Origin of the sequence: Microbacterium sp. 69-10 (assembly GCF_001897945.1) — a bacterium.
In the GTDB taxonomy this organism is placed as follows: Bacteria; Actinomycetota; Actinomycetes; order Actinomycetales; family Microbacteriaceae; genus Microbacterium.
Genome location: NZ_MKRT01000016.1, coordinates 11,241 through 67,097 on the forward strand (window position 1 = coordinate 11,241; position 55,857 = coordinate 67,097).

Sequence of the window (55,857 nt, forward strand, 5' to 3'; positions counted from 1 at the left end):
CCGATGACGTGATCCGTCGCCTCCCAGACCTCACCCATGCCGCCGATCGCGATCCGCGACTGCAGCTCGTAGCGACCACCGAACGACACACCCTGCGTCGGCCTCATCTGCCCAGCACCGCCTCTATGACTTTCTTCGCAATCGGGGCGGCAATACCGTTGCCGGAACCCGACTGTCCTCTTCCACCGCCGTCTTCGACGACGACTGCCACCGCAACCTTCGGATTCTCCGCCGGTGCGAAACCTGTGAACCACAGCGTGTACGGGTTGGATCCGTTCTGCGCCGTGCCCGTCTTTCCGGCGACATCGACGCCGTCTATTCTTGCACCCGTCGCCGCCCCGGAACTGACTCCCTGCACCATCACAGAGGTGAGCGCCTTGGCCTGGTCGGCGGGCATCGCCTGGTCGAACGCCTCATCGGTGTACTGCTTGTACACCGAGAAGTCGTCGCGGATCACGGCATCCACCATCCGCGGCTTCATCACGGCGCCGCCGTTGGCGATGCCGGCGGCGACCATGGCCATCTGCAGGGGCGTCGCAGTGACCTGTCCCTGGCCGAACCCGGTCAGCGCGGTCTGCGGGTCGTTGAGCCCCTCGGGGTACTTCGAAGGCGTGGCCTTCAGCGGGATCGCGAACTCGGAGTTGAAGCCGTACTTCTCCGCCGTCTCGCGGATCGCCTTGTCGCCCAGCTCGGCCGCCAGCTCCGCCATCGGGATGTTGCAGCTGCGGATGATCGCCTGGGCGATCGTCGTCGTCTCGCCCTCGCCGCAGGTGGTGCCCGAGGCGTTGGAGATCTCGGTCGAGGTGCCGGGCAGCGTGTAGCGGGCCGGGTTCGGCAGCGTGGAATCGAGCGTGTACTTGCCCGAGCTCAGCGCGGCGCTCGCGACGACCAGCTTGAACGTCGACCCCGGCGGGTTGAGGTTGCCGGCGATCGCGCGGTTGTACAGCGGCTTGGTCGGGTCGGCCACGAGCGCGTCGTGCTCGGTGTTCACGGCCTTCGCGTCGTGCACGGCCAGCTTGTTCGTGTCGAAGCCGGGGGTGGATGCCATGGCCAGGATGCGCCCGGTGGAGGGCTCGATCGCGACGACGGCGCCCTGCAGGCCCTGCAGCGCGTCCCAGGCCGCACGCTGCGCGTTGGCGTTCATGGTGAGCTGCACGCTCAGACCCTGCTGCGGCTGGCCGGAGAGGATGCGCTCGATCTCGGCGACCAGCGAGTTCGAGGTCGTGCCCGAGAGTTCGGCGTTCAGCGCGCTCTCGATGCCCGTGGAGGACTGCAGCACCGGGTTGAAGTAGCCCGTCACGGGCGCCCACATCGCGGCATCCGTGTAGACCCGCTGGTACTGGTACTTGTCGTCCGTCGGCACGGAGCTCGCGATCGCCGAGTCGCCGACCAGGATCGATCCGCGCTGGATCTGATAGCTGTCCAGCCGGCTGCGCGTGTTGGCCGGGTTCTGGGCCAGGTTGTCGGCATCCATCACCTGGATCCAGCTGGTGGCCAGGAACAGCGACAGGAACATCGCGAGGATCACGAAGCTGAGGCGCCTGAGCTCTTTGGTCATCCGATCACCACCCCCCTCATCCGATCACCACTCGGGGCTGGCGGCGCACGCCGTCGCTGATGCGCAGCAGCAGCGCGACGATGAGCCAGTTGGCGACCAGCGACGATCCGCCGGCGGCCAGGAACGGCGTGGTCAGGCCGGTGAGCGGGATGACGCGGGTCACACCGCCGACCATGATGAACACCTGCAGGGCGATCGTGAACGACAGCCCGGTGGCCAGCAGCTTGCCGAAGTCGTCCTGGCCGGCGAGCCCGATGCGCAGGCCGCGGCTGACGAACACCATGTACAGGCAGAGGATCGCGAACAGGCCGACGATGCCGAGCTCCTCGCCGAGGCTGGGGATGATGTAGTCGCTGTTGGCGAGCGGGGTGATCTGCGGACGGCCCTGACCCCACCCAGTGCCGATCAGGCCGCCGTGCGCCAGGCCGAAGATGCCCTCGACCAGCTGGTAGCTGCCGCCCTGCGCCTGGATCAGATCGGGGTTGAACGCGTCCAGCCAGTTTGTGAACCGGCGCTGCACATATGCGAGCACCCGGGTGGCGAGGAACACGCCGATGGCGACGCCGGTGAGGCCGATCAGCACCCAGCTGGTCTTGCCTGTCGCGACGTAGAGCATCGCGATGAACATGCCGAAGATCAGCATCCCGGTGCCCAGGTCGCGCTGGGTGACGATGATCAGCAGCGAGATGATCCACACCACCAGCACCGGGCCGAGCTCACGCATCCGCGGCCAGGTCATGCCGAGGAACCGGTTGCCCACCGAGCTGAGGCTCTCACGGGTGCGCACCAGGTATCCGGCGAAGAAGATCGCCAGGCAGATCTTGGCCAACTCACCCGGCTGGAACGAGAAGATGCCGCCCAGCGACACCCACACGTCGGCGGTCGCGCCCCTCGCCTTCAGACCGGGGATGAACGGCAGGATCAGCAGCACGATGCCGGCGAGGCCGAAGATGTACGTGTACCGGTAGAGCACGCGGTAGTTGCGCAGGGCGATGACCAGCGCGATGACGCCCGCCAGGGAGATGGCCGTCCAGGCGAGCTGCTTGTTCGAGAACGCCGGCCAGCCGGAGAGCTGCTTGGCGATGTCGATGCGGTAGATCATCGCGATGCCGAGACCGGTGAGGGTCGTCGCGATCGGCAGCACGAACGGATCGGCATCCGATGCCACGACGCGCAGCACCACGTGCACCGCGAAGACCAGCACCGCGAGCGCCCCGCCGATCACGAGGATCATGGGGTCGATCGCGCCCAGCGCGCCGAGCTGCACGAGCGTCAGGGACGCTCCCGAGATGGCGATGGCGAACAGCAGCAGCCAGAACTCCCGGTTGCGCTGCTTCTGCGGCATCCGGATCCGTTTCAGCGCCTTCAGGACGCTGGTGTCGGCGGCGACGTCGGTCATGGCGTCGGCACCTCCGTCGGCGTGGGTTCGGGAGCTGAGGGCGTCGGCGTCGGGATCGGCACGGGGATGGGCGGGAGGGCGCTCTGCCGCAGTCGCTCGGTGATGGCGATGGCATCCGCCAGGGAGCGGGCGTTGATGGTGCGCTCGACGGAGTCGCGCTGGTACGAGGGCAGGTCGGCCAGCAGGATGAAGGTGTCCTTCACCTCGGTGGAGAGCTTGATCGGCCCGAGGTCCTGCTGGATGCCGCGGTAGATCACCACGCTGTCGTCGTCGGCGCCGACGAAGTAGCGCGTCTGCGTCCAGTTGTAGGCGAGGATTCCGCCGCCGATCAGCGCGAGCACCGCGACGAGCAGGCCGGCGAGCCAGGCGATGCGCCGGCGGGTGCGGCGGCGCTTGTCCTCCTCGATGATCTCCTCGAAGTAGTCGGAGTCGGGCTCGAAGTGGCTGGGCTCGTTGGCGGCCTGCAGCACGGGGTGCAGCCAGCCGGTCAGCGAGCTGCGCGGCGGCGCGACCGGGAGGCTGGACGGGTTGGATGCCGCGCCGACGACCGTAGGGGTGCCGGAGGAGAGCGGATGCGCCCCGCCGACGTCGACCAGCACGACCGTCACGTTGTCCGGCGCACCGCCGTCGAGCGCCTGCTTGAGCAGGTTGTCGGCCGTGCGGCCCGGGGCGAGGCCCTGCCCCATCGCCTTGGCGATGTGCGCCTCGTCGACCACGCCGGACAGTCCGTCGGAGCAGAGCAGCCAGCGGTCGCCCGGATGCGTGGGCATGACGAACATGTCCAGGTCGGGCGCGATGTCCATGTCGCTGAGCACGCGCATCAGCACCGAGCGGCGCGGGTGGTAGCGGGCCTCTTCGAGGGTGATGCGACCGGAGTCGACCAGTCGCTGCACGAACGTGTGGTCGGTGGTGATCTGGGTGAGTGCGTCGTCGCGGTACAGGTAGATGCGCGAGTCGCCGATGTGCCCGATGACGGCGTGATCCTCGACCATGACGATCGCGCTGAGCGTGGTGCCCAGGCCCGCGAGTTCGGGTCGCTCCTTCGAGGCGCGGACCAGATCGGATGCCGCGGCCGTGGCCGCGGCCTGCAGCGAGGCCTGCGCGTCGTCGGTGGACGCGTAGGGGTGGTCGAGGCCCTCCATGCGGCCGATGGCGATGCTGGAGGCGACGTCACCGCCGGCGTGACCGCCCATGCCGTCGGCGACCACGAACAGGTTAGCCCCGGAGTATCCGGAGTCCTGGTTGTTGGAGCGGACCTTCCCGGTGTGGGAGATCGCGGCGCTCGAGCCCTCGAAGACCATCTGGCGGCTGCGCCTTACGCTCGCAGCTCGAAGGTCGTGGCGCCCACCTTGATGGCGCTGCCGATCTGCACCTGGACTGGCTTGTCGCTCAGCCGGTGGCCGTCGAGGAATGTGCCGTTGGTGGAGCCGAGGTCCTGCAGGGTCCAGATGTCGCCACGGCGGGTGAGCCGGGCATGGTGGCTGGAGGTGTAGTCGTCGCGGATGACCAGGCCCGATTCGCTGGAGCGGCCGATCGACATGGAGTCGGCGGTGCCGAGGGGGACTTCGAGGCCCTCCTTCGGGCCCGAGGTGATGATCAGGCGCGTGGCGGCCTTCGCCGCGGGGGCGCTCGGGCGGGGAGCCTGATGCACGGGAGCCGCCGGGACCGGGGCCTCGGCCGCCGGCATCTTGCGCACGCGGACGCCGAACAGATCGGCCCGCAGCGAGTAGACCACCGCGAACACGAAGAACCACAGCATCACCAGGAAGCCGATGCGGAGCAGCAGGAGCAGCAGGTCGCTCATCGGGCGGCTCCCTTCGAGACCGGGACCACGCGGAAAGTCAGCTGCGTCCGCCCGATGGTGAAGGTGGACCCGGGGGCGAGCGCCGCCTCGCGGATCTTCTGCCCGTCGACCTTGGTTCCGTTGGTGGAGCCCAGGTCGCGGAGCATGGCGCGCTCGCCGTCCCAGAGGATCTCGGCGTGGCGCCGGCTGGAGCCGGCATCGGCGATGGTGATGCCCGCGTCGCTGCCGCGGCCGATCACCGTGCGGGCGCTGGTCAGCGGGTGCTCGCGACCGTCCACCTCGACGACGCCCTGCCAGGAGACGCTGCTCTCCACGGAGGAGGAGTTCACGCGCACGGTGCCGGTGGCGACCTGCGGGTCGCCCTCGATCGAGATGTGCAGGGGGCCGGAGAAGCTGTAGCCCTGAGTGCGGGCGTGCTTGGTCAGCAGGGCGAAGAGCTCGTCGTTCAGAGCGTGGCCGAGGCTCAGCATCCGCTCGTGGTCCTCGAGGCTCAGCCGCACGAGGTAGTCGCTGGGGGTGATGATGCGCTCGCGGCTGACCACGGCCGCCTTGGTGTCCGCCTCGCGGCGCAGGGCCGAGGCGATCTCCACGGGCTGGATGCCGCTGCGGAAGGTCTTCGCGAACGCGCTGTTCACGGCGCGCTCGAGACCCTTCTCAAAGCTGTCAAGTAGTCCCACGGGGCTCCTCTGGCATCCGACCTGTTTGGGGCCATCGTAGCCAGCCCCGCTGAATATGCGCCTCTTGAGGCGGGATTACGGCATTCGGACGCCGTTCGCAGGATGCTGTCGCCGGTCGCCGTGTTCGGAGCACGGGCTCGGACATGTTAGTGTTAGCAGGTTGAGTTCTTCGGAACGAGACACTGCGCGAGTGGCGGAATAGGTAGACGCGCTGGCTTCAGGTGCCAGTGTTCGCAAGGACGTGGGGGTTCAAGTCCCCCCTCGCGCACAGTACGAAAGAGACCCGGGTCCAGAGGACCTGGGTCTCTTTCGTTTCGTCCCAGCATCGGACCTCACCGCAGCTCGAGCAGCTGCTCGCGCAGCGACGTCGCGCGTTCGGGAACGGTCGGCAGCGCGGCCTCCACGATGCGTGCGCGAAGGGCGGTGTCTCCCAGGATGTCCGCGACCCGCGCCCAGGTGAGCAGATGGGCGGGATGCATGCCGGAGTCGACGCTGGATGACGCGCCGTCGTGGAAGCTCTCGGGGAACCGGGACAGCGGCGAGAAGAACTCCGAGGACTGACGCGCCCACTCCGAGACGAGGAAGGCGACCGATTCCGATGCCTCCTCCTCGGTCGAGCCGTACGCGAACTCCGAATCCGAGCTGTTCCGGAAGCCCGAGACCACGGAGGAGCGCCACGCGCAGTCGTACTCCCGCATCTGCTCGACAGGAACTCGCGTGCCTCCCGCGACATCCCCGAGCGCCGGCAGGTGCGCACCGAGGTTCACCTGGAAGACGCCGCTTCGCGGCCGGTGCTGCACCTCGACCACGTGCATGACCGGACCGTCCAGCTCCCGCCGCAGGATGTCGCCCTTGCGGGAGAACCCTTCGGCGAGCAGCAGGGGGTAGAACTTGCTCCGAAGCTCGGCCGTGACGGTCTTGCGGTCCATGGCGGGGTCCTCTCAGCGATTCCGCGGGAACGAGTGCGACGAGCGGGTCATGAACCGCCTCGCGCGGAAGCATACGCTCACGCAACATCCGATCGGATGGAGTGGTGTCATGACGACTTCGAGTCTGCAGCTTCCAGCCCGTTCCGGCACGGGCATCCGGGTCCTCCTGATGCTCGTGTCGGCCGCGACGATCCTCATGCTCACGCTCGCACCGCGGGCGCTCGTGGGTCCGGCCCGCGGACTCTTCATGCGGTTCGCGCACCTCGTCGCGAACCCGGTGATCGAGCCGATGACCTACGCGCAGGTGGAGAGCACGCTGAACGCGCTGATGTTCGTCCCGCTCGGGGCCGCGCTGGCGATCCTGCTCAGCAGGCGGCTCTGGGTGCTGGCGCCGATGATCGGGTTCTTCCTCTCGATCGCGGTGGAGACGCTGCAGTCGCGCATCCCCGGTCGCGTGCCCGACCTGGGGGATGTCGTCTGGAACTCGCTCGGCGCGCTCGCCGGGGCGATCGTCGCCGGTGTGCTCCGGCTGGTCGGCCTCGGCCTGCGGCGGCTCCGGATGCGCGCCGATCGGCACTCCGTGGCGACCTCAGCCTGACCAGGGAGGCGCAGGGCAGCTGCTCGGGCCCCCGGTCGTGCGCATCACACGCGGGGCGGATGCGTCGCGAGTGACGCGTCGATGAGGATCTCGGCGGCTGCGCGCGCATGCCGCGCCGCGTCAGGGGCGGCGGCGATCGCCGCCGTGGTCTGCGCACCCTCGGCGAGTATCGACAGCTGGAATGCGACAGCGCGCGGCACCCCGGCCTCCTCCGCCAGCACGGCCATGCGCTCCTGGAAGGCCGCCTTGTGCTCGCGCACGACGCGGGCGACCTCGGGATCGTTGCCCCCGAGCTCTCCGAACGCGTTGATGAAGGCGCATCCGCGGAAGTCGTCGTCGCAGAACCACCTCTCGAGATGCCCGTAGACGGCGAGCAGCCGACCCCGCGCGCTGTCTCCGGCGGCAGTCACCGCCGCCTCCAGCGCCGCTTCCCACTCCTCGTGCTTGCGCTGCAGCACGGCGGCGATGACGTCGATCTTCGACGGGAAGAGGGCGTACAGGCGCCGGAGCGACACGCCGGCGGCGGTGCGCAGCTCGTCCATGCCGACGGCCGCGTATCCCTTGCGGTAGTAGAGGTCCTCCGCGGCGCTGAGGATCTGCTCGCGTGCATCCGTCTCGGTCATGACCTCAGCATACTTGACATGAGAACGATCGTTCTCGTAAGGTGAGCAGCGAAGCGAGAACGATCGTTCTCGCTCACGTCGAAAGGAACGATCCCATGGGGTACATCAACGTCGGCACCGAGAACACCACGCCCATCGAGCTCTACTACGAGGACCAGGGCGAAGGGCAGCCGGTCGTGCTCATCCACGGCTACCCCTTGAACGGTCACAGCTGGGAGCTGCAGACCCGCGAGCTGCTCGCTCAGGGATACCGCGTCATCACCTATGACCGTCGCGGATTCGGCAACTCGTCGAAGGTGAGCATCGGGTACGACTACGACACCTTCGCCGCGGACCTCAACACCGTGCTGGAGACGCTCGACCTCCGCGACGTGGTCCTGGTCGGCTTCTCGATGGGAACCGGCGAGCTCGCGCGGTACGTCGCCACCTACGGACACGACCGCGTCGCGAAGCTCGCCTTCCTGGCGTCGCTCGAACCGTTCCTCGTCCAGCGGGACGACAACCCCGAAGGCGTGCCGCAGGAGGTCTTCGACGGCATCGTCGAGGCCGCCCGAACCGACCGCTACTCGTGGTTCACCCAGTTCTACAACGACTTCTACAACCTCGACGAGAATCTCGGCAGCCGGATCAGCCAGCAGGTCGTGACGGCGAACTGGAACCTGTCGGTCACCAGCGCGCCCGTCGCCGCATACGCCGTCGTGCCGGCGTGGATCGAGGACTTCCGCGGTGATGTCGAGGCCGTCCGGCTCGCGGACAAGCCGACTCTCATCCTGCACGGGACGAAGGACAACATCCTTCCCATCGACGCGACCGCACGGCGCTTCCACGAGGCCGTCCCCGCGGCCGACTACGTCGAGATCGAGGGCGCCCCGCACGGTCTGCTCTGGACCCATGCGGACGACGTGAACGCCGCGCTGAAGGCATTCCTCGCGAAGTGACGGACGTGCGCGGCCCCGCCCCCGGATGACCGTCCGGAGGCGGGGACGGGCGTATCCTGGTGCACATGCGTTCCCTGACCCGATCCTCGTGGTGGCTGCAGTAGCAGCCGGTTGACGCATGTTCGCGGGCTGCACGGCAGCCCGCGCCCCGGTTCGCGGCATCCCTCGTCGTGCGGCCCTTCTCTCGGAAGGACTCACCATGACGGATTCATACGCGGCGACGCAGGAGCGGATGCCGGACCTCGAACGCAGGATCACCGACGACCCCGGGGCGTTCCGCGTCCTCACCGGGGAGCGGCCCACCGGGAGCCTGCATCTCGGCCACCTCTTCGGCACGATCCGTGAGCGCGTGCGTCTGCAGGCGCTCGGCGTGGAGACGTTCGTCATCCTGGCCGACTACCAGGTGATCACCGACCGGGACACCGCGGCGAACGTCGGTGACCACGTCCGGGGCGCGGTGCTCGACTATCTGGCCGCGGGACTCGACCCCGAGCGCACCACGATCTTCACCCACTCCGCGGTCCCGGCGCTCAATCAGCTCCTGCTGCCGTTCCTCAGCCTGGTCAGCGAGGCGGAGCTGCACCGCAACCCCACCGTGAAGGCCGAGCAGGCGGCGTCCGGCCGCGCGCTGAGCGGGCTGCTGCTGACGTATCCGGTGCACCAGGCCGCCGACATCCTGTTCTGCAAGGGCAATCTCGTGCCGGTCGGCAAGGACAACCTGCCGCACGTGGAGATCACCCGCACCATCGCGCGCCGCTTCAACGAGCGGTACGGCGAGGTGTTCCCCGAACCCGAGGCGATGGTCACCGAGACGCCGGAGATCCCCGGGCTCGACGGCCGCAAGATGTCGAAGTCCTATGGCAACGCGATCGCGCTGTCGATGAGCGAGGACGAGACGGCGGATGCCGTGCGGCGCACGGTCACCGACAGCGACCGCGTCATCACCTACGACCCGGTGGGTCGGCCAGGCGTCGCGGGACTGCTCTCCACGGCCGCGCTGTGCACCGGGAGCACCCCGGACGCCGTCGTCGAGCGGATCGGGGATGCCGGAAGCGGCGCGCTGAAGGCGTTCACCACGGACGCCGTGAATACATTCCTCTCGGGGCATAGAGCCCGCAGGGCCGAACTCGCCGATGACGCCGACCTCGTCGACCGGGTGCTCCGCGCGGGCAACGCGCGTGCGAACACGATGGCCGAGGCGACGCTCGCCGAGGTGCGCGAGCACATGGGCATGGGCTACGCCAACGGCTGACTCGGTGCGTCGAAGAGCTCTGCCAGCCCTTCGACCCCGCCGCTCGCGTGCGCTCGCAGCTGGCGCTCGGCGCCCGTGCCCTCCGCCCGCAGGTAGGCCAGGCGATCGTCCACGAACTCGGCGTCGCCGAGCTCGTCGAGCACGGGACGGATGCCGGCCAGCACCCGCTTCGCGGCCGCCCACGCCGACTCCGAGCCCCCGTCCGCGATGCAGAACCGCGCCTGCATCCCGTGCCTCGCGGCGAGCCACAGCGAGGCATCCAGGTCGTCGGGAGCCGAGCTGGTGGGGACGACGTCGTCGGCGAGGACGATCGCCCGGGTCAGGGCAGCCAGCAGCAGCGTGTCCTCGACCTCCAGCTGGGCATCCGCGACCCGGGTCTCGACGGTGTCGTACTGCTCCGACAGGCGCACGGCCCAGGACACCGACGAGCGGGCCGGGAGCAGCCCGATCCCGACGAGCCGGTCGACCGTGCGACGGTAGTGGTCGGCGTCCGTGAAGATCGGCGGCCCCCACGATACCGGAAGCCGCCGGATCAGCGTGCTCCGCCAGCTGGCCAGTCCGGCCGGCACGCCGAACGCGAAGGGCGAATTCGCGCTGAGCGCGAGCAGCAGCGGAAGCGCCTCGCGGAGGCGCAGCAGCGCGCGGACGCGCTCCTCGTCGCCTGTCACCTCCACGTGCACGTGCAGCCCGTTCACGGTGTGCTCCGACGCCAGCCGGCCGATCAGCTGCGAGACGTCGTCGTAGTGCGGCGTGGGGGTGACCCGCCCGGCTCCGGCGAGAGCGAAGGGCGCACCCGTGGCCGCGACGACGGTGCCCTCCGGGGCGTGCTCCGCCAGCATCCGACGCATCCGCCCCAGCTGCTCGCGCGCCTGCGCGAGCGAACCGACCGGATCGGTCGCCGCCTCGACCTGGCTCGTCATGAACTCCGCGCTCAGCCGGCCTCCGCCCTCCACGTCGCCGAGCACGGCGGCGTGGACGCCCTCGGCGGACACGGGCACGAGGGTGCGGGCGTCGAGCAGCGTGAACTCCTCCTCGATGCCGAAGCGACCGGTGAGCGGAATCCGTGCCCCCTTCACAGCCGAGAGCGGGTGCGCCGCGGTCCCGTCCGGGACCGACGGTGCACCCGCCCGTTCTCAGACGGCCCGCCGTGCGAGCCGTCGCATGTCGATGATCCGACGACTACTTGTCGAAGGCGTCCTTCACGTCGTCGCCGATCTTCTTGGCGCTGGCCTTGGCCTGATCGAGCTTGCCCTCGGCCTCCAGGTCCTCGTTGTCCGTCGCGTCGCCGATGTGCTCCTTGGCCTTGCCGACCAGCTTCTCGGCGTTGTGCTTCGCATCGTCCATGACACCCATGGGATATCCCCTTCCTGTGGTGGGCGGTACGCCGCCCGATTGCGGAGAGGCAAGACTCTCATCCGCCAGTATCCGGATGAAGGGGATTGACAAGCAGGCGGTGATCCGTCAGCGCCGCTTCAGCCACGCCTTCCAGTTCGCCTCGCTGAAGCGCGGGTCGTTCTCGATCTCGATGAGGTTCTTGTCCACGGCATCCGCTCCGTCGAGCGCGAGCTTCCACGGGTCCCCGCCGTTCTCGGCGACGAACAGGTAGTACGAGCCCGCCGCAATGTACGACAGCCACGCGTCGTCGCTCTCGGTGAGCGCCTGGTCGGACAGCGCCGCCACGCCCTGGGACGCGACGAGATCCTTCACGTCCTGCTCCTGCAGCCAGCGGATGTCGGTGATGCCCGTGCGCAGCTCGATGTACGTCGCGAAGCCCTCGTACACCGCCACCGGCGGTGCGTCGAACGAGGTCAGCGGGGCGGCCGCGTAGTGCAGTCCGTGCGCGAACTCGTGCGTGAACGTCGCCAGCCGGTCCTCGGTGCTCAGCGGACCCATCATCACCAGCACCCCGGAGGTCGCATCGCCCACGGCGATGTCGGGCTCGAAGAAGTCCGAGCGGAACGCGGGCCTGTTCGTGGCGGTGGCGTAGCCGGCGATCGTCGGGTCGCCCTCGGGCACGTCCTCGCCGTACTGCCAGCGATCCATGCGCTCCTGGTCGCCGGTGATGCCCGAGACGAATCCCGCCATCGGCACCTTGCCGCCCAGGTCGGTGATCGTCCTGATCGCCAGCACCGCACCCTGCTCGGCGGTGTCGACCGTGGCGTCGACGAGGGCCTGCTCGTCGGCCATGCCGTACAGCACGACGTGGTCGCGTCTGGCGACGTACAGCTCGCCCTCATCCCACGGCATCGGCGTGACGGGCGTGAACGACGTGAGGCGCATCCCTTCGCCGTCGCCCCTGGTGGTGATGTCGTACGTGAAGCCCTGCGTCAGCCGGTAGCCGGCATCCTGATCCCCGCTCCCCCGCAGCGGACGCGACGAGAACGCCAGCTCGGCGCCCAGGAACGCGCCCGCCCCTCCGTCGCTGCCGGTCGTCGGGACGATGTAGGCGGTTCCCCGCCCGATCCGCTCGGTGTTGTCCCACCACAGCGCGAGCTGGTCTCGGGCCTCGCCCTCGGCGTAGGAGAGGAACGCATCTCGATCCTTGGCGCGCAGCGCCGCGTTCATCGATGCCCACGCCTTCGGGTACTGCGCCGAGTCGGGGACGTAGTCCGGCAGCCAGGGAGCCTGCGGATCGGGCGAGGCGAAGTCGGCGGAGCGCCCGGCTGCTGGCAGCTCGGGCCACTCGGATGCCGCCCAGCCGCCGCTGAGCAGCAGGGCCAGCACTGTGAGCGCGAGAATGATCGGCTTCGGGCGCAGCGGGCGGCGCACCGCGGGCTGCGGCCGCGGAGTCGCGAGTCCGCCGAAGGCGTCCGGCAGGTGGTGGGAGCCGAGCGAGAGCGGGATGCCGGCCGGCTCGGCGTGCACGGCCGGAGCGGCGGGCGGGTCAGGGACGCGGCCGACGGAGGCCGGGGAGCCGGGAGCGTGCTGGGCGCCGGGGATGCCCGGCTCTGCGGGGCCGCGCGGATCGCTCATCGCCCGGGACCCTTCTCGCGGATGCTGACGATGCGCACGGCCTGTCCGCCGTCATCGGTCGTGACCGCCGCGACGGTCAGGACGTACCGGTCGGCGATGAGGAATTCCGTGAACGGAGCCCGCGCCGCGCCGAAGGCGTTCGTGTCGATCCGGGTCAGCTCGGGCGGCATGCTCGCGGCATCCGTCCTGTCGATGGCGGGGAACGCCTCGAGCAGGGCATTCGCATCCAGCCCGGAGGCCAGGGCATCCGCGCCGTCCGCCGCTCCGAGGAAGCAGTCCGACGCGAGCCGGCCGTCGACGCGCGCGCTGTCGGCGATCTGCTCGAGCGCGGTGTCGGCCGAATAGCACGCGAGATCGTCGGCATCGCGGGCGTCGGAGGTGAGCCCGGCCGCCGCTGCCGCCGATCCGTCGCCCGTGCCGGGAGCGGTCAGCCCGGTCACCCGCCACGGACCGACCGCGGTGGGGGCGATCTTCGGGCGCACCTGCTGCGGCTCATCCGTGCCGTAGTAGAACGGGCGCGTCAGCCACACCTTCTGCTGGATCGACGAGGCGCCCCGCCGTCCATCGATGGTGAAGCGGTAGTCGATCGTCACGAGCGCGCTCGCGGTGTCGCTGCGCTCCACGCTCCGCCCCGAGAAGGTCAGCTCCCCGATCTCGTAGCGCGCCGTCAGCTTCAGGGCATCCGCTGTCCCCCGCTCGCCGACCAGAGGCGCGCCCACAGGCACGACCGCCCGCAGCAGCGGGCTCGCGGTGTCCTTCCAATCGGCGTCGAGCGCCGCGGCGTCGGAGAGGAACGCACGCAGGGTGCTCTCGGCATCCCGTCGCGCCCCGTCGCGGACGTAGCCGGGCAGCAGCACGGCGGTCGCCACGGCGACGGACACCACCAGTGCGCACACGACCAGCAGCACCGTGGTGCCGCGCGTCCAGGTGCGTGCGCGCGGCGGGCGGGGAAGCGTCATCGGTCTCCTCGACGGAAGGTGATGACTGCAAGATTAGGGCCTGCGAGCGACGCCGGATGCACCCCGGAAGTGGAGCGGCTCGGAGGGGGCCGGCCGCCTCGCTGTGCAGCCTTTCCCTCTCCGAGCCTGCTGATCTCCCCTCAAAGTCCTTCACACCTGTCGGGCTTGAAGCCGTGGACTTCGAACCACCCCTCCTCTAGTGTGAAAGAGCATGCGCGTGGGAAATCGATCGCCTTTCGCTGAACCCCAGTCAGCGACGGGTTCCCCAGTCACCCGGCGATCCACGCATGCACTTTGGCCCTCTCGTCTGATGCAGTCCCCAGACGCACCTCGCGAGGGGGTCGAATCCATGATGACACCGTTTGGGAAATTTGTCCCCCATATGGGGGACAAATCATCCGAAACCTGTGTATGCTGAAACCTGACGCACCCTCCGGTCGTCTTCGGCCCTCACCGCTCCCCCCGCGGTGGGGGCCAACCAATTTCCCCGGAGGTCGCTGCGCAGGCCGAGATCTCGGGCCGCGGACACGCCGATCCGCATGCAACATTTAGATCACCTTCTGCCGCCCGCTGTTGCCGGGCGGGTCGTCTGGGATAGCGTTAGCGGCAGTCGGTGCATCCTGCGTCGGCATCGCAACAAGCAGAACGGCAGTAAATGAGCACCCAGGGCACGGTCAAGTGGTTCAACTCGGAGAAGGGCTTCGGCTTCATCTCCCCCGACGACGGAGGCGCTGACGTGTTCGCGCATTACTCCGCAATCCAGTCTTCCGGCTACCGCTCCCTCGAGGAGAACCAGCGCGTCGAGTTCGACGTCGCGCAGGGTCCCAAGGGCCTGCAGGCTGAGAACATCCGCCCCGTCTGAGGCGAATGCGAAGAACCCCGCCGAGCTGCTGATCGCAGCGCGGCGGGGGTCTTTTCGTATCCGGGGCCCGTCTCCGGGCCCCGGACCCGGGTCAGGCGGATGCCTTGGTGGTCTTCCGGCCTCCGCGGCGGCTGCCGTCGCCGTCGGCGGCGACCTGGGCGGCCGCAGCGGCCTCCTCGGCCGCGCGGGCGGCGAGGAACAGGCCCTCGCGGTTCAGGTGGCGCGAGTACCGGGCGTCCAGGTACAGCACGGGCACATCGCCGGCCGCCTTGATCAGCTCGGGGTACAGCTCCTCCTTGATCGGGCCGGAGCCGCCGCCGTAAACGTACACGACCTCGGTCGACTCACCCGACTGGCTGAGCGTCTCGCTGAAGGCGCGACGGATCTGGTCGACGAGGTGCTTGATGTCCGGCTCGACCAGCTGCACGGCACGCTGGTGCCGGTTGCGCTGCAGCACCGAGGGCGTGGTCTGCAGGAAGTCGGCGAGCTGCTTGCGGCTGGTGAAGCGCAGGTCGGCCTCGTCCTGACGGTCGAGGGCGTTCTCAAGGATGGTGCCGTAGCCCATGTCGAGCGTGGACGCGGCCTCGGCGTTGAATCGGGCGTTCGTGAACACCGGGAAGTTCACGGTGCCCTCGCCCACGTCGATGCCGACGGTGTTCTGCGCGGCGACCAGGTCGGCGCCGGTCACACCGGGGAGCATCTCGGGCTCGCGGGAGCGCAGGTCGGTGAGCAGAGCGTTCGCGAGCGGCTCGCCCTTCTCGGAGATCGCGTACTGGGCGGAGGCGCCCTCGGCGACGACCTGGACGTCCTCGAACTCGATGCGCACGCTGACGGGCGTGTTGAAGTTCTTGATGGTCACCAGGTGCACGGCCGAGCCCTTGGCGCCGATGAACTCGCCGGCGTAGCCGTAGCGGCGCGCGACGAACTCGCTGATCGGCAGCGCCAGGCCGGTGCGCACCTTGACGCGCAGCTCCTGCTCGGGGAGCTTGTCGTTGACGCGCACGTAGTCGCGCAGCGCCTTGGCCGCGTACACGCCGAGCACGAGGATCTTGCTGAGCTGCTGGTCGGCCTTGCTGGCGTGGCCGTCGTGCACCTCGAACTCGCTGAACACCGAGCCGCGCACGCTGAGCGCGGAGCGGCCGAAGATGCGGCGGTCGCTGTCGGAGACGAGCGGCGACGAGAACGAGGCGTCGAGACGGTTGTAGAAGTCCTCCTCGGCATCGTTCATGGTCTGGAAGGCCTCAGCGTCCTCCAGCGGCACCTTCGGCGACTGCCGGGGCGTGGCGACGATCGCGCTGGGCAGGTCGATGCGGTCCCGAACACCCGTGTCGGTGTTGAGGATCATGCCCTTGACGTAGCCGTTGCCGACGTCGATGCCGCCGGTCAGGTGAATGATGTCCGAACTCATGGGAAGGCCTTTCGTTCCGAGTCGTCGGTTGAATGGTGGTGGTGATCGATCACAAGCCGAGGAGATCGTCGATGGTCGCCGTGGCGTCGGTGTTCTCCGAGCGAACCGATCGCCGCGTGGGCGTGGAGGGCTCGTCGTCGGCGTCGTCGTCCGTCTCGGTCTTCCGGGGGGCGGGCTTCGGCGCCGCGGCCTCCGGAGCGGATGCCTCGGATGCCGGGCTCTTCGCCGTCTTCGCGGCCGCCTTCGGCGCCGGGGGCTCCTCGGAGGGCTCCTCGACGTCGGCGGGGAAGCTCTCGGCCACGTACACCGGATTCGCCGGCGGACGCACCGGCCGGTTCGCCACGTCGGTGAACCCCTCGCGGGCCACGGACTCGCGGATCAGGCGGCGGATCGATTCCGATGCGGAGTACTGCAGATCGAGCCATTCGGCCACGGTGGTGTCGGCGGTGGGGACGCTGAGCTGCACCTTGCGGGTGGTCGGTGCTTCAGCCACTGCGGTTCCCTCTCTCCTCGTCGCGCGATTACCAGGGCACGCGCATAATCACGGTACAGCACGAGGCTGTCCGCTGAGCCGATACCGTCGCAGAACCGACCGCTCGTCCGGGGCCGGATCAGTGCAGCAGGAGGGTGCGCAGCGACGTGGGATCGGATGCCCGGAAGGCGGCGGCATCCGCTTCGCCCTCTCCGCCGAAGCCCCAGCCGACGAAGATCACCGGGATGCCGTGCTCGGCACCGCCCTCGACGTCGTGGTGGCGGTCGCCCACGAGCACCGGTCGCGACGTGTCGACGCCGGCCGCGCGCAGCCGCTCCAGAGCCTGCCCGATCACGAACGACTTGCCGTCTGCACGCCCCTCCGGCGTCGGGCGCGCGCCGGAGAGCGCGGTGAAGGCGTCGATCAGCTCGTAGTGCTCGAGGATCGCGCGCACCTGGTTCTCCGGCTTGGTGCTGGCCGTGGCCTGCGGGATGCCGGCATCCTGCACCGCCCGCAGGATCTCGGGGACGCCAGGGTAGATGTCGACGGATGCCGCGTAGCCGTCCGCTGCGGCGAGCTCCCGGTACCGGGAAACCGCCTCGTGCGCCTGCTCCTCGTCCATGCCCGCCCGCTCCTGGAACGACACGTACATGGGCGGACCGATCCAGAGCGCGAGCTCACCGGCATCCGGCTCCGGCAGCCCGTACGAGGCGAACACCTGGCGCAGCCGCGGCAGGATGCCGGCGGACGCGTCAGCGATGGTGCCGTCCACGTCCCAGAGGATGCAGGTGTAGGGACTCATGCCTCCCACCCTACGGGTGCCGTGCTCACCTGTTTCCGTCGAGAGCACGGGACTTCGCCGAGTGCACCGGACCTTCGCGCGAACAAGCCGTGCGTTCGGCGAGATGTCGTGCTCTCGACGGGTGCGGGGATCAGGAAGCCGGGGACTCGGCGGCCTCGTCCGGGGCGTTCGGCGTCCAGCCGAGCCATCCGTCGTCGGTGCGGACGACCGACCACGAGCCGCAGGCGAAGACCTCGTCCATCTCGTAGACGGCGGGGGCGTCCTTCAGCGCGTACACGGGGGCGGACCGTCGCGGAACCTCGGCGCACACCTCCGGATCGAGGTCCTCCTCGCTGCGGAACATGATCGCCGCATGCGGGCCGTCGGTGGCCGCCGTGCCGACGATGTGCGTGGCATCCGCCGGCACCCACTCCTCGAAGCGGTTCCACCCCTCCTTCATCGCGGCGCGGTCCTCGAAGCTCAGATCCTGCTGGTGATGCACCACCACGTCGATCACGGATGAGCAGCCGGTGGCGAGCAGGGCGGCAGGAAGCAGGATGGCACCGAGCGCGAGGGCGCGGATGACGGGACGCGTGTTCATGCTTCCAGCCTTCCGGAGCGGCGTGCGCCGATCGTCAGCCTGCGGAGTGATCCCGCGTACGCCGCGGGGATGATCCCTGCGACGGCCTCGCTCAGAACAGGCGCGGGGCGCCCGAGGCGGTGCCCTTCATGTCCTCGTAGTCGAGCACGACGCAGCGGATGCCGCGGTCCTCGGCGAGCACGCGCGCCTGCGGCTTGATCTCCTGCGCGGCGAACACCCCCGTGATGGGCGCCAGGTGCGGGTCGCGGCCCAGCAGCTCCAGGTAGCGGGTGAGCTGCTCCACGCCGTCGATGTCGCCGCGGCGCTTGACCTCCACGGCGATGGCCGCACCGCCGGCATCCCGGATCATCAGGTCGACCGGGCCGATGGCCGTCGGGTACTCGCGGCGCACGAGCGTGCCGCCCTCGCTGATCAGGTCGACCTGCTCGGCCAGCAGCCGCTGCAGGTCGGCCTCGACGCCGTCCTTCTGCAGGCCCGGGTCGATGCCCAGGTCGTGGTTCGAGTCGTGCAGGATCTCGTAGATCTGCACGCGCAGGGCGTCGCCGGTCTTCTTGTGGGTGACGCGCCACACCTCGACGACGCCGGCGCTGGCCTCCTCCTCACCCGGCACCTCGGGCGCCAGGGTGCACGGCGGGCTCATCCAGTTCAGCGGCTTGTAGCTGCCGCCGTCGGAGTGCACGAGCAGACTGCCGTCGCCCTTGTGCACCAGCAGGCGCGTGGCGAGGGGCAGATGGGCGTTGAGCCGCCCGGTGTAATCGACGGAGCAGCGGGCGATGACGAGACGCACCCGATGAGCCTACTTCGTCGTGACGGGTGCCGACCCGCTGCTTCTGCACAACGAGAGCTGGGTGGCGGTTCTCCACAGTCCGTGGGCGATTGCACCACACTGGTCCCTGGCGTGTCCTAGCGTCGTGACTTCAGTGAGGTTCCGAGCCACAATGGAGGTATGACCGTGTCCATCGAGGTGATCACGATCGTCGTGAGCGCGGCGACGCTGCTCGTCGCCGTGCTGGGCGGCTTCGCCTGGGTGGTGAGCCATCTGGTGAACCACATGGATTCAAGGTTCGCGCAGCAGGATGCGCGGTTCCACGCCCGGTTCGTGGGCATCGAGACACGTCTCACCGCGGTCGAGCACGAGCTCACCGAGGTGAAGATCAGCGTGGCGCGCATCGAGGGTCCGCCGCGCCGCTTCATCGAGGCGCGCTGACCGACCCGGCCCTACGGTCGTCAGGCGGTCGGTGCCTTCTCCGCCATCTTCAGCGGCTTCGCGGCGCTCGAGAACAGCCCCGAGAGCACCACCAGCGCGACGAGGATGAACAGGGTGTTCAGCAGCCCGATGTGCTCGCTGATCACGCCGAGAACCGGAGGGCCGCCGAGGAAGGCGATGTAGCCGATGGTGGCCGCGGCGCTCACGCGTGCCGCGGCCTTGGCCGGGTCATCGGCCGCGGCGGACATGCCGAGCGGGAAGCCGAGGGACGCACCGATCCCCCACAGTGCCGCGCCGATCAGCACGAGCGGCAGGTTCGGACTCAGGATGAACAGCAGGATGCCGGATGCCGCGGCCACGGCCAGCACGCGCAGCACGGCCACGCGGCCGAAGCGGTCGACGAGCGGGCCGCCGAACAGCCGCACCACGGTCATGCCGACCGAGAAGACCGCCAGGGCGAGCGCGCCCATGCCGGACTCCTGGTGGTGCCCCTGCACCACGCCCAGCGCGATCCAGTCGTTGGCCCCGCCCTCCGCGAAGGACATGCCCAGCATCACCACGCCCAGGGCGTAGGTGCGCGGCTCGCGCCAGGCCTCGAGCGCCGTGTGCACGCGCGCACCGAAGCGGGGCTTCACGTCGGGCTCCGGGTCGAGCGCGGCCTCGCGCACCGGCACCTGGAAGAAGCAGACGATCGCGGCCGCGATGATGGCGGCGCTGATGATGCCGGCGTGCACCGCGACGATCATGCCCAGGCTGGCGGCCAGCACGCCCGCACCGGCGCCGAGCACGGTGCCGAAGCTGAAGAAGGCGTGGAACACGGGCAGGATCGTGCGGCCCATCTGCTGCTCGATGGCGGTGGCCTCGACGTTCATCATCACGTCGACCGAGCCGTTGCCGTAGCCGAACAGCACCATGCCCAGCACGACCAGCGGCACGGATCCGAAGAGGTCGGCGCCCAGACCGATCAGGCACACGCCGGCGCCGAACGACAGCATCATGACCAGCATCCCGAGCCGTGCGCCGGTGCGCGCCATGACGAGCGGGCCGGTGGAGATGCCGACGATCGAGGAGATGCCCATGCCCAGCAGCAGCAGGCCGATCTGAGCCCGGTCGATGCCGAGCGACGCGGCGATGTCGGGCACGCGGGAGGCCCACGTCGCGACCGAGAGGCCGCTGGCGAGGAAGATCGCGAAGATCGCCGCGCGCCAGCGAACGAACTGCGAACGGGTGAGCGCGGTGTCCATCGGGCCAGTGTATCGAATCGATTCGATGATGCGCGACGCGGCGGGTTATCCTCGGAGGATGAGCAGCACCGCACGCCGTGCGACCATCGCCGACGTGGCCCGCGAGGCCGGCGTCTCGACGTCGACGGCCTCGGTCGTGTTCAGCGGCAAGGTGAACGTGGCCGACGCCACCCGCGAGAAGGTTCTCGCCGCCGCTGCCGTGCTGGGATACACCGGGCCCGACCCGCGGGCCGCGTCGCTGCGCACCGGACGCAGCGGGATCGTCGCCGTGGTGCTCGGGGGAGAGCTGCGGCATGCGTTCCTCGATCCGGTCACCACGGCCATGATGGACGGCCTCTCCGACGCGCTCGCCGCGATCAGCGCCGGCATCCTGCTGCTGCGCGACGACCCGCAGGGCGATGAGGCGCCCCCGATCACCGAGGCGCCGGTCGACGCCGTGGTGCTGATCGGATGCTCGGGCCGCACCCGCTCCGCGCTGGAGACCGTGCGCCAGCGCGGGCTGCCGGTGGTCGTGATCGAGGGGGACGCGGGGGAGGGGATTCCCCAGGTCACACTGGACAACCGTGAGGCAAGCGCGGAGATGGCGGACTATGTGCGCCAGCTTGGGCACACCGACGTCGCGACCGTGACGCTGGCCCTGGACGCAGAGCGCGAGCGCGGCCGGATCACGCCCGAGCGCGTGGCGGGGGCGACGGTCGATGTCACCCTCGACCGCCTGGCGGGGTTCCGTGAGATCTACCCTGATGCGCCCGGCGTCACCGCCGCGGCGAGCCTGGTGGACGAGGGCATGATCGCCGCCCGCATGCTGCTGACCCGGGCATCCGGCGAGCTGCGCGACGACCGCCCGACGGCGATCGTCGCGCAGAGCGACCTGCTGGCGGTGGGAGTGATCCGCGCGGCCGAGGAGCTGGGTCTGCGCGTGCCGGACGATCTCACAGTGGTCGGCTTCGACGGCATCAACGCCGATGGTCTCGGCTCGCTGAGGCTCACCACCATCGCGCAGCCGGCAGTGGCCAAGGGCCGGGCGGCGGGGGAGCAGGTGGCGCGGATGCTGGCCGGCGAGCCGGGGGAGTCCGTGCACTTCACCTGTTCGTTCCGCGAGGGGGAGACCGCCGCGTCGCCGGCGCGCTGACGGCCTACCAGAGGCGCCGAGGGTCTTCTCGTACCAGGCGGCGGAGCGGGCTTTGGGCCGCGGCAAGCGTGGGAAAGTCAGGATTGATCTTCGCGAGCAGAGACAAAGACTCGTTCATCCTTGCGCGCACATTGACTCCGAGGAGATTGTCGTGATGCGCAACACGATTGCGTAGCCGTCTCATCGACTCCAACTGCGCACCCAGGCGGAGGCGGTCCTCATCGGATGACCCCGTGAATGGGAACGCCTCGTGCAGCGCGTCTCGCCAGAGGTCTCTCTGTCGGTGGCCTCCACCCGTGTCGTGGATGAGCTTCACCCAGGCTCCGAACATCAACTGCGCGACGATGTCGTCATGCGTGACCGGTGCGTCGCGCCGAGGGTGACCCTTCGGGCGACGCTGGGACTCCTGAAGGGCGAACCGCCTGGCATCCGGTAGCGATCGCTTCAGGAGGCCGTACACCGGATTGGCGGCGCCATGCTGTGCAGTCCAATCGCGCGCATAGCCTGGTTGCGCCGCGTTCCAGTCGGCCAAGACCGGATCCACGGCATTCCGCACTGCGATTTCGACGAATGACAGCTGCGCGTGCAGCGCGCCCGATACCTGTGTGGCCCACAGGTAGAGGTCTCGGGCGCGTGCTTCATCTCCGGCGCTGGCGATGAGGTAGCCCCTCAGCCGGGCAGCGCCAAGAAGAGACTCAAGATCGCGTTGCACGTCCATAAGCGCCACGGTAACCTAGATGGCGAGAGCGTCGGACAAGGGCCGGCGCGTTGTTTCCCGGAAACCCCTGCTTCGGCAGGGGTTTCTTGTTGTAGCTCAGGAGCGCTGGGGACCGATCTCCAGCGGATGCGAGGTGTAGTCGAGGATGCGGTAGCGGCCGCATCCGATCACGGCATCCGGCCGCGGATCGCCGGCGATCTGCCAGCGCACGGTCTGCGCGTCCTCGATGAGGAAGGTCAGCTCGCCCGCCGCGAAGTCGGTGCGGTTGGCCAGCCAGTTGTAGCCGCGCAGGGTGTGGTCGACCTGCACCAGCTGGGCGGGGTCCTTCAGCAGCATCTTCGGCAGCCGCACGGTCCAGAACTGCCCGCCGCCCGTGCGACCCGACGCGTTCACCCAGTCGACGATGCACGCGGCATCCGGATCGGGGGCTGTCGCTGCGGCGTGGATGCGCGGGACGGATGCCGCGGCTCCCACGGCCAGCAGCGCTGCGCCGATCGCGACCACGGCCTTCACGGGGGAGGGGAACCGGATCGCCCGCGGATGGGCGATGAGCCCGAGAACCGGGGCGAAGGCGATCGGCTCGAGATAGCGAGCCGCGTGCGTGCCCAGCAGGATCGCGCCGACGACCGTCGCGAGCGGGGTGAACCAGCCGTAGGCGGCGAGCAGCATGCCTCCGGCCTTCGAACCTCCGTCGCCGGATCCGGATCGGAAGGTGCGCTGTACGCAGATCAGCAGCAGGGCGAGAGTCAGTGCGGCGGCGCCGATGCCGGCCGGCGTGATCAGCCGCTCACCCGTGAGCGCGCCGTAGTACGCGGCCGACCTCAGCAGCTCGGTCGGATGCGCGTACCCTGTGCCCGGATCCGCGATCCATGCCGAAAGTGGAATACGAATGAGCATTCCCAGGATCGAGCCGCCCACCACCACGAGCAGCGGACGCAGCGCGGGCGGGCCGCACAGCCGCGGATGCACGGTGACGAGCAGCAGGACGATCAGGGGAGCAGTGGCCCAGGCGAGGAACAGCGGATTGGTCGCGGTGGACAGCGTCGTCACGAAGCCGAGCACCGCGAGCAGCGGCCATCCGGCGCGATGTCCGAGATCTGCGCCACGGGGTGACGACGCGCGCGCCTCGAACCAGCGCCGCACCAGCCCGACGGCCAGCACAGCACCGATCACGGTGGCCGAGTAGTAGGTGGTGGTCAGCAGCAGGGACGCCGGCTCCAAGGCATCCCGCGAGGACGACGTCTCGGTCAGCGCCAGCATCCCGAATGCACCCAGGGCGACCAGCGACCAGGCGACGGGCGCTCGACCGGGGCGACGCCGCCCCGCGGCGAGACGGATCGCCCCGTACAGGGCCACCAGGTTCACCACCGCGTTCACGGCCAGCACGCCCATGACAGACAGGGCAGGCAGCAGCATCCGCAGCACCGTGTACACCGCGGTCTCCGGCAGGAACAGCACACCCGAGAACATCCAGTCGAGCCGGTCGTGCTCCAGGATCGACCGCGCCACGAGGGCGACGATGAGCGAATCGCCGTCGCGGAACAGCAGCTCCGAACGCGCGGTGGACGCGACCTGTCCGACGATCACGGTCGACATCGCGACCGCAGCGGCCCACCCCGACGCCTCGCGCCATGCCCCACGCATGGGTTCACTCTCGCACGGCCGGCCTGTCGAGCGGCTGAGATCCGGGGGTGCGAAGGGGTGCCGCATTCGACTCCGGGGAACCGGCGGACGTATCGCCCCGGTAGAATGGACGGAGATTCGCCCGCCCGTGCCGGAAGGCCCCGACGAGCTTGAGGAGCCGCTTATGCTGTTGCTCCTCGCCGTGTTCCTGATCGGGTCGCTGCTTCTCCCCGTTCTGGTGCGCTGGCTCGGAGCACAGGCATTCGTGATCGGCGCGCTGGTTCCGGCCGCCGCATTCGTGCACGCGCTCACGCTCACTCCGCAGGTGCTGGACCCGAAGACGGTTCCGTTCCAGGACTACGAGTGGATCCCGCAGCTCGGTCTGCACCTCTCCATGCGCATGGATGTGCTCGGCTGGGTGCTGACCCTCATCGTCACCGGCGTGGGCGCGCTCGTGCTGCTCTACTGCCGGTGGTACTTCCACGACGACGGGGTCGAGGTCGGCCAGTTCGCGGGCGTGCTGCTCGGCTTCGCGGGCGCCATGTACGGGCTGGTCCTGACCGACGACCTGATCATGCTCGTGATGTTCTGGGAAGTCACCAGCATCCTGTCGTACCTGCTCATCGGCCACTACCGGCGGCGCGCCGCCAGCCGCCGTGCCGCGCTGCAGGCGCTGCTGGTCACCACGCTGGGCGGGCTCGTGCTGTTCGTCGGCGCGGTGCTGCTCGTCGTGGATGCCGGCACGGCCAGCATCCGCGAACTGCTGGAGCTCGCGCCCACCGGACCGATCGTGGATGCCGCGGTCGTGATGCTGCTGATCGGCGCCGTGTCGAAGTCGGCGATCTTCCCGTTCCACTTCTGGCTGCCCGGTGCGATGGCGGCGCCCACGCCCGTGAGCGCCTACCTGCACGCGGCCGCCATGGTGAAGGCCGGCATCTACCTGATCGCCCGATTCGCGCCGATCTTCGCGCTCTCCGCGCCCTGGCGTCCGATCGTCATCTCGCTCGGCGTCCTCACGATGCTGCTGGGCGGCATCCAGGCCCTCCGCGAGACCGACCTCAAGCGCATCCTCGCGTTCGGCACGGTCAGCCAGCTGGGCTTCTTCTCGGTCGTGATCGGGTTCGGCACGCCCGGTGCGGCTCTGGCCGGACTCGCCCTGGTCATCGGGCATGCGCTGTTCAAATCGGCGCTGTTCCTGATCGTCGGCGTGATCGACCGCCAGCTCTCCACGCGTGACATCACCGAGCTCTCCGGCGTCGGGCGCCAGGCGCCGGTGATGGCGACCGCGGCGTTCATCTCGGTGGCCTCGATGATGGGCGTCGCCCCGACCATCGGGTACGTCGCGAAGGAGTCCACGCTCACTGCTCTGCTCGAGGACGCGCAGCACGGATCGGCCTGGGGCTGGGTCGGGCTGATCGGCGTCACTCTCGGCGCGGTGCTGACGGTGGCGTACGGATGCCGGTTCCTCTGGGGCGCCTTCTGGCGGAAGAAGGATGCCTCCGGCGCATATATGCCCGAGACGGCATGGCCGGATCCGCCGGTTGGCTTCCTGGCGTCGCCGATCGTCCTGGCGGGCCTCAGCATCGCCGCGGGCATCGGAGCCCCGGCAGTCGACGTGGCGCTGCAGGGGTACGCGCGAAGCGTGGATCCCTCGACGGGCTCGGGCCACGAGGCGGCCGACCCCGGCCACCTCGCGCTCTGGCACGGATTCGAGCCGGCCCTGTTCCTGTCCATCGGCGCGATCGCCCTGGGCATCGGGACGTTCGTGCTCAGCATCCGCTCCGGCTGGCACCGCTGGCCGCGCCTGCTGCGCTTCACCGCGGCCGACGTCTACTACCTGACCATGCGCGGCGTCGACCGTCTTTCGGTACTGACCACGAGCCTGACGCAGCGCGGTTCGCTGCCGCTGTACGTGGGCACGATCTTCGTGGTGCTGCTCGCCGCGGAGGCCACCGCCCTCGTCGGCGCGGCACCCGAGCGGCTCGCCCTCTCGGCCTGGCACACGCCGGTGCAGATCGTCGTCGCACCGATCATGGCCGTCGCCGGCGTCATCGCCGTGCGCGCGCAGAAGCGCTACACCGGCGTGGTGCTGGTCTCGGTCACCGGCCTCGGCATGGTGGTGCTGTTCGCGACCAGCGGCGCTCCCGATCTGGCGCTGACGCAGATCCTCGTCGAGACCGTCACCATGGTCACCTTCGCGCTCGTGCTGAGGCGGCTGCCCTCGCGGATGGGGAAGCACAACGCATCCGTCGGACGCGTCCCGCGCGCCGTCCTGGCCATCGGCGTCGGCGTGACCATGGCCCTGGTCGCGATCGTCGCGACGCAGGCGCGCATCTTCGACCCGATCTCGGTGGAGTTCCCGCAGCTGGCCTACGACCTCGGGCACGGCAAGAACGTCGTGAACGTGGCGCTCGTCGATCTGCGCGGCTGGGACACGATGGGCGAGCTCAGCGTGCTGGTGCTCGCCGCCACCGGCGTGGCATCCCTCGTCTTCGTCACGCATCGGGCGGATCTGCCCTCGACGACCCGCGACCTGCCGCAGACCGCGCGGCGCCGCACCGCGCGCCGCCCGATGGTCGAGACCGCCGACGGCCCGCGCTTCCAGACGTCGGAGAACCGCGACGCGCCGCGCGCCTGGCTGGTCAGCGGCCAGCGGATCAAGGCGGAGGACCGCTCGATCCTGCTCGAGGTCATCGTGCGGGTGCTGTTCCACACCATCATCGTGGTGTCCATCTACCTGCTCTTCGCCGGGCACAACGGCCCGGGCGGCGGCTTCGCCGGCGGACTCGTCGCCGGCATGGCGCTGGTGATGCGCTACATCGCCGGCGGCCGCTGGGAGCTGGGAGCTGCGGCGCCGACGGATGCCGGTCGTCTGCTCGGCTTCGGCCTGATCCTGGCCGTGGGCGCGGCGCTCATGCCCATGTTCTTCGGCATGGCGCCGCTGGAGAGCGCGGTCTGGTTAGCCGACGTGCCGCTGCTCGGCCACCTGGAGTTCGTGTCGTCGACGGTCTTCGACATCGGCGTGTACCTGGTCGTGATCGGCCTGGTGCTCGACGTGCTGCGCAGCCTGGGCGCCGAGGTCGACAGACAGGCCGCCGAGCGCCGCGGCCGCTTCCAGCCCGCCACCGAGCGCGGCGGCAAGGGGGTGCAGCGCTGATGGACGTCTCGCTGACCCTGATCATCATCATGGCCGTGCTGTTCGCCGCCGGCGTCTACGCCATGATGGAGCGCAGCCTGACCCGCGTGCTGATCGGCTTCCTGCTGCTGGGCAACGCCACCAACCTGCTGCTGCTGATCGTGATGGGCGTCCCGGGCAAGGCGCCGTTCTTCGGCGAGGAGGGCGCGATCAGCGATCCACTGCCGCAGGCGCTCACGCTCACCGCCATCGTGATCACCTTCGCGGTGTCGGCCTTCCTGCTGGCGCTCATCTACCGCTCCTGGCAGCTGGGCCAGGCCGACACCGTCGAGGACGACGTCGACGACATCGCGCTGCGCGAGCGGACGGATGCCGAGGAGGAGCTGTTCGAAGACGAGTCCTCGCCCGACGAGGAGGAGGCCACCACCGACTTCGTCGGGACCGCCACCTCGCCGATCACCGTGCTGCATATGCGCGATCACGCATCCATCGACGACGACGCCCCCATGGACGTTCCGGATCCCTCGCCCCGACCCGCGGGAACCGCGGGCGATGACGACGAAGGGCGCCGTCCTGAGCGAGCGCAGCGAGACGAAGGGGACCGCCCATGACCTCGCTCGTTCCCCTCATCGTGATGCTGCCGCTGCTCGGCGCCGCGGTCACGCTCGTGTTCGGCCGCAACCCGCGCCTGCAGATGCTGGTGACGGCGGCCACCCTGGCTGCGGTCTCGATCATCGGCGCGGTGCTGCTGGTGGCGGTGGATGCAGCCGACAAGCCGTTCGCGGTGTCGGTCGGCGGCTGGCCCGTGCCGTTCGGGATCGTGCTGTACGTCGACCGGCTCGCCGCGCTGCTCGTGCTCGTCTCGAGCATCGTGCTGCTCGCGGTGCTGCTGTTCTCGATCGGTCAGGGTGCCGCGGACGGCGTCGAGGAGACGCCGATCTCGATCTTCAATCCGACGTACCTGATCCTCGCTGCGGGCATCTTCGACGCGTTCATCGCCGGCGACCTGTTCAATCTCTACGTCGGGTTCGAGATCCTGCTGGTCGCCTCGTACGTGCTGATCACGCTGGGCAGCACCGAATCGCGTATCCGCACAGGTGCGGTCTACATCGTCGTGTCGCTGGTCTCGTCGATCCTGTTCCTGGCCGCGATCGCGATGATCTACGGCGCCGTCGGCACCGTGAACATGGCGCAGGTCGCCGAGCGCGTCGCGCAGCTGCCGACGGAGACCCAGCTCGTCCTGCATCTGATGCTCGTGATCGCGTTCGGAATCAAGGCCGCCATCTTCCCGGTGTCGTTCTGGCTGCCCGACTCGTACCCCACGGCCCCGGCGCCGGTCACCGCGGTGTTCGCCGGCCTGCTGACGAAGGTCGGCGTGTACGCCCTGATCCGCACCGAGACGCAGCTCTTCGCGAGCAGCGACATCAACACTCTGCTGCTGATCGTGGCCCTGGCCACGCTGGTGATCGGGGTGCTGGGCGCCGTCGCGCAGGCCGAGCTCAAGCGCATCCTGTCGTTCACCCTGGTCAGTCACGTCGGATACATGATCTTCGGCCTGGCCATCGCGACCGAGGCCGCGATCGGCGCCACGGTGTACTACATCGTGCACCACATCGTCGTGCAGACCACGCTGTTCCTGGCCGTCGGTCTCATCGAGCGCAAGGCGGGCAGCACCTCGATCCTCAGGGTCAGCGGCCTGATGAAGGCGGCGCCGCTGCTGGCCGTGCTCTACTTCGTGCCGGCGATCAACCTGGGCGGCCTCCCGCCCTTCTCCGGCTTCATCGGCAAAGTCGCGCTGTTCGAGTCGGCTGCGCAGGTGGGCACGCCCCTGATGATCGTGCTGATCCTCGGCGGCATCCTCACCTCGCTGCTCACGCTGTACGCGCTGATGCGCGCCTGGAACCTGGCGTTCTGGCGCGAGGGCGACGACCTCGCCGAGATCGAGGGCCGTGTCGGCTACCTGGGCAACGCGCCGGACGCCGACGTGCAGACCGAGACCCGCCGCATCCCCGCGATCATGACCGTCGCGACGGCGGGCATGGTCGCCGTCACGATCGCCCTGACCGTGTTCGCCGGCCCGCTGTACGCGCTGTGCGACCGGATCGGCGCGGGCCTGCTCCAGCCGATCACGCTGCAGCAGATCGATGAGGAGGCCGGATGAGCCCCGAATCGAAGCACCTGACCAAGCGCGGCCTGCTGCGCGACATCCTGCTACAGCTGCCGTTCATGCTGTGGCTGATCCTGATCTGGATGCTGCTCTGGCACCAGTTCACTCCGCTGGCGCTGGTCACAGGCATCCTGGTCGCGATCTTCGTGACCCGCGTGTTCCGCCTGCCGACCGTCGAGCTCGTCGGCCGCATCAACGTCTGGTACTCGCTGGTGTTCATCGTGCGGTTCCTGGGCGCGGTGGTGCTGGGCGCCATCAGCGTGGCCATCCAGGTGTTCGACTTCCGGCGCCAGCCGGGCGCCGCGATCGTCGAGATCCCGCTGCGATACGCCGACGACATCGTCACCACGCACGTCGCCGTCACGGCATCCCTCATCCCGGGGTCGCTGGTGGTCGAGAGCGATCGCGACCGCCGCATCCTGTACCTGCACGTGATCGGCGTGCGCAGCCGCACCGACGTGGATGCGTTCCGCGACGAGGTGCTGCGCTGGGAGCGCCGCATCGTGCGCGCCGTGGGGACGCCCGAGCAGTACGCGGCGCTGAAGGCGGACGAGAAGAGGGGAGGCGCCCGATGAACGACATCCTGTTCATCGCGATCATGGTCGTGTTCGGCCTGGCCGCGATCCTGAGCGTGATCCGCATCGTGCGCGGCCCGTCGATCCTCGACCGCACGGTGGCCTCCGACGTGCTGCTCACCGAGGTGATGTGCGTGCTCGGCGCCGACATGGCGATCAACGGGCACATGCGCAACGTCCCGGTCATGCTCATCATCGCGGCCGTCGCCGTGTTCGGCTCGATCGCGGTGGCCCGGTACGTCGCGCGGAGGGACAACACGGCACCATGACCTTGACCATGACCTCGTTCCTCGAGATCGCCCTGCCCCAGCCGGTCGCGGATGCGATCGTGCTGGTGCTGGTGCTGATCGGCGCGATCCTGTGCCTGTCGGCCGCTGTCGGGCTGCTGCACTTCCGCGACGTGCCGAGCCGCTTGCACGCCGCCACCAAGCCGCAGGTGCTCGGCCTGGTGCTGATCTGCCTGGCGATCGCGGTCGCGCAGCGCACCATCGGCGGGATGCTGCTGGGCCTGCTCATCGTGATCCCGGTGATCCTGCTGCAGTTCGCCACGGCGCCGCTGTCGGCGCACATGGTGGGCCGCCAGGCGTACCGCAACGGCACGGTCGACCACCAGGGGCTCATCGTCGACGAGTACGCGGACTCCAAGACGACGCCGCCCGCCGCGGGCTGAGGCGCGCGGTCGCCATAACTCCGGAGATCTGAAGCCGATCGGCCCGGGTGCGCGTCTACGGGCGGGCTTCGGCGGCATTTTTCCGGAGTTATGGCGATGACGACTGCTCCTGCACAGGACGGAAGTCACGCGAACCTGTCCACATCCGCCGGATTCGAGCCGGACGGAGTTGCCTCCGTCCGTCAAGATCGCGTGCATGCCGAGATCCGACCCCAGCCCTCGCGAGCGACTCGCTGCAATTCAGGGGATCAGAGTCCTCAGCCGTGATGACCTTCGGGCGGCTGGTCTCACCACTCAAAGGGTGACGGCGAGCGTGCGCGAGGGGCGCCTCATGCGGTTGCGCCGCGGTGCATACGTCAGCAAAGAGGTACCGAATGAAGTCGTCGAGGCGGTGCGGTCGGGCGGTCGTGTCACGTGCCTGACGCTGTTACGGCTGATCGGCGTCTTCGTGCTGGAGCGCGCCGAGGTGCACATCCACATGCCGCCGCATCTGTCACGTAGTCGACATCGCCGACCTGACTCGGCAGTGCTGCACTGGGGAGAATGCCAGAGGGAAGGCCAATCACATGTGGTCTCGCTGTGGGATGCTGTGCGCCAATCGGTCAGATGTCAGACGCCGAGGGCCGCCATCGCCACGCTCGACAGTGTCCTGCATCATCGACTGCTGACGTCGGCGGAGGTCGAGTCGATCTTCCGGACACTTCCTCTTCGCTTCCAGGTGCTGTCGCCGCTGATCGACTCGTCGGCGGAATCGGGGCCGGAGACGTTCATGCGACTGCTGCTCCGCTCGCTCGGGTTGTCATATGAGACTCAGGTACGACTGCCCGGAGTCGGTCGGGTCGACTTCGTTGTTGAGGGCTGGCTCGTCATCGAGTGCGACAGTCGTGAGTTCCATGAAGGCTGGGAAAAGCAGGTCGACGACCGTCGCCGAGATCTCGCGGCTGCGGAACTCGGATATGTCACCATCCGTCCGCTTGCTTCGGACATCTTCGGACGGCCAAACGAGGTGAAGGAGGCCGTCAAAGCGGTTGTGGAGGCCTTCGGCACTCGTGTCGGCGAGCAGCGAGCGCCACAACTCCGGAGATCTGCGCGCGAGACTGCCGTTGCGCGGAGAACTGGGCAGAGAAAGGGGCGGTTCTCCGGAGTTATGGCCGCCGGCTGACTCAGAGCCCGCCCACGAAGTCGCGTATCTTCTCGGCCGCAGGGCCGACGTCGCTGATCAGGGTGCCGTGGCCATGGTCGGGGATCTCCTCGAACCGGGCATCCGGCACCAGTTCCACGATCTCGTGGCACCAGGTCATCGGCGCCAGCGGGTCGCGCTGGCCGCGCAGCACGAGCGTCGGCACCTGCACTCGCGGGTACGCCTTCTCGGGCTCGTGGACGATGGTCGCGCGCATCTTGCGGATGAGGTGCGGACCGCCGCGCAGGTACTCGCGCGCGCCGCGCCACAGCACGGTCGGCCGTTCGCCGATCAGGTCTCGAAGCAGGTAGCCGAACTGCACCCGGATGGTGCGCGCGGTGCTGTCCACGGTGGGTCCGGCCAGGATCAGCGCGGAGACGACGTCCGGATGCCGCGCCGCGACCTCTGCGGCGACCTGGCTTCCCATCGAATGGCCGAGCACCACGGCATCCGCCACCTCGCGGGAGCGGAGGAACGCCGCCACCAGGTCGGCGTGACGCTCCATGGTGAGCGTCCTGCGCGGCTCGGGCGCCTCACCGAATCCGGGGAGGTCGATGCCGATCACGCGGCCGCCCAGGCGCTGCACCAGGTCGATGTACACGCTGCGGCCCATGCCGATGCCGTGCAGCAGCACGACGGGGCGGGCGCCGGATCCGAAATCCTCGAAGACGAGCGTCGCCCCGCCGTGGTCGAACTCGCCCAGCTGCACGCGACTCCCCTCGGGTGCGAGCAGACGTTCCGGCATCCGTCCACGCTACCGGGAAGGCGGCGGGAACGCGCTGCACGGGACCTCGTCCGGGGCCGGATGGCAAGGAAGGGGACTGACGGTCGCAGCACCTGCGTGCTAGCGTCTTCCCCGCATGAGCACACACACCAGGGCACTCATCCTGGGCGGCGCGGGTTCGGCGGGTAACGCCTGGCTGATCGGCACCGTCGCAGGGCTCCTCGAACGCGGGGTCGATGTGACGGACGCCGATCTCATCGTCGGCACGTCCGCCGGATCGACGACCGCCGTGCAGCTGGTCTCGGGAGACCCGCGCGAGCTGTACGAGGCGACCATCGCGCCTGTTCCGCCACGGTCCCCGGCGGGTCCTGCGACGCGGGGCGCGGGCGGGCCTCCGCGCGTGAATCATCTCGAGCGCACGACCGCGATCATCGCGGCATCCGCGGATGCCGTCGACATGCGCCGCCGCCTCGGCGCCTCGGCACTGGAGCTGGACGCGTCCGACGACGGAACGGCCGCGCGGCGCTGGCGCGAGGTGTGCGCCTCGCGACTCCCCGCGCAGGAGTGGCCGGACAGGCGGATCGTGATCACCGCGGTCGATGCGCGCACGGGGGATCCGGTGCTGTTCGACCGTGACAGCGGAGTCGACCTGGCGGATGCCATTGCCGCGAGCACCTCGAGCGGCCTGCCGCACCGCATCGGCGAAGACCGCTACATCGACGGCGGCTACCGCACGAACGCCGACAACGCCGATCTGGCGGCGGGGTATCAGCGTGTGCTCGTGCTCTCGCCGTTCGGAGGGCGCACGCGCTCGCCGAAGGAGTGGGGCCTGCACCTCGCGGATCAGATCGCGGCTCTGCACGCCGCCGGAAGCCACGTCGAGACGGTGTTCCCGGACGACGAGCGGCTGTTCGGGGCGAACGCGATGGACCCGTCGCTGCGCGCGCCCGCGGCACGCTCGGGGCACGAACAGGGTATGGCACTCGCTGATCGGGTTCGCGCGCTCTGGGACTGACCGCGTCATTCCGGACGCGTCCGTGACGGCGCCCACCCCGTACCGACGCACCTTTCGTGTGCATGGGTTGGCGCAGATCCGAGCGTCCGACGGACGGTCACCCTTGCGGTGCGATCCAGAACGCGGTGTAGCGCCAGAAGAGCCGCCGACGCATTCGGATGCCAGGAAGCACGGCGGACGCTGCGGCACGGATGTCCTCGAAGGTCTGCGACGCCTCGGCTACGGGCGAGGTCATGTGCTCGGGATGGCGGACCGCCCGGCGGGGATGGCGCAGCAGGCCGATGATCGGATTCAGGGCCATCGACACGGCGGAGCGCAGCCCGTCGCTCGGCGTCTCCTTCGCGATTCCGACTACGACCAACCTCCCTCCTGGGCGCAGCGAATCGCGGACGGTCGTCAGCGCCGCGTCGAGCGACATGTGGTGAAGGGACGCCACGAACACGACGAGATCGTAGGCGTTCCGGGGCTCCGTCCCGAAAGCACGGACATCGATGCGCACTTGTGGAGATGCCGCCCGCGCTTCGGCGATCGCCGCGGATGGCGCGTCCGGCTCGATTCCGATCACTACGGGAAACACCCGAGCGAGCCGCCTCAACAGGTTTCCCGTGCCGCACCCGACATCCACGGCGGTGTCGCCTCCTGCGCGGCGGACGGCCCGGGCATGCCGGAGAACGAACCCCGAGTACGCGTCGTTGTGCGACCAGGGATGCGCCGCGTTGAACCGGCCGAGTGTCTCCAGAAGTCGCACGTCCATGAAGCTCACCATAGGCGCGGGGCCGCAGATGATGATCGCGGTGAATGGACGCATCGATCTGGACTGAGGTCGCCGATGAGCCGGGCTCGGTGGCGCGGGGTGCTCGGCGCGAGCCACCTCGCGCGTCCACGGGACGGCGGAGCCCAGGCGCGCGGGCTTGTACGATCGAGCGCAGGGGGAGGCCGCTCGGCCGAACCGGAGAGGACGAGCATGGCGGCGCAGCCGGGATGGTATCCGGCCGGGGTTCCCGGGCGTGAGCGCTGGTGGGACGGACTGCAGTGGACCGCGTACGAGCGCGAGGTGGCGGCGCCGGCGGCCCCGATGATCCCGCAGACGCCTTCGGTTCAGACGCCTTCAGCTCCGCAGACGTCGATCCCGCAGGCGTCAGTCCCGCAGGCCCCCGCGATCCCGCAGGCGCCCGCGATCCCGCAGGCCCCCGCGCCGCAGCATCTGCAGTTCGCCGCGCCCGGCGCCCCGTTCGCAACCACCGGCGGCGCCCAGTTCGCCGCCGCCCCGCAGTTCGCGCCGACGCCGCAGCCCACGGTCCACCCGCAGTCCGCGGCAGCGCAGGTCGTCACCCCGCCGATGGGCTGGTACGCCTTCCCGCCGTCGGGGCAGACGCGCTGGTGGAACGGTGTGGACTGGACCGCCTACAAGCTCAAGAACGGCCGGGTGCGGGCCGACGCCTATGCCGTGGAGCCTCCGGGAATGGGCTGGGTGCTTGGCGGGATGTTCGCGCTGATCGCCCTGATGAACCTGTTCATGGGACTGCTGAATCCCGGCATGGGCGCGCTGTCCATCGTGTGGTTCGCCATCTCGATCGTGTGGTTCGTCGGCGCCGGTCGCGACCACGCGCGTCGCCGGGTTCCGCCGCCCACGACCGCCCCGTCCGTGGACGCCGAGCTGCGGCCCTTCCCCGGTGAGGCGGATGCCGCCGGAGCCGGCTGGTACGTCGTCAGCGGCGCTGTGCTGCGCTGGTGGACGGGAACGCGCTGGGCGCACTACGTGCTGGACCGGGGCCGCGTGCGCCCCACGCACTTCGCTCCGCGGGCCTTCCGCACCTCGATGATCACGTCCGCAGTCATCGGCGGGCTGGGCCTGATCGGTCTGGTCGGCGGCATCGTGCTGGCGAACACCACCGACGACTCCGAAGCAGGAATCATGTTCGCCGTCCTGGGCGGCGCATTCGTGTTCATCGCCCTGATCCTGCTGATCAGCGTGTACGCCCGCCGCTACGCCCTGATCCTGCCGGCGAAACCGCCGCAGCAGCGCTGACCGCTCAGCCCGCGGGCTTCAGCACCAGGGTGTCGACGGTCGCCTCGGCGACGGCCTTCTTCGTGAACGCCCAGGGATGCTGGACCCCGGCGGCCCAGTCCTCGGTCTGGTCGGTGTAATGCTCGTTGAACGCGTGGCCGCTGGCACCGGTGAGGTGGATCCAGGTCGAGTCGTCGAAGTCGGCGAGGTCGACCACCATGCGCATGGACGGCACGGTCGTGGTCGCGTACGACTCGCCCACCTTCCAGCCGGTGGCGTTCACGAGCGACGACCCGCCGCTGACCGGGAACGGCCCGCGGTTGAAGAGCATCTCGATCGGGGCGATCCCCGACGAGCCCAGCGTCGAGCTGCGCAGCGTCAGCGCATGCAGCGAGCCCCAGTTCCAGCGGCTCACGTCGTCGCCCTGCAGCTTCGACAGTTCGGCGTACGCCTGCTCGGCGGAGTGCGCGAGCACAGCGTCCATCCCGTCGACCTTCAGCCGGTCGTTGGTCCACAGCGGGTCGGAGGGGTCGTCGAGCATGGCGCCGACCACCGTGAACAGCCGCCCCTGATCGCCCGTGGGCAGCGGCACCTCGCGGTCGATGAAGACGTTGCGCACCAGGTTCGACCACAGCACGTTCGCGTAGGCGGCGGCGGGCGAGTCGGCGCGGTTCTGGGCATCCCAGGTCCGCAGCAGGCCGACCGCGGCCTTCGGACCCGCGCCCTCGACCTTCACATCGGCCATCGCCACGGCGAGCTGCTTGCCGATCCACATCTCGTCGTCCATCTGGATGTCGCGCAGATCCTGCGGCTTCAGGGGCCCCGCGGCCGACTTCCGCTCGATCAGGTGCGCGATGCGGGCCGCGCGGTAGCCGTAGTCCCAGTCCCGCGACAGGAAGTACGGGTAGTCGTCGGCGACGATCGCGTTGTTGGCCGTGACGATGTAGCCGTTGCTCGGGTTGTACGACACGGGCAGATCCTCGAAGGGGATGAACCCGGTCCAGTCGTAGGCGCTGTCCCAGCCGGGCTGCGGCAGCCAGCCGTCGCCCGCGCCGCGGATCGGCAGCCGGCCGGGGGCCTGGTAGCCGATGTTCCCCTTCTTGTCCGCGTAGATCAGGTTCTGCGCGGGCACGTCGAACAGGGATGCCGCGTGGCGGAAGTCCGTGAAGTCCTTGGCCGTGTCGAGCGCGAAGATCGCCTTCGCCGTGGTGCCGGGGTCGAGCGCCGTCCAGCGCAGGCTGACGGCGATGTCGCCCTCGGGGATCTCAGGTGCATCCGTGAGCGGCAGCACGCCCTCGCCCGAGCCCTTGCCGACACCCACCACGGGCGCGTCCGCGATGGCCGTGAAGTCGTCCGTGAGACCGGAGATGATGGGGCCGTGCGCGGTGCGCCGGATGGTGAGCGGCACGTCCTTCCCGCCCGCGACTTTGATGACGTCCTTCTCCACCTCGATCGGCTGCAGCGCGCCGTCGCGCCAGTACTGCTCGCCCTGCACCTTCTCGATGTACAGATCGGCGACATCGGTGGTGAGGTTCGTGAAGCCCCAGGCGATCTTCTCGTTGTGCCCGATCACGATGCCGGGCAGGCCCGAGAACGAGAAGCCGGCGGTGTCGAACGGGCAGGCCTCACTGACCTTCGCGCACTTGAGCTGCATCTGGTACCAGACGGAGGGGAGCGCGGCGCCGAGGTGCGGGTCGTTCGCGAGCAGGGGCTTGCCGCTGGCGGTGAGGTCGCCGGAGACGACCCAGGAGTTGGAGCCGATGCCCTCGCCCACCGGACCCAGCAGCATGCTCGCCGCCTCGATCACGCTGTCGGCCTGCTGCCACTGCACGGTCGTGACGGCGTCCGACACGTCGGTGTTCGTGCCCGGCTTCGTCGAGAAGGATGCCGGCGCCGTGCCGCCCTCGTCGCCGTCGACCTTCAGAGGATCGAGCGTGGAGATCTTCGGAACGATCACCGGATTCTGCTCGAACGGGTACGCCGGGTACACGCGGTCGATGAGAGTCTTGGCATCGGCATCCGATTCGCCGGCCTTGCTCAGCTGCGCGGCGAGCATCGCGCGGTCGGTCTCGTCGCCGATGTTGGTACGCAGGTCCCACGCCATCGCCTTCAGCCACGCCACGGAGTCCGCTGGCTGCCACGGCTCGGGCTCGTAGTCCGGGTTCTGCACGCCGAGCACCGCGTACTCCAGCGACAGCTCCGCGCCCGAGCGCGACGCCAGGTAGGCGTTCACCCCGGCCGCGTACGCCTCGTAGTAGCCGCGGGTGGTGTCGTCGAGCGCCTCGACCTCCTGCTCAGCGACCTTCCGCCAGCCCAGCGTGCGCAGGAAGGCGTCGGTGGGAACCTGGGATGCCCCGAACATCTCCGCCACGCGGCCAGAGGTCACGTGCCGGCGGAAGTCCATCTCGAAGAAGCGGTCCTGCGCGTGTGTGAAGCCCTGGGCGAAGAACAGGTCGTCGGTGGACGATGCGGTGATCGTGGGGATGCCGAGGGCATCGCGCTGCACGGTGACGTTCTTCTCGAGCCCCTTCACGCTGAGCTCGCCGGAGGTCTCGGGGAAGGAGCGCTGGATGGTCCAGACCAGGAAGAAGGCCGCGGCGGTCGCGATGACCAGCAGGGATGCCAGTACGAGGAAGGCGATGCGCCCGATGCGGCCGCCGAGCGATCGGCGGGGTGCGGTCGTGGTGTCTGTCGTCATCGGCGGGTTCCCCAGGAGCGGATCGTGGGACCCCGTGTCACGGAGCCCGGGTGCGCGTCTCGGGTGACGCGCACCCCGGCATCCTATCCACTCGTTCGGTCTTTGACTGGGCCGCTTGACGTCGGCGGTGTATCTGGACTCTGTCTGAAAAACGCCGGTCAGAGGGCAGTCTTCTGCGCTGCGTCGGACGGGGCGACAGGTGCTGCCTATGATGAATATGTGCAATCAGTGACGTCGGGGGGAGAATCGGTGCTCTATCGGCAGGTGTATGAGGATCTGCGACGCCGCATCGCGGAGGGTGAGTACAGCGTCGGTGATCGACTTCCATCGGAGGTCGAGCTTTCCGAGAGGTACGCCGTGAGCGTGATCACCACCAAGCGCGCTCTGGAGCTGCTCCGCGCGGATGGGCTGATCATGCGCCGCCCGCGTCTGGGCACGTTCGTCACCAGCACGATGGCGGATTCCGCTGCCGAACCCGAGGTCGTCCACCCTGCAATCCGGTCCTCGTCGACGTCTGTGATCGGCTGCGTCGTCACGAACTTCGACGACGCATTCGGCACACAGGTGCTAGAAGGTGTGCTGGCTGCGGCGGGCACGGCCGAGCACATCCTGCTGATGCGCACCATGGGCGATGGTGCCGTGGAGGATGAGGCGATCCGATCGCTCACCGACAGCGGAGTCGCCGGGCTTATCCTGCAGCCTTCCTCCTCTGAGTACATCCCGCCGGCTGCCCTGGAGCTGGTCGCCCGACGGTTCCCTCTCACCATCCTCGACCGCGTCTTCGACGGGGTGCCTGTGACGTCGGTGCGCTCTGACAACATCGCGGGCGGGGTGGTCGCCACCGAGCACTTGATCGCCCTGGGGCATGGGCATATCGGGTTCGTGAGCGCGGCGAGTCATGTGTCGACGACCGATGAGCGCCGTACCGGTTACATCCGGGCTCACGCCGCGCATCACCTCGCTCTCGATCAGGCGGCCCAGCTCACGTCACTCGGCTCCACGACCCCCGGCACCGAGGCAACCACGCAGGAGGATGTCGCTGTGCTCGTGGAGTTCATCCGCGCTCGGCCTGACGTCACCGCCTACGTAGCTGCCGAGTACAACCTGGCGCTGCTGCTGCGCGATGCCTGCGAGCAGCTCGGGCGTCGCGTACCCGAGGACGTGTCGATCGTGTGCTTCGATCACCCGGAGGCGCACTTCGACTCTCGCTTGTTCCGGTTCACGCACGTGCGCCAGCAGCAGCACGAACTCGGCCGACGTGCGTTGCTCAGTGTGCGCCGGCAGATCTCCGCGCCCCAGGATGCCGAGAAGATCATGTTGCCGATCGACCTTGTGCCCGGGGGGTCGGTCTCCCCAGTGCGCTGAGCGCACCGCGCAGGCAGCACAGCGCCCGACAGCGCGATGCGCTGCTTCGACCTGGTCGTGAGCAGCGGCGCTCCGGCGGGAGTGTCAGCCAGTATTGAATATGCGTACCGTCGTCAACGCGTGAACATCTAGATTCATGCGGCGTGCTTCCCTGTGCTGGCAGGATTCTCGCGGAGCGTTGTGTGCACATATTGAACATGTATAATCGACGCAGGCGATGGTTGATCGTCTTCATCGTCGAAGAGGAGAGAGCGTGTTCCAGCTTCCGGAGTCATTGCGCACCGAGCTCGTAGCAGGGGTGGCCGCAGCCTGCGGGGAACGCGCGGCGGACATCTTCAACCGCTGCTTCACGGACACCCTCGAGAACACCATCGCGATGCAGGCCGACGGGACGGCGTTCATGGTGACCGGGGACATTCCGGCGATGTGGCAGCGTGACTCGGCGGCGCAGCTCGCGCCCTACCTGCACTTCCTGGATCGGGTGCCTGAACTCGCTGAGATCGTCATCGCGGTCAATCGTCGGCAACTCGGTGGCATGCTGCACGACCCCTACGCGAACGCGTTCAATGCCGAGGCGAACGGGAACGGGCATCAGGACGACCGCACGGACATGACGCCGTGGACCTGGGAGCGCAAGTACGAGATCGATTCGCTGTGTTATCCGCTGCAGCTCGCGGAGGACATCTGGCGGATCACCGGCCGTACGGACCACCTCGACGAGCAGTACGCCCGTGCCGTCCGTGCAGCGATGGGCGTCTTCCGTATCGAACAGGACCATGAGGCGCATTCGGCGTATCGATTCGAGCGCTTCGACGCCCCGCAGTCGGACACCCTCGTGCGAGCCGGTCGTGGCTCGCTCACGGTGCCGACGGGGATGTCATGGTCGGCATTCCGGCCCAGCGACGACGCATGCGACTTCGGTTACAACGTGCCGGGGAACGCCTTCGCCGCGGTCGTACTGGCAGGGGTCGTGCGGATCGCGCGAGACGTGCTCGATGATGAGGTGCTCGCGGATGAGGCAGACGCGCTGCGCGACCAGATCGAGACGGGAATCCGCGCGCACGCGGTCGTCACGGTGGCCGGCGGGGAGATCTACGCGTATGAGGTCGACGGGCTTGGCGGCGCACTGCTGGCCGACGATGCCAACGTGCCCAGCCTGCTCGCGCTGCCCTACATCGGATGGTGCGACGCCGGCGACCCGCTCTACCAGCGCACCCGGGCGTTCGTCCTCAGCGACGCCAACCCGACGTTCGCTTCCGGTTCAGCGGCGAAGGGCATCGGCAGCCCGCATACGCCGGATGGACACATCTGGCCGATCGCGCTCGCGCTGCAGGGGCTCACTGCCACCGATCCTGACGAGAAGAAGCGCCTGCTCGAGATGCTCGTGAGCACTGACGCCGGTACTGGCATGATGCACGAGTCCTTCCACAAGGACGATCCTGCGACATTCACCCGCGAATGGTTCTCGTGGGCGAATGCCATGTTCTGCGAACTGGCCCTCGATGTGGCGGGTCTGCGCAGTTACGTGCGAGTCCCGGAAGGAAGCGTCCGAGGATGAACTCAGCCTCGCCGACGACCGTCGAGCGACGCGCCGGCGCTCGTGTCGCGGCCGAACCCCGCCAGCGCACAATCGATCCAGTCGGAAGGCAGATGGCGCGCAGTGCCTGGTGGTTCCTGGCAGTGCCGCTGGTGCTGTTCGCGATCTTCGTGATGCTGCCGCTGATCATCTCTCTGGTCATGAGTTTCACCGATTACGCGGTGGTCAGTAAGCCCGAATGGCTCGGCTGGGACAATTACGTCGCCATCCTTCACGACGACTTCTTCTGGCTCGCGCTGCGCAACACCGCCTGGTACACCGTTCTCTTCGTGCCGCTTGGCCTGGTCGTCGCTCTGACGACGGCGCTTCTCGTCAATCGCAGCAGCAGACTCTCCCGGCTCTTCCGCACGCTCTACTACATCCCTGTCGTTTCGTCGACCGTCGGCACTGCGACCATCTGGTACTGGCTGCTGAATCCGCAGATCGGGCTTCTGAACGTCGTGCTCGGGTGGTTCGGTGTCGATGGCCCGGCATGGCTCTACGACTCCAACTGGGCCATGGTCGCCATCGTGCTCATGAGCGTGTGGGCGGGTTTCGGGACCCACATGATCATGTTCCTCGGCGGGCTTCAGGGAGTGCCGCTGGATCTCTACGAGGCGGCGAGGCTGGACGGGGCGAATGCCTGGCAGACGTTCCGCCACATCACGCTTCCGTCGCTGAGTCGCACCACCTATCTGGTGTCGACGCTGCTGATCATCGCCGCCTTCCAGGTGTTCGACCAGGCGTACGTGCTCACGAAAGGTGGGCCAGGGAATTCAACGGTCACGATCGTGTACTACATCTACGACAAGGGCTTCGGCTCCCTCGAGATGGGTTATGCGTCCGCGCTGTCCTTCGTGCTGTTCCTGGTGATTCTCGTCTTCGCGCTGATCAACACGCGCCTGACGCTGTCGCACGATCGGGCGCCGAAGGCGCGCGGCCGTCGAAACACTCGTCGAGGAGGCGTCCGATGAGGGGTGTCTCCGTTCGCAAGCGCATCGGCCGGATCCTCTGGATCGTCGCGGCGTCACTGGTGGCAGTCACCACCGTCGCACCGCTGGTGTGGACCCTGGCAACCTCCTTCAAGCCGGCCGGGGAGATCCTGGCGGGGGCACTGAACTTGATACCCCAGAACCCGACGATCGACAACTATGTGCGTGTCTTCAGCGACGCGCCATTCGCCCGCTACTTCCTGAACTCGCTCATCCTCGGCGTCGGCGGCGCGGTGACCAACGTCTTCTTCGGCTCCCTCGCCGGATATGCGCTGGCGCGACTCCGCTTCCGCGGCCGGGGCGGCATCTTCGCTCTGTATCTCAGCTCGATGATGGTGCCGGCCATCGTGACGATGATCCCGACGTTCCTGATCCTGCGGTACTTCCCGCTGATGGGCGGCAATGACATCCTCGGCCAGGGCGGTGTCGGGTTCCTCAACACCTACGCGGCGGTCATCCTGCCGGGCGCAGCCGGAGCCTTCGCAGTCTTCTTCATGAAGCAGTTCTTCGAGACACTTCCGCCGGAGCTCGGCGATGCCGCACGCATCGACGGTGCGGGCGAGTTCCGCATCTTCTCACAGATCTACTTCCCTCTTGCCAGAGCCGGGGTCAGCGTCCTCGCGATCCTGAGCTTCCAAGCCGGCTGGAACAACTTCGTCTGGCCACTGATCGTGCTCAACGACCCGGCGATGCTCACCGTGCAGGTGGGACTGGCGTCCTTCGTCGATGCCTATGAGACCGCGGTCGGCCCGCTGATGGCTGGCACGGTGGTCGCGAGCCTCCCGGTGCTGCTGGTCTTCCTGTTCGCGCAGCGCTACATCATCGAGGGCGTCGCGCACACCGGAAGCAAATGACGGGCCTTCGACAGACTCACCCGAACCAGACTCTTAACCGCAACAACCCACAGGAGAATCGATGAAGATCAGATACGTGACCGCCGCCGGGGCACTTCTCGTCACGGCAGCCCTCGCCCTCACCGGATGCTCCGCGCCCGGCAGCGGATCCGGCGATGGAGGACGCGAGCCGGTCGTGATGTGGGGCTCATGGTCGGGTGACCAGGTCGCCCAGCTCGACAAGCAGGCCGCAGCGTTCAACGCCTCACAGAACAAGTACGAGGTCTCCTACGTCGCGCAGGAGGCGGTCGAGCAGAAGCTGCTCACTGCCATCGCCGGTGGACAGGTGCCCGATCTCGTGATGTGGGACCGCTTCCAGACCTCACTCTACGCACCGAAGGGCGCGCTCGCAGACCTCGACGATCGGATCGCGAAGGACAACGTCGACACGGCGGCCTTCTACCAGCCCGCGCTGAAGGAGATGCAGGTCGACGGCAAGCAGTACGGCATTCCGCTGCTGGTGGACAACCGCTCGCTGTTCTACAACGTCACCGAACTCGAGAAGGCGGGATTGAAGCCACCCACGAACTGGAACGAGCTGCGTGATACCGCAGTGGCGCTCACGGAGCGTGACGGCGGCAAGCTCACGCGTGCGGGCTTCGACCTCTCCGACCCTGGCCTGTTCAGCATGTGGCTTGCTCAGGCGGGCGGGCACCTGGTCAGCGAAGACGGCAGCAAGACCGCCTTCAACAGTCCTCAGGGTCTCGAGGTGCTGCAGTTCTGGAAGCAGCTGATGGAGGACGGAGTGTGGCAGCAGGGCTTCGGCGACGGCGCCAACCCGTTCGCCGAGGGAAAGCTCGCCATGCGCCTGGACGGGCCGTGGGCACTCTCCGAGCTCGACAAGGTGAAGGGTCTCGATTACGGCATCGTCCCCCCGCCCGCTGGACCGAACGGCGACAAGGGCGCGAACATGGGCGGATTCGGGCTGGTCATCCCCGCCGCGTCGAAGCACCAGGACGGCGCGTGGGAGTTCATCAAGTGGTGGACCACTCAGCCCAAGAACGGTGTCGATTTCGGCAAGATCTCCGGCTGGATCCCGGCGAACATCGAGGCCGCGAACGACCCGTTCTTCACCGACGACCCGCACTACGCGGCATTCATCAAGACACTCGACTTCGCGACGACCCGCCCGCAGGTCGAGGGGTACTCCGACGTGGAGGGCAAGGCGCTCATCCCCGCGCTGCAGGAGTTCATGTCCGGCAAGCTCACCGCCGAGGAAGCGCTGAAGAAGGCCCAGCAGCAGGGCGACAAGATCCTCGCCGACGCCCGCTGACCCCTCTTGGGCCGGGGCGCTGCCGTGCTCCGGCCCATGCTCCCGAGACGCACAGAGAACGGAATCATGACCACGACCGACGTCCTGACCTGGACCGACTACGCGAATGCTGCTCAGTCCAGCCTTGACCACTACTTCGCCGTTCCCGGCATCCAGTTCCTCGAGAACAGCCACCCCCACGACACCGGGGACACGGCAACCTTCAACTACTGGTGGCTCGCGCACGTCATCGATGCGCGCATCGACGCCTGGCAGCGCACCGGCGACGAACGGTGGCACCGCGCGGCAGTCGCCGCCGTCGAGAACATCGTGGAGCGCAACGGCGGCTCGCTGTTCAACGACTACTTCGACGACATGCTCTGGTTCGCCCTGGCGCTCGAGCGCCTGCACCGGGCGTCCGGTGAGAAGCGCTGGCTCGATGACGCCCTGGCCATCTGGGATCACGTGGTGGAGTTCGGCTGGAACGACGCTCAGGGCGAGAGCCTGGCATGGCGGAAGCAGCAGCTGGAGTACAAGAACACCCCGGCGAACGGGCCGCTGATCATCCTTTCGCTGCGACTCGAGCGAGCACTCCCGCAGGGGACCCGCGACTTCCGCGACTATGCGGTGACTGCCATGGCCTGGTTGGAGGATCGTCTCGTCGGCGACGACGGCTTCGTCGAGGACGGCATCAACCGTGAGGGTGATGGGCGCATCGACACCCAGTGGCGTTTCACCTACAACCAAGGCCTGTATGTCGGCGCCGCGGTCGAGCTCCTGAAGACCTCCGGGGATCGCGTCTACCGCGAGCGGGCCACCCGAACGGCACTCACGGCGATCTCCGCACTCAGCGACGGCGCCGTGTTCCGCGACGAGGGCGATGGCGGTGACGAGGGGCTGTTCAAGGGCATCTACTACCGTTACCTCGGCGAGCTGCTGCCGCTGCTTCCGGTCGACGGTCTGGAGCGTGCGCGTTTGGAGCGCTTCGTCGTCGACGGGACCGATGCGCTCGTGGCGCACGCGTGGCGTGAGGGCACCATCTATCCGGGGAACGACTGGTCGAAGCCCTGGACCGGACCGATTCCCTACTCGACCATGCTGAGTGCGATCATGGCGACCGAACTCCGCGCCAGGATCGAGGACGCGCGGGCCTGACGCAGCGGTCTATCTCCACGTTCGACCCGGAGACGACGCGCCGGCCGCGCGGCTCTCTCAGTCAGGTGGATGTCGGCATCGTCGGCATCCACCTGGCAGACGGCTAGCGCTATCGGGCTACGGAGCTGTTCACATGAGCTTGGTGGAGTGCAGCGCCTGCAGCATCTTCTGGTTGGCGTGGATGAACGGCAGGCGCAGTGCAAGGCCGAGCAGCAGCGCAGGCACGGCGAACAGCGCGAGCCAGCCGAGCGAGACCCAGTAGTCGTTGCGGTAGATGCCGGCGATCGCCGAGCGCATCGCGTTCACCGCATGCGTGGCGGGGAGGAACGGGGTGATGTTCTGGAACCACTGCGGCAGCACCTGCAGCGGGTAGGCGCCTCCGGAGCCGGAGATCTGGATAACCAGCAGCAGCACGGCCAGCGCCTTGCCCGCGTTGCCGAAGGTCACCACGAACGTGTAGATGATCAGCTGGAACACGAGAGAGCTCACCCAGCCCGCCAGGAGCAGCAGGAGCGGATGCTGCGGCTGCACCTGCGTGAACAGGATGCTGCCCATGCACACCAGCGAGCTCTGCAGGAGACCGACGATCGCGAAGATCCCGAACCGGCCCAGGTACGTCTCGGCGGGGGAGAGCGGGGGAAGCGGCGAGCCCTCGCCCTGCGGCGGGTCGACGCGGATCGACACCGCGGTCAGCAGCGCCCCGACCCACAGCGCGAGCACGGTGTACAGCGGCGTCATCGCGGCGCCGAAGCTCACGACCGAGTAGACCGGCACGCGGTCCAGCCCGACCGGTTCGGCGAGGAACGTCGCCAGGGCCTTCGGGTCGGACCCGATCACGCTGCTGAGCTCGCTCAGGTCGCCCGTGTCGATGGCCTTCGTCAGTGCGGCATCCAGCTGGTCGAACCGGTCGGCGGTCTCCGAGAGCGACTGCGAGATCCCGGTGGTCAGACCCTCGGCATCCGCCAGCGCACTGCTCAGCGAGCCCGAACCGGTGAGCGACTTCGCCGCGGCGGAGAGCTCGCCGCAGATGCCCTGCACGTCGCGACCGATCGAGGCGAGCGTGCCGGCGAGGGCGTCGAGCTTGGGCTGCAGGCTGCCCGTGTAGGCGCTGCGGGCGTCCTGCACGGCAGCCTTGGCCTGGGCGATCAGCTGCGAGATCTCGGCGTGCATGGCCTGGCTGTCGGCGTTGCCCTCGGCGATCTGGGTCGCGCCGTCCTCCAGCCGGTCCTGCAGGGCCTGCTCGCGGGCGATCGCGGCGTCGATGCGCGACACGGCGGCGTCGAACGAGTCCAGCGTGCTCTCGGGGAGCAGCGGACGGACGGTGTTCACCAGGTCGTCGCGCAGCCTCTGGTGCTGATCGACCTGCGTCTGCACCCGGGTCGCGACGGCCCGGAGCGAATCGGCCGAGCTCGTCGCCTGCGCGTTCATCGACGCGAACACGTCGTCGACGCTGTCGGCGACCGCCTGATAGCTGTCGGCTGTGCCGGAGAGCGCGTCGCCGAGCGCCGAGGTGGTCGAGGCGAGCACCTGCTTCAGCGACTGCGCGGCCTTCTTGCCGTCGCCCAGCGCGCCGGTGGCGCTGCGCAGGGCATCGCCGGAAGCGGATGCCAGCCCCGAGGCGCTGTCGACCAGGGGACGGCTCGACGAGATCAGCGCGGTGAACATGTCGGCGGTCGACGCGCCGGCGCGCAGCTGCGCGGCGACCTCGCCCACGTGGGCCTGCAGGCGGGACAGCGCTGCCTGGGTGTCGGCGTCGTCGAGGTACTTCGACAGCGACGTGATGATCCCGAGGCCCGCCTCGCTGAGCGTGGACGTGAACGCCTCGTTGATGGTCGTGGCGACCTCGCCGGCGCCCTGTCCCGTGATCTTCGGGGCCAGGGCGTTCTTCTTCTCGTTCGTGTAGTACTCGATGCGCGTGCGCTCGGCGCCGTTCGAGTAGAACGTCATCATGTCGGTGCTGAACGTCGGCGGCAGCACGATCGCGGCGTAGTACGCGCCCGACCGGGTGCCGTCGATCGCGTCGTCCTTCGACGTGAACACCCAGTCCAGGTCGTGGTTCGCGCGCAGCGTGGAGAGCACCTGGTCGCCCACGTTCAGGCGGATCGGCACGAGGTCGCTCTGGTACCCCTCGTCGGTGCTGGCGACGGCGACCTTCAGGTTCTTGGTGTTGTCGAACGGGTTCCAGCTGGCGATCACGTTGAACCACGTGAACAGCGAGGGGATCACGACCAGGCCGAAGAGCACGATCACGGCCATGACGCTGCTCGTGGCACGGCGCAGATCGAAGCGGAGCACCTGCAGGATGTTCCTCATGCGCGCTCCCCTCCTTCCTGCGTGGGTTCCTCTTCGGAGACGTGCGGTGCTGTTTCGTCGGGTTCCGGATGCTGTGCATCCGCAGCGTCCTCGGGTGCGTCGACCGTCTCGGCATCCGCAGGATCCGGGTCGGTCGCGACGTCGGCATCCGCCTCGACATCAGCGTCCGTGTCGGCATCCGGGCCGAACAGCTCGTCCAGCACGGCCGTGTCGTCGTCCGGTTCGGACTCGACGTCCGTCCGCTCGAGCACCGCGGTGCGCACGGCATCCGAGCCTCCTGCCGACGCGACGGATGCTCCGGAACCTGCGAGCAGCACGCCGTCGCCGGCGGTCTCGTCGATCAGCGCTTGCCGCAGCTCGGCATCCGGCATCTCACCCAGTTCGGCTGCCCGCTCGATGCTCTGCTTGATGTACTCCAGGGCCACGAGGAACGCGATCAGGATCAGGCACCACAGCGCCCACAGGCCGAGCATGGTCGCCTTGGCACCGGGCAGCAGCCAGGCGGCGACACCGATCACGGCCATCACCGCGGCGCCGACGATCAGGGTGAGCCGCAGCCGGGTCGAGTACCGCTCGGTGAACCTGCGTGCACGCTCCGCGACCTGCGCGCGGTAGCCGTCGCCGTCGGTCAGGGCGCGGATGATCTGCGGCGTGTGACGACGACCGGTGATCTGCACGTCCTCGCTCACCAGCAGCTCGCTCTCCGACAGCCGGCGGTTGAACAGCAGGGCGAAGTTGCCCAGCCGGCGGCGCAGGAACAGCCCGAGCGCGAACGCCAGCACGACGTAGATCGCGAGCGTTCCCATCGCGCGCCACCAGGCGCCGTCGTAGAAGCCGCTGATGGTCTCGCGCAGGGCGTCGATTCCGTAGGTGAACGGCAGGAACGGGTAGAGCCCGCGGAAGAAGTCCGGCATCATCTCGATCGGGTACAGGCCGGATGCCCCGGGGATCTGGAAGATCGCCAGCAGGATGCACAGGCCCTTGCCCACATACCCGAAGCACACCGAGAGCGCGTAGATGATGCTGAGGTACGCCAGGCCGATGAGCACGCTGGTGCCCACGAACGCGAAGGCGTTCGCCGTCTGCACGCCGATGAACAGGTTGCCCACCGAGACGAGCACCGCCTGGCACACGCCGATCGCGGCGAACAGCATCCAGCGGCCGAGGTAGGCCTGCCGCACGGTGACGCCCTCGACGCCCTCGGTGTCGACCTCGAGGCGGAAGATCACCATCAGCACGAACGCGCCGATCCAGAGCGTGAGGTTCGTGAACAGCGCGGCCATCGCCGAGCCGTAGGCCTTGGTCGGGAACATGGCGTTCTCGTGCACCTCGACGGGCGAGGCCATGAAGTTCGCGATCTGCTCGGGGTTCAGGCCGCTGATGGTGCTCAGCCTGTTCCAGATGTCTGCCGCGCTGAGCGCCAGCACGTCGGTGCGCACACCGCTCAGGCCCGACTCCGCGGTGGCGAGGTTGCCGTCCAGCGCGCCGAGGGCGGCGGTCGTCGACGCGAGCTGGGTCTTCAGCCCGGAGAGCAGGTTCTGCGCCTGGGTGATCTGGGAGCGCTGGGCGCCGAGAGCCGCCGAGAAGCCGTCGGCGCTGGCCGACAGCGCCGACATCGCCCGGTTGAGCTCGGGGATGCTCTTCGTCAGCGCATCGCGGATGGCGCCCGCCGAGGTCGCCGCCTGCGAGGTCGCGGCATTCACCTTGTCGGCCGCGGTCTTGACCGAGCCGATCGTGTTCGTGACGTCGCCGTTCAGCGTCTTCAACTGGTCGAGCACCTGCTGGTCGTCGGCGTTGCGCTGCTTCAGGTCGTCGATGGCCTGGCGGAGCTTCTGCGCGGCCTCGGAGCCGGGGTCGGTCTGATCCAGCACGGACTGCAGCTCGTCGAGCGCCGCACCGTTCGCCTTGACGACGGCCGACAGGTCGTCGATCGCGGTGCCGACCGCCACGTTCGCCTGCTGCAGGCCGGCCGACAGGGTCGCGATCGACGCGTTCATCTTCGACGAGGCGTCGGCGATGAGCGTGGCACCCGACACGTAGGCGGACGTGACCTTGTCGGTGACGGTGAGCAGTTCCTGCTGCGCCTCGGCGGCGAGGGCCTGCGCCTGCGCGACCGCGGACTGCACCTTGCCGAGCGTCTTGTCGACCCTGCCCAGAGTGCCCGCGGCGCTGTCCAGGCGGCTCTGCGCGTCGGCGAGACCGCTCTGCAGTTCGGTGATGCGTCCGCGTGCGGACGAGACCTTCGCGACGGCGTCGTCGAGCGCGGCGACCGAGCTGTCGCGCGCGTCGCCGAGGCGGTCCTCGACATCTGCTCCGACGCCCTTCAGCTGCTCTGTGACGGCCTTCGAGACCACCGACACGAAGGTGCCGTTGATCTGGGTGTCGAGGGTGGAGGCCCCGACGTCGGTGATCTTCGGCGCGATCGCGTTGGCCTTCTCGTTGACGTAGTACTTCAGCTCGGGGCGGGTGAACTCGCCGGTCGTGATGCTGAGGAAGTCGCGGCTGAAGTCCGGGGGGATGATGATCGCGGCGTAGCTGCGGCCGCTGCGCACGGCATCCATCGCCTCGTCCTCGTCGAGGAACTGCCAGCCGAGCTGGTCGTTCTTCTCGAGCTGATCGACGAGCTCTCCGCCCACATCGATGCGGCCGGTGAGGTCGGAGGAGGCACCGTCGTCCTGGTTGACGATCGCCACGCTGACGTGCTGGGTGTTCGAGTAGGGATCCCAGAACGCGACGATGTTGAACCACGCGTACAGCGATGGTGTGACGATCACGCCGATGATGATGATCCACGCCTTGCTGACGCGCGCGAGGCGGCCGAGATCGCGGCGGAACACGCTCCACGCGTTGGGCATCGCACCTCCCGGCAGGCCAGCGGCATTCCGAGCATAGGGGCTCACGCGGCGCTCTCCGCGACATTCGAGGCGAGGGTGATGTCGGGGTGCGCGGTGAGCAGGGCATCCGCTTCCCGCCAGGAGAGTCCCGCGATGCTCAGCACGGTGCGCACGGCGAGGTCGGCGGCGCCGGCGCTCGCCGCATCCGTGCGGGCCACGACCGTGCGTGCCATCTCCTCGATGAGGCGGGCGAGCGTCGGGGCGGCGAGGTCGGTGCGGAAGCTGCCGTCCTCCTGCCCGCGGCGCACCAGGCCTGCCACGGCGTGGCGCAGCGGGGCGAGCGCGTCGGCGGTGTGCTCCACGTGCGCCTCATCGAGCGCGAGCACGGCCGCGAACTGCACGTGCGCGGCCTCCTGCCACAGGCGCGCGGCAAGGCGGGCGAGGGCCAGCCGGGCGTCCGCGTCGGCGATCGACTCCGCGATGGCGTTGAAGCGCTGCGCGCCGATGACGATCAGCTCGCGGATGAGGGCGTCGCGATCGTCGAAGTGGCCGTACAGGGTGCGGCGCGACAGTCCCGCGCTGCGGGCGATGACGTCGACCGAGGCATGCGGGTCGGTGGCCAGGGTGTTGCGCGCCGCGTCGAGGATGCCTTCGCGGTTCGCGCGGGCGTCACTGCGCGGCGTTCGGGTCGTCATGCATCCAGGATACGTAACTTGCACAGCGATGTGCAAGTTGGTTCGGCGGACTCACAGCATCCGGCATCCGCTCCTTCTCCCGCGCACAGAACGGGGGCCGACACGCCACATTTCGGACGTTCTCGCTGGAAACGTCCGAAATCTGGCGTGTCGGCCCCCGAAGTGGAACACGCAGAAGGGCCCGGAAGGCCCTTCGAGAGTGCGTCAGTCGGTGCCGGAGTCGAAGGCTGCGCCCTCGGATGCCGCATCCACGGCCTCTGCGAGCTCCTCGTCAGCGGTCTCGGACGCGGCGATCTCGTTCGCACCGCCCGCGGTGACCTTGCCCACGAGCTCGCCGGTGGCGCCGCCGACCAGGCCGAGGTCCGCGTACTGCTCCAGGCGCGAGCGCGAGTCGGCGATGTCGAGGTTGCGCATGGTCAGCTGACCGATGCGGTCGACCGGGCCGAAGGCCGCGTCGCCGACGCGTTCCATGGAGAGCTTCTCGGGGCCGTACGACAGGTTCGGCGAGACGGTGTCGAGGATGGTCCAGTCGTCGCCGCGGCGCAGGCGGATGGTGACCGAGCCGGAGATGGTGAGGCCCACCCAGCGCTGGATCGACTCGCGCAGCATGAGGGACTGCGGCTCCAGCCAGCGACCCTCGTACATCAGGCGGCCGAGGCGGCGTCCCTGCTCGTGGTACGTGGCGAGGGTGTCCTCGTTCAGGATGCCGTTGACCAGGCGCTCGTAGGCGATGAAGAGCAGTGCCATGCCGGGGGCCTCGTAGATGCCGCGCGACTTGGCCTCGATGATGCGGTTCTCGATCTGGTCGCTCATGCCCAGGCCGTGACGGCCGCCGATCGTGTTGGCCTCCATGACCAGGGCCACCGGGTCGCTGTACTCGACGCCGTTGATGGCGACCGGGCGGCCGCCCTCGAACGTGACCGTGATGTCCTCGGTCTCGATGGCGACGGCGGGGTCCCAGTACTTCACGCCCATGATCGGGTCGACGGTCTCGAGCGAGACGTTCAGGTGCTCGAGGGTCTTCGCCTCGTGCGTGGCGCCCCAGATGTTGGCATCGGTGGAGTACGCCTTCTCGGCGGAGTCGCGGTACGGGAAGCCGCGCTCGACGAGCCACTCGCTCATCTCCTGCCGGCCGCCCAGCTCGGTGACGAAGTCGGCGTCGAGCCACGGCTTGTAGATGCGCAGGCGCGGGTTCGCGAGCAGGCCGTAGCGGTAGAACCGCTCGATGTCGTTGCCCTTGTAGGTGGAGCCGTCGCCCCAGATGTCCACACCGTCCTCGCGCATGGCGCGCACGAGCAGCGTGCCGGTGACCGCGCGGCCCAGGGGAGTGGTGTTGAAGTAGGTCTTGCCGCCCGAGCGGATGTGGAAGGCACCGCACGACAGGGCGACGAAGCCCTCCTCGACGAGAGCGGTCTTCGCGTCGACCAGGCGCGACGCCTCGGCGCCGTACTCCAGCGCGCGGCCGGGGATCGAGGCGATGTCGCTCTCGTCGTACTGGCCCAGGTCGCCCGTGTAGGTGAAGGGGATCGCACCCTTCTCGCGCATCCACGCGACGGCGACGGAGGTGTCGAGACCACCGGAGAATGCGATGCCGACCTTTTCGCCGACCGGGAGGGACTGGAGCACCTTGGACATGCGCTCAAGTCTATCGGCGTGTCGCGGGTGGGCCCGTGCGAGTTGCGGAGCCCTCACCGTCCGGTGTGCGTCGCCAGCTCGCCCTGCGGGGAGTCCGCGTCGGTCATCGCGGACAGGAAGCGGACGACGGCGTCGCGGTCGGCGGCGGGGAGGGATGCCACGGCGGTGAACCGTCTGGCGTGCTGCCGGCCGATCGTGTCGTGGGCCGAGCGGCGGGTGCTGTCGGTCACCTGCAGGCACATGGTGCGCCTGTCCGAGGGATGCGGAACCCGGATCAGGTGCCCGCCGTCGACCAGGCGGTCGACGAGCTTCGTCGTCGACGCGCTCGAGATGCCCACCTCGTGGGCGATGTCCTTGGGCGTGACGAGCATGCCCTGCTCGGTCGCGCGGATGATCATGCGGATCGCCCGCATGTCGCTCTCATTGAGCTTCATGTAGCGCTTGGAGGCCTCGGACAGCTCCCGTGCGGCGGTCTGCCATCGTCGCAGCGCCTCGAGCACGCGGAAGCACGAGTCGACCTCGTCCTGCGACATACCTGAGCGGTCGATCAGGTCGGAGTCCGGCGAGAAGTAGTGCATGACTGCCATTCTGTGCGATTCCATCCCGGCGCGTGCGTCGGCTCAGTCTACCTGTTACCCTCGGCATAACTCTTTCCTGGCTAACGAAATCGAGGTGACGAGGTGGACGAGATGGTCGTGCTCGTGGACGAGGGCGGTGCGCCGATCGGGGAGACGCCGAAGCGGAGCGTGCACGGAACGTCGACGCCGCGTCATCTGGCGTTCTCCTGCCACCTCATCGACGCGCGCGGCCGGCTGCTCGTCACCAGGCGCGCGCTGGTCAAGGGGACCTGGCCGGGGGTGTGGACCAACGCCCTGTGCGGGCACCCCCTCCCGGGCGAGGCCATGGAGGATGCCGTTCGTCGTCGCGCCTGGTTCGAGCTCGGAGCGGAGATCAGCGGCGTCACGTGCGTCCTGCCCGATTTCGGCTACACGGCCCGCGATGCCTCGGGCATCCAGGAGAACGAGCACTGCCCGGTCTTCATCGCCGAGGTGGTCAGCCCGCTGGTCCCGCATCCCGAGGAGGTGGACGAGGTGGCGTGGACGACGGCCGGCGAGCTGAGCGCCGCCGCCTCCGCGGCGCCGTGGGCGTTCAGCCCCTGGCTGGTCGCTCATCTCCCCGCCCTCGCTCCGCACCTCGTCGAAGCCACGGGGAGGCGTCATGCCTGAGCCGGCCGCCGACGTCGGCCGTCGCACCGACGTCCTCGAGGTGCGACTGAGCGAGATCCTCACGAGGCGCGCGGAGCGCTCGCACGCGTTCTCCGCTCCGTACGCGGAGCTGTGGGAGGCGCTCGCGCGGATGGCCGCCGGCGGCAAGCGGATCCGCCCGCGCATGCTGATGGACGCCCACGAGGCGCTCGGCGGCACCGACCGGCGAAGCGCGCTGGACGCGGCCTGCGCGATGGAGCTCCTGCACCTCGCCCTCGTCATCCACGACGACGTGATCGACCGCGACCTGGTGCGGCGCGGCGAGATGAACATCACCGGACGGTTCGCGGCCGACGCGGTCGTCCGCGGAGCATCCCCCGAGGCCGCGCGCGCATGGGGCGAGGCGTCGTCGCTGCTCGCCGGAGACCTCGTCCTGACAGCCGCGCACTCCCTGCTCGCACGACTGAACGTGGCACAGGACCGGCGCGAGGCGATCCTCGACGTGTTCGACGACGCCGTGTTCGAGAGCGCGGCCGGCGAGCACGACGACGTCTGGCTGAGTCTGCACCTGGAGGAGATCTCGCCGCGGGAGGTGCTGGAGATGGCCGACCGGAAGACGGCGTCCTACTCCTTCGCCGCACCGCTGCTGATCGCGGCGATCCTCGCCGGCGCCGGCCGGGACCTGATCGCCGAACTGAGCACCATCGCGCGGCTGATCGGCGTCGTCTATCAACTGCGAGACGACGTGCTCGGCCTGTTCGGCGATGAGCGGCAGACGGGCAAATCGGCGCTCAGCGACCTGCGCGCGGGCAAGGAGACGCTGCTGGTCGCCTATGCCAGGTCCGATCCGGCATGGGCCGCCGTCGGCACGCTCTTCGGCGACGCCGACCTCAGCGTGAGCGACGCGCAGCTCATCCGGAGCGTGATCGAGGAGTCCGGGGCGACCATCTTCGTCGAGTCGATGATCGCGGAGCGGTGCGACGAGGTGGACCGGCTGGTCCGGGCATCCGGCCTGCCCGAGGCGCTCCGCGAGCAGCTCCTCGCCCTGACCAGGGCCTGCGTCTCGAGGAACTCGTGAACGGCCTGGACCTCTACAACGAGACGGCCCAGGCGAGTGCGGCCGTCGTCATCCGCCGCTACTCGACCTCGTTCAACTGGGCGAGCCGCCTCTTCGACGCGCCGGTGCGTGAGCACATCGCCCGCATCTACGCGCTGGTGCGGCTCGCGGACGAGCTCGTCGACGGCCCTGCCGAGACGGCCGGGCTGGACACCCGGATGCGGGGGACGCTGCTCGACGAGCTGGAGGCCGAGACCGGACGCGCGCTGCGGATCGGCTTCAGCGCGAACCTGGTGGTGCACGCCTTCGCCCTGACCGCGCGGGAGCACGGCTTCGGCACCGACCTGAGCGGCCCGTTCTTCGCGTCGATGCGGCGGGATCTCGGCGAGGGGACGTGGGATGCCGCCGCACTGGACGAGTACATCCACGGCTCCGCCGAGGTCGTCGGGCTGATGTGCCTGGCGGTGTTCGAGTCGCGCCGCGCTCGCGGAGGAGCCCCGTCCCGCAGCGACGAGGAGAACGGCATCCTGCAGGAGGGGGCTCGGCGGCTGGGGGCCGCGTTCCAGAAGGTCAACTTCCTGCGTGACTACGCCGAGGACCGCGGAGCGCTCGGCCGCACGTATTTCGCGGAGACCGCCGACGGACTCACCGAGGACGCCAAGCACCGGATCGTCGCGTCGATCAGAGCCGACCTTCGCGCCGCCGACCGGGCCGTGCCGTTGCTCGACCGCGCAGCGCGCGCGTCGGTGTGGGCGGCGCAGGCCATGTTCCGCGAGCTCACGGACCGCATCGAAGCGACACCGGCAGAGGTGCTCGCCGTCACGCGCGTCCGCGTTCCCGACACGGTCAAGGCGGGCATCCTGGTGCGGGCCCTGGCCAGGAAGGCGTCACGATGAGCGCGTCCCGGGTCGTCGTCGTCGGCGGGGGAGTGAGCGGACTTGCGACCGCGTGCCT

The 55,857-nt window shown here is 68.9% G+C and carries 53 protein-coding genes and 1 tRNA gene (2 of these 54 running past the window's edge); 26 read left to right on the top strand and 28 right to left on the bottom strand.

The features are described from left to right. The 6 genes in view from BGN97_RS05540 to BGN97_RS05565 are tightly spaced (at most 16 nt apart) and all read right to left on the bottom strand, a layout consistent with a single transcriptional unit that may run on beyond the window. On the bottom strand, window positions 1-107 hold the 5' end (the start) of the coding sequence (locus tag BGN97_RS05540) for a serine/threonine-protein kinase (protein ID WP_292698729.1). 1,612 nt of this gene lie to the left of the window's left edge; only the first 107 of its 1,719 coding nucleotides appear in the window; its start codon is at window positions 105-107; its stop codon lies off the left edge, out of view. Next, window positions 104-1,558, bottom strand: coding sequence for a penicillin-binding protein 2 (locus BGN97_RS05545; protein ID WP_292698731.1), 1,455 nt, complete (start codon window positions 1,556-1,558; stop codon window positions 104-106). Before BGN97_RS05545 ends, BGN97_RS05540 begins: the two co-directional genes overlap by 4 nt. 16 nt (window positions 1,559-1,574) lie before the next feature. Continuing rightward, window positions 1,575-2,957 carry an FtsW/RodA/SpoVE family cell cycle protein gene (locus tag BGN97_RS05550; protein WP_292698733.1) on the bottom strand — a complete coding sequence of 461 codons (1,383 nt, stop codon included), beginning with the start codon at window positions 2,955-2,957 and terminating at the stop codon, window positions 1,575-1,577. After that, window positions 2,954-4,258, bottom strand: coding sequence for a protein phosphatase 2C domain-containing protein (locus BGN97_RS05555; protein WP_292698735.1), 1,305 nt, complete (start codon window positions 4,256-4,258; stop codon window positions 2,954-2,956). The genes BGN97_RS05550 and BGN97_RS05555 overlap by 4 nt, the downstream gene beginning before the upstream one ends. A gap of 14 nt (window positions 4,259-4,272) precedes the next feature. Further along, on the bottom strand, window positions 4,273-4,761 hold the full coding sequence (locus tag BGN97_RS05560) for an FHA domain-containing protein (RefSeq protein WP_292698737.1): 489 nt from the start codon (window positions 4,759-4,761) through the stop codon (window positions 4,273-4,275). Next, a complete protein-coding gene (locus BGN97_RS05565; RefSeq protein ID WP_292698738.1) occupies window positions 4,758-5,438 on the bottom strand; it encodes a DUF3662 and FHA domain-containing protein in 681 nt (226 codons plus the stop codon). The genes BGN97_RS05560 and BGN97_RS05565 overlap by 4 nt, the downstream gene beginning before the upstream one ends. A 184-nt stretch (window positions 5,439-5,622) precedes the next feature. On the opposite strand from BGN97_RS05565, the gene BGN97_RS05570 reads away from it, so the two are divergent. Further along, window positions 5,623-5,706, top strand: a tRNA-Leu gene (locus BGN97_RS05570). A 64-nt stretch (window positions 5,707-5,770) separates the two neighbouring features. Here BGN97_RS05570 and BGN97_RS05575 read toward each other — a convergent pair. Beyond that, the gene (locus BGN97_RS05575) at window positions 5,771-6,367 is read right to left on the bottom strand and encodes a DUF4304 domain-containing protein (RefSeq protein ID WP_292698739.1); all 597 of its coding nucleotides are present in this window, start codon (window positions 6,365-6,367) and stop codon (window positions 5,771-5,773) included. A 109-nt stretch (window positions 6,368-6,476) separates the two neighbouring features. On the opposite strand from BGN97_RS05575, the gene BGN97_RS05580 reads away from it, so the two are divergent. Continuing rightward, window positions 6,477-6,965: a VanZ family protein gene (locus tag BGN97_RS05580; RefSeq protein ID WP_292698740.1), complete on the top strand. Its 489-nt coding sequence runs from the start codon at window positions 6,477-6,479 to the stop codon at window positions 6,963-6,965. A 44-nt stretch (window positions 6,966-7,009) separates the two neighbouring features. On the opposite strand, the gene BGN97_RS05585 is transcribed toward BGN97_RS05580, so the two are convergent. Next, window positions 7,010-7,588 carry a TetR/AcrR family transcriptional regulator gene (locus tag BGN97_RS05585; protein ID WP_292698741.1) on the bottom strand — a complete coding sequence of 193 codons (579 nt, stop codon included), beginning with the start codon at window positions 7,586-7,588 and terminating at the stop codon, window positions 7,010-7,012. A gap of 95 nt (window positions 7,589-7,683) precedes the next feature. Here BGN97_RS05585 and BGN97_RS05590 point away from each other — a divergent pair, with 95 nt between their 5' ends. Together BGN97_RS05590 and trpS are read left to right on the top strand one after the other, a co-directional pair. After that, entirely contained in the window at window positions 7,684-8,526 is an 843-nt protein-coding gene (locus BGN97_RS05590) for an alpha/beta hydrolase (RefSeq protein ID WP_292698742.1), read from the top strand. Between the two features lie 199 nt (window positions 8,527-8,725). Further along, on the top strand, window positions 8,726-9,778 hold the full coding sequence (gene trpS / locus BGN97_RS05595; RefSeq protein ID WP_292698743.1) for a tryptophan--tRNA ligase: 1,053 nt from the start codon (window positions 8,726-8,728) through the stop codon (window positions 9,776-9,778). Here trpS and BGN97_RS05600 read toward each other — a convergent pair. The 4 genes from BGN97_RS05600 to BGN97_RS05615 all read right to left on the bottom strand — a co-directional run bounded on the left by BGN97_RS05600 (window position 9,763) and on the right by BGN97_RS05615 (window position 13,710). Further along, a complete protein-coding gene (locus tag BGN97_RS05600) occupies window positions 9,763-10,854 on the bottom strand; it encodes a YbdK family carboxylate-amine ligase (protein ID WP_292698744.1) in 1,092 nt (363 codons plus the stop codon). The genes trpS and BGN97_RS05600 overlap by 16 nt on opposite strands. A 103-nt stretch (window positions 10,855-10,957) precedes the next feature. Beyond that, a complete protein-coding gene (locus BGN97_RS05605; protein WP_285631031.1) occupies window positions 10,958-11,131 on the bottom strand; it encodes a CsbD family protein in 174 nt (57 codons plus the stop codon). A gap of 108 nt (window positions 11,132-11,239) precedes the next feature. Continuing rightward, window positions 11,240-12,751, bottom strand: a complete 1,512-nt coding sequence (locus BGN97_RS05610; RefSeq protein WP_292698746.1) for a hypothetical protein — start codon at window positions 12,749-12,751, stop codon at window positions 11,240-11,242. After that, window positions 12,748-13,710, bottom strand: coding sequence for a hypothetical protein (locus BGN97_RS05615; protein ID WP_292698747.1), 963 nt, complete (start codon window positions 13,708-13,710; stop codon window positions 12,748-12,750). The genes BGN97_RS05610 and BGN97_RS05615 overlap by 4 nt, the downstream gene beginning before the upstream one ends. A gap of 655 nt (window positions 13,711-14,365) precedes the next feature. Here BGN97_RS05615 and BGN97_RS05620 point away from each other — a divergent pair. After that, on the top strand, window positions 14,366-14,572 hold the full coding sequence (locus BGN97_RS05620; RefSeq protein ID WP_017203899.1) for a cold-shock protein: 207 nt from the start codon (window positions 14,366-14,368) through the stop codon (window positions 14,570-14,572). Between the two features lie 91 nt (window positions 14,573-14,663). Here BGN97_RS05620 and BGN97_RS05625 read toward each other — a convergent pair whose 3' ends face one another. The 5 genes from BGN97_RS05625 to nucS all read right to left on the bottom strand — a co-directional run bounded on the left by BGN97_RS05625 (window position 14,664) and on the right by nucS (window position 18,621). Further along, window positions 14,664-15,980 (bottom strand): hypothetical protein, encoded by a 1,317-nt coding sequence (locus BGN97_RS05625; RefSeq protein WP_292698764.1) that lies wholly within the window; start codon window positions 15,978-15,980, stop codon window positions 14,664-14,666. A 49-nt stretch (window positions 15,981-16,029) separates the two neighbouring features. Then, on the bottom strand, window positions 16,030-16,473 hold the full coding sequence (locus BGN97_RS05630) for a hypothetical protein (RefSeq protein WP_292698766.1): 444 nt from the start codon (window positions 16,471-16,473) through the stop codon (window positions 16,030-16,032). 118 nt (window positions 16,474-16,591) lie between these two features. Further along, window positions 16,592-17,254: an HAD hydrolase-like protein gene (locus BGN97_RS05635; protein WP_292698768.1), complete on the bottom strand. Its 663-nt coding sequence runs from the start codon at window positions 17,252-17,254 to the stop codon at window positions 16,592-16,594. Between the two features lie 130 nt (window positions 17,255-17,384). After that, window positions 17,385-17,834: a hypothetical protein gene (locus tag BGN97_RS05640; protein WP_292698770.1), complete on the bottom strand. Its 450-nt coding sequence runs from the start codon at window positions 17,832-17,834 to the stop codon at window positions 17,385-17,387. A gap of 91 nt (window positions 17,835-17,925) precedes the next feature. After that, window positions 17,926-18,621: an endonuclease NucS gene (gene nucS, locus BGN97_RS05645; RefSeq protein WP_285631070.1), complete on the bottom strand. Its 696-nt coding sequence runs from the start codon at window positions 18,619-18,621 to the stop codon at window positions 17,926-17,928. A gap of 159 nt (window positions 18,622-18,780) precedes the next feature. Between nucS and BGN97_RS05650 the strand changes: the two genes are divergently transcribed. Next, window positions 18,781-19,041 (top strand): response regulator, encoded by a 261-nt coding sequence (locus BGN97_RS05650; RefSeq protein WP_292698772.1) that lies wholly within the window; start codon window positions 18,781-18,783, stop codon window positions 19,039-19,041. A 20-nt stretch (window positions 19,042-19,061) separates the two neighbouring features. Here BGN97_RS05650 and BGN97_RS05655 read toward each other — a convergent pair whose 3' ends face one another. Next, entirely contained in the window at window positions 19,062-20,285 is a 1,224-nt protein-coding gene (locus tag BGN97_RS05655; protein WP_292698774.1) for an MFS transporter, read from the bottom strand. Between the two features lie 58 nt (window positions 20,286-20,343). Here BGN97_RS05655 and BGN97_RS05660 point away from each other — a divergent pair, with 58 nt between their 5' ends. Beyond that, window positions 20,344-21,417, top strand: a complete 1,074-nt coding sequence (locus BGN97_RS05660; RefSeq protein ID WP_292698776.1) for a LacI family DNA-binding transcriptional regulator — start codon at window positions 20,344-20,346, stop codon at window positions 21,415-21,417. Window positions 21,418-21,421: 4 nt separating this feature from the next. On the opposite strand, the gene BGN97_RS05665 is transcribed toward BGN97_RS05660, so the two are convergent. Continuing rightward, complete coding sequence (locus BGN97_RS05665; protein ID WP_292698778.1) at window positions 21,422-22,135, bottom strand: hypothetical protein; 714 nt, start codon at window positions 22,133-22,135, stop codon at window positions 21,422-21,424. 96 nt (window positions 22,136-22,231) lie between these two features. Then, window positions 22,232-23,779: a hypothetical protein gene (locus BGN97_RS05670; RefSeq protein WP_292698780.1), complete on the bottom strand. Its 1,548-nt coding sequence runs from the start codon at window positions 23,777-23,779 to the stop codon at window positions 22,232-22,234. A gap of 163 nt (window positions 23,780-23,942) precedes the next feature. Here BGN97_RS05670 and BGN97_RS05675 point away from each other — a divergent pair, with 163 nt between their 5' ends. The 7 genes from BGN97_RS05675 to BGN97_RS05705 all read left to right on the top strand — a co-directional run bounded on the left by BGN97_RS05675 (window position 23,943) and on the right by BGN97_RS05705 (window position 31,468). Continuing rightward, on the top strand, window positions 23,943-26,915 hold the full coding sequence (locus BGN97_RS05675) for a Na+/H+ antiporter subunit A (RefSeq protein ID WP_292698782.1): 2,973 nt from the start codon (window positions 23,943-23,945) through the stop codon (window positions 26,913-26,915). After that, window positions 26,915-27,505, top strand: a complete 591-nt coding sequence (locus BGN97_RS05680) for a Na(+)/H(+) antiporter subunit C (protein ID WP_292698784.1) — start codon at window positions 26,915-26,917, stop codon at window positions 27,503-27,505. The genes BGN97_RS05675 and BGN97_RS05680 overlap by 1 nt, the downstream gene beginning before the upstream one ends. Beyond that, entirely contained in the window at window positions 27,502-29,055 is a 1,554-nt protein-coding gene (locus tag BGN97_RS05685; RefSeq protein WP_292698786.1) for a Na+/H+ antiporter subunit D, read from the top strand. The genes BGN97_RS05680 and BGN97_RS05685 overlap by 4 nt, the downstream gene beginning before the upstream one ends. After that, on the top strand, window positions 29,052-29,636 hold the full coding sequence (locus BGN97_RS05690; RefSeq protein WP_292698788.1) for a Na+/H+ antiporter subunit E: 585 nt from the start codon (window positions 29,052-29,054) through the stop codon (window positions 29,634-29,636). The genes BGN97_RS05685 and BGN97_RS05690 overlap by 4 nt, the downstream gene beginning before the upstream one ends. Continuing rightward, window positions 29,633-29,905 (top strand): monovalent cation/H+ antiporter complex subunit F, encoded by a 273-nt coding sequence (locus BGN97_RS05695; RefSeq protein WP_292698790.1) that lies wholly within the window; start codon window positions 29,633-29,635, stop codon window positions 29,903-29,905. Before BGN97_RS05690 ends, BGN97_RS05695 begins: the two co-directional genes overlap by 4 nt. 8 nt (window positions 29,906-29,913) lie before the next feature. Further along, entirely contained in the window at window positions 29,914-30,306 is a 393-nt protein-coding gene (gene mnhG, locus BGN97_RS05700) for a monovalent cation/H(+) antiporter subunit G (protein ID WP_292699026.1), read from the top strand. Between the two features lie 196 nt (window positions 30,307-30,502). After that, window positions 30,503-31,468, top strand: coding sequence for a type IV toxin-antitoxin system AbiEi family antitoxin domain-containing protein (locus BGN97_RS05705; protein ID WP_363331407.1), 966 nt, complete (start codon window positions 30,503-30,505; stop codon window positions 31,466-31,468). A 1-nt stretch (window position 31,469) separates the two neighbouring features. Here the strand turns inward: BGN97_RS05705 and BGN97_RS05710 are convergent, their stop codons facing one another. After that, on the bottom strand, window positions 31,470-32,231 hold the full coding sequence (locus BGN97_RS05710) for an alpha/beta hydrolase (RefSeq protein ID WP_292698794.1): 762 nt from the start codon (window positions 32,229-32,231) through the stop codon (window positions 31,470-31,472). Between the two features lie 115 nt (window positions 32,232-32,346). Here BGN97_RS05710 and BGN97_RS05715 point away from each other — a divergent pair, with 115 nt between their 5' ends. Next, the gene (locus BGN97_RS05715; protein ID WP_292698796.1) at window positions 32,347-33,225 is read left to right on the top strand and encodes a patatin-like phospholipase family protein; all 879 of its coding nucleotides are present in this window, start codon (window positions 32,347-32,349) and stop codon (window positions 33,223-33,225) included. A 97-nt stretch (window positions 33,226-33,322) separates the two neighbouring features. On the opposite strand, the gene BGN97_RS05720 is transcribed toward BGN97_RS05715, so the two are convergent. Further along, complete coding sequence (locus tag BGN97_RS05720; RefSeq protein ID WP_292698798.1) at window positions 33,323-33,973, bottom strand: class I SAM-dependent methyltransferase; 651 nt, start codon at window positions 33,971-33,973, stop codon at window positions 33,323-33,325. A gap of 216 nt (window positions 33,974-34,189) precedes the next feature. On the opposite strand from BGN97_RS05720, the gene BGN97_RS05725 reads away from it, so the two are divergent. Further along, complete coding sequence (locus BGN97_RS05725; RefSeq protein WP_292698800.1) at window positions 34,190-35,254, top strand: DUF2510 domain-containing protein; 1,065 nt, start codon at window positions 34,190-34,192, stop codon at window positions 35,252-35,254. A 4-nt stretch (window positions 35,255-35,258) separates the two neighbouring features. Here BGN97_RS05725 and BGN97_RS05730 read toward each other — a convergent pair whose 3' ends face one another. Then, a complete protein-coding gene (locus BGN97_RS05730; RefSeq protein WP_292698802.1) occupies window positions 35,259-37,931 on the bottom strand; it encodes a penicillin acylase family protein in 2,673 nt (890 codons plus the stop codon). 63 nt (window positions 37,932-37,994) lie between these two features. On the opposite strand from BGN97_RS05730, the gene BGN97_RS05735 reads away from it, so the two are divergent. From BGN97_RS05735 to BGN97_RS05760, 6 genes are all read left to right on the top strand, one after another. Beyond that, window positions 37,995-39,296 (top strand): GntR family transcriptional regulator, encoded by a 1,302-nt coding sequence (locus BGN97_RS05735; RefSeq protein WP_292698804.1) that lies wholly within the window; start codon window positions 37,995-37,997, stop codon window positions 39,294-39,296. Window positions 39,297-39,549: 253 nt separating this feature from the next. Then, window positions 39,550-40,854, top strand: coding sequence for a glycoside hydrolase family 125 protein (locus tag BGN97_RS05740; RefSeq protein ID WP_292698806.1), 1,305 nt, complete (start codon window positions 39,550-39,552; stop codon window positions 40,852-40,854). Between the two features lie 92 nt (window positions 40,855-40,946). Continuing rightward, complete coding sequence (locus BGN97_RS05745; protein ID WP_292698808.1) at window positions 40,947-41,846, top strand: sugar ABC transporter permease; 900 nt, start codon at window positions 40,947-40,949, stop codon at window positions 41,844-41,846. Beyond that, on the top strand, window positions 41,843-42,718 hold the full coding sequence (locus BGN97_RS05750; RefSeq protein WP_292698810.1) for a carbohydrate ABC transporter permease: 876 nt from the start codon (window positions 41,843-41,845) through the stop codon (window positions 42,716-42,718). The genes BGN97_RS05745 and BGN97_RS05750 overlap by 4 nt, the downstream gene beginning before the upstream one ends. A 61-nt stretch (window positions 42,719-42,779) precedes the next feature. Beyond that, complete coding sequence (locus tag BGN97_RS05755; protein ID WP_292698812.1) at window positions 42,780-44,030, top strand: ABC transporter substrate-binding protein; 1,251 nt, start codon at window positions 42,780-42,782, stop codon at window positions 44,028-44,030. 66 nt (window positions 44,031-44,096) lie between these two features. Continuing rightward, a complete protein-coding gene (locus BGN97_RS05760) occupies window positions 44,097-45,164 on the top strand; it encodes a glycoside hydrolase family 76 protein (protein WP_292698814.1) in 1,068 nt (355 codons plus the stop codon). 129 nt (window positions 45,165-45,293) lie between these two features. Here BGN97_RS05760 and BGN97_RS05765 read toward each other — a convergent pair whose 3' ends face one another. The 5 genes from BGN97_RS05765 to BGN97_RS05785 all read right to left on the bottom strand — a co-directional run bounded on the left by BGN97_RS05765 (window position 45,294) and on the right by BGN97_RS05785 (window position 53,219). Next, window positions 45,294-47,477: a YhgE/Pip domain-containing protein gene (locus BGN97_RS05765; protein ID WP_292698816.1), complete on the bottom strand. Its 2,184-nt coding sequence runs from the start codon at window positions 47,475-47,477 to the stop codon at window positions 45,294-45,296. Then, the gene (locus BGN97_RS05770; protein WP_292698818.1) at window positions 47,474-50,332 is read right to left on the bottom strand and encodes a YhgE/Pip family protein; all 2,859 of its coding nucleotides are present in this window, start codon (window positions 50,330-50,332) and stop codon (window positions 47,474-47,476) included. The genes BGN97_RS05765 and BGN97_RS05770 overlap by 4 nt, the downstream gene beginning before the upstream one ends. Window positions 50,333-50,373: 41 nt before the next feature. Further along, entirely contained in the window at window positions 50,374-51,006 is a 633-nt protein-coding gene (locus tag BGN97_RS05775) for a TetR/AcrR family transcriptional regulator (RefSeq protein WP_292698820.1), read from the bottom strand. A 204-nt stretch (window positions 51,007-51,210) separates the two neighbouring features. Continuing rightward, complete coding sequence (argG, locus tag BGN97_RS05780; RefSeq protein ID WP_292698822.1) at window positions 51,211-52,641, bottom strand: argininosuccinate synthase; 1,431 nt, start codon at window positions 52,639-52,641, stop codon at window positions 51,211-51,213. Window positions 52,642-52,694: 53 nt separating this feature from the next. Beyond that, window positions 52,695-53,219: a MarR family transcriptional regulator gene (locus tag BGN97_RS05785; RefSeq protein ID WP_292698824.1), complete on the bottom strand. Its 525-nt coding sequence runs from the start codon at window positions 53,217-53,219 to the stop codon at window positions 52,695-52,697. A 111-nt stretch (window positions 53,220-53,330) separates the two neighbouring features. On the opposite strand from BGN97_RS05785, the gene idi reads away from it, so the two are divergent. The 4 genes in view from idi to crtI are tightly spaced (each overlapping or abutting the next) and all read left to right on the top strand, a layout consistent with a single transcriptional unit that may run on beyond the window. Continuing rightward, window positions 53,331-53,867, top strand: coding sequence for an isopentenyl-diphosphate Delta-isomerase (idi, locus tag BGN97_RS05790; protein ID WP_292699029.1), 537 nt, complete (start codon window positions 53,331-53,333; stop codon window positions 53,865-53,867). Then, complete coding sequence (locus tag BGN97_RS05795) at window positions 53,860-54,924, top strand: polyprenyl synthetase family protein (RefSeq protein ID WP_292698826.1); 1,065 nt, start codon at window positions 53,860-53,862, stop codon at window positions 54,922-54,924. The genes idi and BGN97_RS05795 overlap by 8 nt, the downstream gene beginning before the upstream one ends. After that, on the top strand, window positions 54,921-55,799 hold the full coding sequence (locus BGN97_RS05800; RefSeq protein WP_292698828.1) for a squalene/phytoene synthase family protein: 879 nt from the start codon (window positions 54,921-54,923) through the stop codon (window positions 55,797-55,799). The genes BGN97_RS05795 and BGN97_RS05800 overlap by 4 nt, the downstream gene beginning before the upstream one ends. Then, window positions 55,796-55,857: the 5' end (the start) of a phytoene desaturase family protein gene (gene crtI / locus BGN97_RS05805; protein ID WP_292698830.1), read on the top strand. 1,507 nt of this gene lie beyond the right edge of the window; 62 of the gene's 1,569 nt are visible here — the first part of the coding sequence; the start codon lies at window positions 55,796-55,798; its stop codon lies off the right edge, out of view. Before BGN97_RS05800 ends, crtI begins: the two co-directional genes overlap by 4 nt.

Excerpts from the sequence above, each read along its gene's own strand:
- BGN97_RS05770 (WP_292698818.1), bottom strand. The coding sequence starts at position 50,332 with ATGCCCAACGCGTGGAGCGTGTTCCGCCGCGATCTCGGCCGCCTCGCG.
- BGN97_RS05690 (WP_292698788.1), top strand. The coding sequence starts at position 29,052 with ATGAGCCCCGAATCGAAGCACCTGACCAAGCGCGGCCTGCTGCGCGAC.
- BGN97_RS05775 (WP_292698820.1), bottom strand. The coding sequence starts at position 51,006 with ATGACGACCCGAACGCCGCGCAGTGACGCCCGCGCGAACCGCGAAGGC.
- BGN97_RS05665 (WP_292698778.1), bottom strand. The coding sequence starts at position 22,135 with ATGGACGTGCAACGCGATCTTGAGTCTCTTCTTGGCGCTGCCCGGCTG.
- BGN97_RS05785 (WP_292698824.1), bottom strand. The coding sequence starts at position 53,219 with ATGCACTACTTCTCGCCGGACTCCGACCTGATCGACCGCTCAGGTATG.
- BGN97_RS05580 (WP_292698740.1), top strand. The coding sequence starts at position 6,477 with ATGACGACTTCGAGTCTGCAGCTTCCAGCCCGTTCCGGCACGGGCATC.
- BGN97_RS05725 (WP_292698800.1), top strand. The coding sequence starts at position 34,190 with ATGGCGGCGCAGCCGGGATGGTATCCGGCCGGGGTTCCCGGGCGTGAG.
- BGN97_RS05695 (WP_292698790.1), top strand. The coding sequence starts at position 29,633 with ATGAACGACATCCTGTTCATCGCGATCATGGTCGTGTTCGGCCTGGCC.
- BGN97_RS05675 (WP_292698782.1), top strand. The coding sequence starts at position 23,943 with ATGCTGTTGCTCCTCGCCGTGTTCCTGATCGGGTCGCTGCTTCTCCCC.
- BGN97_RS05655 (WP_292698774.1), bottom strand. The coding sequence starts at position 20,285 with ATGGACACCGCGCTCACCCGTTCGCAGTTCGTTCGCTGGCGCGCGGCG.
- BGN97_RS05680 (WP_292698784.1), top strand. The coding sequence starts at position 26,915 with ATGGACGTCTCGCTGACCCTGATCATCATCATGGCCGTGCTGTTCGCC.
- BGN97_RS05545 (WP_292698731.1), bottom strand. The coding sequence starts at position 1,558 with ATGACCAAAGAGCTCAGGCGCCTCAGCTTCGTGATCCTCGCGATGTTC.
- BGN97_RS05635 (WP_292698768.1), bottom strand. The coding sequence starts at position 17,254 with ATGAGTCCCTACACCTGCATCCTCTGGGACGTGGACGGCACCATCGCT.
- BGN97_RS05555 (WP_292698735.1), bottom strand. The coding sequence starts at position 4,258 with ATGGTCTTCGAGGGCTCGAGCGCCGCGATCTCCCACACCGGGAAGGTC.
- argG (WP_292698822.1), bottom strand. The coding sequence starts at position 52,641 with ATGTCCAAGGTGCTCCAGTCCCTCCCGGTCGGCGAAAAGGTCGGCATC.
- BGN97_RS05650 (WP_292698772.1), top strand. The coding sequence starts at position 18,781 with ATGACCGTGTCCATCGAGGTGATCACGATCGTCGTGAGCGCGGCGACG.
- BGN97_RS05590 (WP_292698742.1), top strand. The coding sequence starts at position 7,684 with ATGGGGTACATCAACGTCGGCACCGAGAACACCACGCCCATCGAGCTC.
- BGN97_RS05715 (WP_292698796.1), top strand. The coding sequence starts at position 32,347 with ATGAGCACACACACCAGGGCACTCATCCTGGGCGGCGCGGGTTCGGCG.
- BGN97_RS05620 (WP_017203899.1), top strand. The coding sequence starts at position 14,366 with ATGAGCACCCAGGGCACGGTCAAGTGGTTCAACTCGGAGAAGGGCTTC.
- BGN97_RS05755 (WP_292698812.1), top strand. The coding sequence starts at position 42,780 with ATGAAGATCAGATACGTGACCGCCGCCGGGGCACTTCTCGTCACGGCA.
- BGN97_RS05745 (WP_292698808.1), top strand. The coding sequence starts at position 40,947 with ATGGCGCGCAGTGCCTGGTGGTTCCTGGCAGTGCCGCTGGTGCTGTTC.
- BGN97_RS05585 (WP_292698741.1), bottom strand. The coding sequence starts at position 7,588 with ATGACCGAGACGGATGCACGCGAGCAGATCCTCAGCGCCGCGGAGGAC.
- BGN97_RS05765 (WP_292698816.1), bottom strand. The coding sequence starts at position 47,477 with ATGAGGAACATCCTGCAGGTGCTCCGCTTCGATCTGCGCCGTGCCACG.
- BGN97_RS05660 (WP_292698776.1), top strand. The coding sequence starts at position 20,344 with ATGAGCAGCACCGCACGCCGTGCGACCATCGCCGACGTGGCCCGCGAG.
- BGN97_RS05625 (WP_292698764.1), bottom strand. The coding sequence starts at position 15,980 with ATGAGTTCGGACATCATTCACCTGACCGGCGGCATCGACGTCGGCAAC.
- BGN97_RS05615 (WP_292698747.1), bottom strand. The coding sequence starts at position 13,710 with ATGACGCTTCCCCGCCCGCCGCGCGCACGCACCTGGACGCGCGGCACC.
- mnhG (WP_292699026.1), top strand. The coding sequence starts at position 29,914 with ATGACCTCGTTCCTCGAGATCGCCCTGCCCCAGCCGGTCGCGGATGCG.
- BGN97_RS05685 (WP_292698786.1), top strand. The coding sequence starts at position 27,502 with ATGACCTCGCTCGTTCCCCTCATCGTGATGCTGCCGCTGCTCGGCGCC.
- BGN97_RS05750 (WP_292698810.1), top strand. The coding sequence starts at position 41,843 with ATGAGGGGTGTCTCCGTTCGCAAGCGCATCGGCCGGATCCTCTGGATC.
- BGN97_RS05705 (WP_363331407.1), top strand. The coding sequence starts at position 30,503 with ATGCCGAGATCCGACCCCAGCCCTCGCGAGCGACTCGCTGCAATTCAG.
- trpS (WP_292698743.1), top strand. The coding sequence starts at position 8,726 with ATGACGGATTCATACGCGGCGACGCAGGAGCGGATGCCGGACCTCGAA.
- BGN97_RS05795 (WP_292698826.1), top strand. The coding sequence starts at position 53,860 with ATGCCTGAGCCGGCCGCCGACGTCGGCCGTCGCACCGACGTCCTCGAG.
- BGN97_RS05605 (WP_285631031.1), bottom strand. The coding sequence starts at position 11,131 with ATGGGTGTCATGGACGATGCGAAGCACAACGCCGAGAAGCTGGTCGGC.
- BGN97_RS05760 (WP_292698814.1), top strand. The coding sequence starts at position 44,097 with ATGACCACGACCGACGTCCTGACCTGGACCGACTACGCGAATGCTGCT.
- BGN97_RS05575 (WP_292698739.1), bottom strand. The coding sequence starts at position 6,367 with ATGGACCGCAAGACCGTCACGGCCGAGCTTCGGAGCAAGTTCTACCCC.
- BGN97_RS05560 (WP_292698737.1), bottom strand. The coding sequence starts at position 4,761 with ATGAGCGACCTGCTGCTCCTGCTGCTCCGCATCGGCTTCCTGGTGATG.
- BGN97_RS05550 (WP_292698733.1), bottom strand. The coding sequence starts at position 2,957 with ATGACCGACGTCGCCGCCGACACCAGCGTCCTGAAGGCGCTGAAACGG.
- BGN97_RS05640 (WP_292698770.1), bottom strand. The coding sequence starts at position 17,834 with ATGAACACGCGTCCCGTCATCCGCGCCCTCGCGCTCGGTGCCATCCTG.
- BGN97_RS05610 (WP_292698746.1), bottom strand. The coding sequence starts at position 12,751 with ATGAGCGATCCGCGCGGCCCCGCAGAGCCGGGCATCCCCGGCGCCCAG.
- idi (WP_292699029.1), top strand. The coding sequence starts at position 53,331 with ATGGTCGTGCTCGTGGACGAGGGCGGTGCGCCGATCGGGGAGACGCCG.
- BGN97_RS05730 (WP_292698802.1), bottom strand. The coding sequence starts at position 37,931 with ATGACGACAGACACCACGACCGCACCCCGCCGATCGCTCGGCGGCCGC.
- BGN97_RS05710 (WP_292698794.1), bottom strand. The coding sequence starts at position 32,231 with ATGCCGGAACGTCTGCTCGCACCCGAGGGGAGTCGCGTGCAGCTGGGC.
- BGN97_RS05670 (WP_292698780.1), bottom strand. The coding sequence starts at position 23,779 with ATGCGTGGGGCATGGCGCGAGGCGTCGGGGTGGGCCGCTGCGGTCGCG.